Source organism: Micromonospora sp. R311 (genome assembly GCF_056780015.1).
In genome coordinates, this window is sequence record NZ_JBSWCE010000037.1 from 1 (window position 1) to 57,671 (window position 57,671).

Sequence of the window (57,671 nt, forward strand, 5' to 3'; positions counted from 1 at the left end):
GACACCGGATCCCGACGGGCCTCGACCGCCAATCGAGTCGCACGCTCACGCAGCTCATCGTTGTACTTCTTCGGTGCGGGCATCGCTGGTGTTCCTCCCAGGTTTCGATGTCTCCATCAAACCCGGTGCGGAACACACTCCCGAGCGTGTAAGCAGCCCATGTCACTCCGATCCGGCCAGCGTCACCCGGCGAATGGGTGGGATGGCATGAGTTGGAGGGGCAGGTCTCGGTCAGCAAGCATACATACCGTATGGACGAATAGCGATCCGTAGGTGATCATGCCGAACGCCGCCTTGATCAATGGCCTGGTCACGCCCTACTACGGCCTGGTCGCGGTCGGACGGCCGTTGCCCGTGGCCGACGAAGCGTCCGCGTCGGCCGTCTGGATCGCCCGACTGGCGCGGGGCCAGCCCCGCGCCCGGTCGGCACCGCGCGCCGAGCGTTCGCGCTGCGCGGCAAGCGAATCCCATGCCGGCGCGCCCTACGCCTCCGGCCACCAGGGTGCTGATGCGTTGTGGATCGGCGGACGTGTTGACGCCGTGTGGGTGAGACCAGTCGGGAAGCGCAGTCCGTTGCCGGACGGCGACCGCGAGATGCGGCACGCTGGCCGGTAAGGGGGCGGCCTCGGCCTCTCACTCGAGCAGTGGCACCCACGCGGCGGCGACGGTTCCGTCGCGTCGCGCCTCGGTGAGCCGTTGAGCCGGAAGCGGCTCGGGGTGCCCTGCCTGCTGTAGGGGACCAACTCCGTAGACGGCGGCGACGGCGCCCAGTGCCCTTGCAGCGGTCGTCCAAGTGGACGGTATCTCGCCGACGCCGTGGGCGAATACGTGACCGCTCGGGTCATGCAACCCGAGACCCGTAGCGTGCAGACCCACACCCCAGGTGGTCACCCGCGCCGGATGTGTCGCCGATGTCCAGCGCGGCAGGCCCAACAAGATCGCCGCCTCCACCTGCGCCTCGCACCGCGAGCCAGTGAGGGTTTCCGTCCACGCGGCGGTGGCTGGCTCGAACCAGGCGACGGCGACCACCACCGGTCCGTCGGCGTGAGAAGGCTCACCTGGCTGCGGGATGGGAAAAGGAGCAGCCCACGGCTTCTCCTGGCTCGTCACCCACACGTGCAGCCGTACACCGCCGCGCCTCTTCGCATCATCGGCGACGGCAAGCACCCATGCGTCGCCGACCTTGTCTCGCGCCCCTGACCGATCCGGGTGGTTTACCGGTGGAGTCGGCTCCGTAGCGCCTGCGCTTTCCGCAGCCGGTAATCCATCCGATACCTCTCGCGATGTTGCTGATGTCCACGGGCGGCGTGCGTTCACCGGTTGAGTGGACCTGGGCACTGTCGCAGATACGGGCCTGAACGCGTCGACTCCATTCGGCAGGAGCGTGATCGGTACGAGCTGGCCTGTCCTGTACAGCTGGTACCGAGCACACGTCAGCCAACCCTCCGCACTGTCGCAGTAGTTGTTACGCCAGGCGCTCAAGCTTGCGTTGAGCAGCGGGAAGAGGGGGCAGTCCTGAGCGTGTGAGCAGCCCATGTCACTCCGATCCGGCCAGCGTCACGCGGCGAATGGGTGGGATGGCATGAGTTGGAGGGGCAGGTCTCGGTCAGCAAGCATACATACCGTATGGACGAATAGCGATCGGGAGGCGATCATGTCTCGAAGCGATCGGCTCAGGGCCCGTCCACGACTGCACTGCACTGCACTGCACGGGAGCCTGCCACCGCCGTACGACGCGGTGAGAGTCTGGAACGGACGCGCGATGTGAGCCTTGCTCGGCGTTGCTAACGTCGCGGCGACGTCCGGAAGGGCGAACGGGGAGGACGACGCGGTGGCCAGCAGCGGAAGTGCAGCTACCTTGGCGAATCGGCGTGCTCGCGCGCCGATGGTCGTGATCGGCAGCGTCGTCGCGTTGGCCGCCCTCATCGCGCCGGGGTACAAGCTGGGTACTGACCCGCGGGTCGAGCACGGAGAGGTTGTCATCCTCGTGGCGCTGACTCCGGGAGCCCTTCTGGTGCTGTCCTGGCTCGTCCGCCTGGTGCAGTGGTGGGGTGCCGCTCATGCTCCCGCGAGGCGCGTCATGGTGACCGCGCATCTGGCGCAGTCGCCGCAGCCGGGAAGTGCGGGGCGGGTCACCGCTGCGGCGCACGCCGTAAGCGCCGCCGGCGGGATCAACACCAGCCCCAAGGGATACGCCGTGTGGCTGACGGTGAGCGGCCGGGACGGCGGTGTCCTGCACCAACGCGTCGTCTGGGAACCGTGGTTGCGCGAGCTGACGAGGCCGCGTCAGGCCACGGTCCGGCACGGGTACGGCATCAGCGTGGTCGACGTGGCCGGGTACGGGCGGCTCTGGCCAGCGAGTTTCACGCTGCGCCGTCGTCCCTACGGAGTCAGACTCATTCCGTTCCGCAAGGCCCGGAGGCTGCCGAAGGAGAACAGCCTCTCGCACGGCCGTCTGGCCTACCTTTTTCTCCTGCTCCTCATGCCCTGCCTGGGCGGCGCCGTCGCCCAGGGTGTGTGGGCGCTGCTCGGGTGGTGGGTGGCGTACCTCGTCGCCTCGATGGCCGCCACCGGAGCCTGGTTCGGCATCATCCCGCCCGGCGTGCTTCCGAAAGCAGCCCGTCGGGGCTGCACCTCGGCGACCTCGTGACCACGGACACGATCGAGCGGACAGGCGGCGACCTCGGCCAGACCCTCGTCTCCCCACCGGCTCCGATCCCGGGCCCGACGCTGCCGGGTTCGGCGGCGGTGAAGTTCGACCGCACCGTCCAACTGCTCGGCGACCTGCGTGCATTGTCCTTCGTCGTCCGTGAGAACTGCGGCTTCCCTCAGCAGATCTCGGAGCGTGCGGGGGGCGCCTGCAGTGAGGGGGTGACGTCGGAGAGTGCGTGCCTCGGATGCTTCCGGACGCCGCTTCTCACACACCCACGGAGGCCCCACTCCTACGAACAACAAGGCACCCCGGCCGCAGCCGCGGCCTGACCATCATGCGCAAGCCGTCCGGGAAACCGGGGGAAGCTCATCTGCGCGTCGGTGGTGTCCGAGGGATAGCGCCGCATCCGGTGACTGGGCAGATGCGCGGACACCACCGGCAGCACGTCGGGTGCGTCCAGAGATGCGCCAGCGCCGGCAACCAGGTACAACGTCATATTGGGCCTGGAGGTCGAGCATGACAGGTGTGTCACCTGCGCTCGCACCTCAAGGCCCACCCCATGATCAATCCGCCACGCCGCACGCCTCACAGCCAGTTCCCGGACTGACTCTTACACGTCCAACGGGTTGTCGGGGACGATGTGAATCGCTGCCTCCTCCGCGGAAGCGGCCCCGCCGTCGATGCCAACGTCCTCGGCTCGAAAATCGGACGACGGGTCGGCAGGATCTTGGGTAGCCCAGACGAGCCGACCTGCCCTCAAGTCACCAACCTGGTCGTCGATCAGCTCGCCAGCGGTATCCGATGCGTCACCAATCCCATCACCAAACTCTTCAGCTCCGATGTCGGGAACCTCATGGGCGAGTCTCCGGCTGAGGGGCTCGTGCATACTGGCTTCGTAGGCAGTCACCCCCCAAGCCACGCTCCCGGTGGGGCGATCAGGCGGCGAGTAGCCCGGGCCATCAACGTCGTCGCCAAGCTCCTCGTCATCGAGGCTCTCCTCGGGCGGCAGCAGTCCCGGGACGTAATCGTCCATAACGTCTCCTTCGATCCTGTTGTCTGGCCAGCTAGCCAGGCAACGCACCCCAACGGCTGACCTCGAAGAATCGTGCCGTTGTCGTCCGCGGGTGCTGCTGGGGGCGCGAGCTTTGCTCAAGCAGACTACACCTCTTAGGCTACCAAGCGGACTATTGAGACCAGTTTCATGGACGAGTGGTCGGGCCGAGGTGACACCGGTCCGGCAGCTCGTCGCCAACCGCATCCGGGACGAGGCCGCCACGATCCGGCCGGCGCTGGTGCTGGCAACGTTCGCAACAGCCGCCGCGTGCAGCCGGTGTTGACCGAGGCCTCGGGCCACGTGGAGATCGACGTGCCGCGCGGCGGCGCGGAGCACGCGTCACAACTTGGCAGAGCATCGCGATCGTCTCGTCTCGCCAAGCGACTGGAGGTGCCGCCTTGTTGGACTGTACCGTCCATGTCAGCATGGAAGAAGCAGCTAGGGAGAGCGCAGATGGACTCTGTAGACCACTACGGGGAAGGTTCATCGATGGACTGCGGCACACGCTCGGGTCTAGGGGCTGTCTCTGCCCCGCCCGGCGATGTCTTGGCCTTGGGATGGTCACTACTCTGCGGCCTCGATTCACTCGAAGACCTGGCGCGCTGGCGCGATGAGATCATTGACCTGCACCGGCAACTGATTCTCGACACGTCCGCCGTGCCCGATGTTGCCAGCCGCGCGCGCGACGGCGACGGCTCGCGAGTGGCGCATCCCGTCGCGATCGCCACACGGGAGGCGTTGGCGGCCGGCATCGAGCGAATGCGGGAGAACGGTGAACTGGCGGTCGACGCAGATCCGGCCAGGCTGGCGACGTGTTTGACGGCCGCGTTGCAGGGCGGATCGCTGCTGGCGAGAACAAACCGGGATATCACCCCACTGGGAGCCGCGCTCGACTTGGCGCTGAGCTATGTCCGCTCGCATTCGGCCAGGTGAGCGCTGCACTTATCAGGCCGAGAGAAACGTCCTGACATGATCGAGCGCCATGTCGAGTGCAATCTCCATTGGTGTGACGTCACGAGCGGCCTGGGCCAGCAGGTAGCCCCCTTGCAGCGCTGCCATCAGCCCGATCGCAAGCCTTCGAGGGTCGGCGTCGGCAGCGAGTGTCCGGGCATCCTGCATGCGACGCAGGCCGGCTTCGATAAGGTTTTCCCACTCGTCGAAGGTCTCTGCCAGGGCCATGCGAGCGACCTCGTCCTGGTCGGAGACCTCTGCGGCGATCGAGCCGAGGACGCAGCCGTACGCGCCCTTTTGCAGCGCGTTACGCTGAACGAGTGCGTCCCTCCATCGAACCAGACCATTGAACGATCTGAGGCGTTGTAGCGCAGCATGCTCGCGCTCCATGATCTCTTCCGCGCGGCGCCGAACCACGGCGCGGACCAGATGTTCCTTGTCGGCGAAGTGGCGATAAAGCTGAGATTTGCTCGTGCCGCTCGCGGCGCGGACCTCGTCCAGAGTGGTCGAACTGACCCCCTTCACGTACATGAGCTTGGCCGCGGCCTCGATGATGCGCCGCCTCGTCGCCGCGCCGCGAGGTGTCAGCCTCGACTCCTCTTCTGGACTTTCTGACCCGGTCACGAACGCAAGGCTACCGGCCTGGATGAGTTCGCCGTCTACCGATCCTCCGCCTGCTCAACGGAAGGCTGCACGACCGACGCTGACGCCACGAAAAACTGGACCTTGGAGACCACCTGGTCTTCACGCCACGACGTGACATCACACGCTCACGCGGACGCAGACTGACGACAGGTAGACGCCGCGTCCCCGTGTCCATTGTTGATCTCGTCGGCTCGGGTCCGTTGGAGGTCGGCCCAGTGACCCCGGTCCTCGCTCATGATCTTCTCGTAGGCGCGATCGAAATGTTCGTTATCGAGTAGGAAGTCGTTGTGCTGCAACGGGAACTCGAAGGACGGGGCTGCGGACCGCATGGAGAGGAATAGAACATGACCGAGGCTCATGTCCATCACTTTGATTACTCACCGTGTTAGCTGTGCCCAATCGCCTCGGTACGCGGGTTGTGCGCGCCGATGGCGGTGAACAGGGTGGCGACGAGGGCGAGTGCGCCGTATCCGATGGCGATCTGCGGGAGCGAGAAGGTGTTGGAGAGTTGGCCGGCGATGAGGGCGGGGATCGTCGCGCCGCTGTAGCTGAGGAGGTAGATGACGCTGAGGGTCGGTGCCCGGTCGGCCAGGGTGTTGCGGTGCAGTAGCCCGCGGGTGGCAGCGCTGATGGCGATGCCTTGGGAGGCGCCTGCGACGATGGTCGCGGCGATGAACAACTCCAGCGTCCCGGTGGGGATCGCTGTGACGATGCCGATCATTCCGGTCAGGAAGCCGATCATGCCGACGCGTTGGGCGGTTGCGGGTGCGAACAGGCCGCCGAGGGGAGCGCCCAGGACGCTGGGACCCATGTAGGCGGCGAACACCAGTCCGACGATGAGCGGGCTGCTGGTGTGCAGTTGATCTTCGACCAGTGCGGGCACGAACGCTTGGTAGAAGGCCCCGGCGGCCCAGGTGGCCAGGAATACCGCTGCCGCGACCGGGAGCAGACTCCTGACCCGTGCCGGCACGTAGACCCGAGGTCGCAGCGATCGCCGAGCACCCGGCATCCCAGTCACGGTCTCCGGGCTGACGGCGATGAGCGCGACAGACAGGAGCAGAAGGCCGATGACAACCAGGAAGATGAGTTCGCGCGGCCAGGGACCGAACTGGACCAGGGCGCCGGAGACGATAGCGCCGACGGCGAGGCCGAGCATGACCGTCTGACTGGAAGCCACCGAGGTCAACCAGGCCGGTCTGGCCGGTGCCGCGTCGACGATGTAGGCGGTGAGGCTGCTACTGGCCAGCCCAGCACCAAGGCCCATTAGGAACCGACCGGCGATCAGGATGCCGACGTCGTGCACACTCAACAGCAGCACACAGCCCAGCAGAAGCAGGACCAGGCTGGCAATCGAAGTGGGGCGCCGGCCCAGATGACTGGACAGGCGCCCCAGCACCAACAGTGTGGCGAGAGTGGCGACGGAGTAGGCGACGACGGTCATCGAGATACCGGCGTTGGTGAACCCATCCTCCGCCCGGTAGATGTTGAACAGCGGGACCGTTGAGCCCACCGCCACAAACACGGCCGCCAGGGAGACCACCGCAGATATGAAGGCCAGCTGGAGCGTTCTGCCGCCACCGGCCACGTTGGTCACTGGTGCCGTTTTGAGCATCGAGCTGCGCCTTTCTGGTGTCCTGAACCACCCCTTGGCTACCGCATGGTGCTTACCCGAGCGAACAGATGTCTCGCGACCAGGAACTGTGCCCGATCGGTGTCAGGCGCCCGGAGCGATCGCACAGGCTGATACACAGACCCAGGTGCCCTCACGCTTCTGGTACACGTCCGTGTACAGGGCTTCCTGCTCTGCGCCGTCCGCAATCATGGTGTACGTGGCGCGGCCGTGGATCAGAGCAACGTCACCGAGGATGCGGATCTTGGACTCGCGCAGTGCGAGATCCTTGAAGGGTCGGGGCTTGGCGATGTATTCGAGGTACTCCTCGCGGTTACGGGTGACACCCGGAGTCTGCACGACGAAGTCTTCAGCGAGCAGTTCGCTGAAACGCTCGGCGTCGCTGGCCTGGTCCGCGTGGTTGTAGTCGAGGTTGAGCTGTTCGAGGATCGCCAGGTCTTCGGCCGACTGTTTGATGTCACTCATTTTCTTGCTCCTTCTGTCTGATGGTGAACATGCGTGTTCAACGGCCACGCCCATGCCCGGCCGGCCGTGTGCGACCCAGGGAATGCCGGGTTCAGAACGTCGGCATATTCGAGCTGGCATTGTGGCGCCGGCTACGACGCCGCGCTCTGGTACCGGCCGTCGTAGCGGACTCCGCTGCGGGTGTCGGTGAACCTGACGCCCACAGGCACTCCGTTCTCGATGATCCAGCGGACCGTGTACGTCGCTCGGTAGGTCGGCGGCCAGCACGACACGAAGGTCCCGTCACCCGCAACGGACCACTCGCCAGCTGACGGCACGCCTCGCTCGACGTAGGTGGTTCGACCATCCGCAGTGAACGATTGGGTCGCACCGTCCTGGAACACGAACTGCGCGGCGGTCAGGGCGGTGATCATGTCCGCCGCATCGACCGGCTGACCATCGACAACGTCCGTACCGGAGGGCATACCGTCCATCGAACTCTCCTGACATCGGGCACGACACCAGCCGTCACCCTCTCGCAGTGGCACCAACTCGGAACAACCTGGGACCTCCACTACAAGGACTATATCGTCCCATGCTGGCCAGACATGAGAGGGCCCTTGGGCCCGTCGAACGCGCTTGATGCTCGAAACGACCGATGACCAGCAGAACATGGATGGACTAGATCGTCCACCTAGAGTATCGTCTCGGGCGTCGTCCCACCGGACGCTGCCCGCGCGAGCGGCATCCGTGAGATGACGCCAGCGGCGCGCGCTTGCGCTCGTGGTTCGGTGTCCACGACGACGAGTTCCACGACCCCGCGCGACCGATCACGGAAGATGGGAGCGAGCGTTGTCTTTTGCTACTCGTGGTTTCTCCGGACACCGGCGTAGGCCGGACGACCGGCTCCCGCCCGGGCAGACTCTGGTCCAGAGGTGGCCGGTCCTGTCCGCAGGTCCCACACCCCGGGTCGACACAGACACGTGGGACTTCGTCATCCGCGATGAGACCAGCACCGAGCACCACTGGAGCTGGGAACAGCTCCTCGCACTCGGGGTCGAGGACGTCACGGTCGACATTCATTGCGTCACCCACTGGTCGAGGCTCGACATGCCTTGGCGTGGTGTCAGCCTCGACAAGCTCTTCGAGAACGTCGGTACCGAGTGCGACTACGTGATGGCGCGGTCCTACGGTGGCTACACCACGAACCTTCCCCTCGAGGACCTCCTCGACGGCAAGGCGTGGATCGCGATCGAGGCGGAAGGAGAGCCGCTCGACCCTGAGCATGGTGGCCCGGCCCGCCTGCTCGTCCCGCACCTCTACTTCTGGAAGAGCGCGAAATGGATCCGCGGTCTGACGCTGATGCCGACGAACGACCCGGGGTTCTGGGAGCAGCACGGCTATCACATCTACGGTGATCCGTGGAAGGAAGAGCGCTACTGGTGAGTGCTCAGACAGCCACACTCCTGCGGACGCGCCATCGACGCCCGACATGGCACGTCGCCACGGTCGTCGAGACCCGGCCAGAGACACCGAACGCCGTGCGTCTGATCCTCGACGTGCCCACCTGGCCCGGCAGCGAGGCGGGCACGCATCTCGACGTGCGTCTCACCACTCCCGACGGCTATCAGGCGACCCGCTCCTACTCACTCGCCACTTCTGAACCGGGAAGGGTCGTCCTCGGCATCGACGAGTTGCCGGACGGCGAGGTCTCCCCGTTCCTTGTTCGCGAGGTACGCGCTGGGGACAAGCTTGAGATCCATGGACCGCTGGGCTCGTACTTTCTCTGGCGTCCGGGCCAGAGCAACCGTCCGGTCCAGCTCATCGCCGGCGGATCAGGCGTGGTCCCGCTCTATGCGATGGCCGCAGCCCACGCAGCCGCGTCGGACCCATCGCTGTTCCGTCTCGTCTACTCCGTCCGCGCACCGGCATACGTCTACTTCCGCGACGAGCTCGCCGCACTCGTGGGGCCGTCGTTTGCCGTCGACTACGTCTACACACGACAGGCGCCGCAGGGCTGGGCAGGGACGGTCGGGCGCCTCACCAGAGATTCGTTGGCCTCGACGACAATTGCGCCGCACGAGCGTGCACGCATCTTCGTGTGCGGATCCACAGGCTTCGTGGAAACAGTGGCGGCCTGGTTGCTGGAGCTCGGGCATTCGGCACGCGACATCCTCACCGAACGATTCGGAAGCCTGTGATGACTACCCGACTAGACGGCAATGTACTCGCGGGCGCACTCGCCAACCTGTTCGTGCCAGACCCCACGGACCTGCAAGCCCGATGCACGAACTGCGGTCAGATCGCTCCGATCGCCGAGGCCGTTGTCTATCCGGACGCACCCGGACTCGTCGCACGCTGCCGGTCGTGCGATCACGTATTGGCAGCGATCGTCGACGCCGGGGACAAGACGTACCTGAGCCTGTCTGGGCTGAGCGCCATCGCACTACCGACGTGACCGCGCTCACCGCGACCGGGAATGAACCCGAACCGTTCCGCAACCACGATCGTGCAGCGATCAGCGCCCAGCGAGCCTGCCGCCTAAGGGACGTCTCGTAACTCGGTGGACGCGTTGCCCGGCACCGGGCTGGCGGTCAACCCGCGAGGGCGATGTTGTGCAGGTTGGCAACACCGGAAGCGGTGGCGGTCAAGACCGCGAAGCTGCTCACCGGACCGCAGGGCCCGAAGTGGAAGGGCAGATCTCCCGAAGACTCAGAGCCGAGTTTCGGAGGATGAGTCGATGCGCATCAGCCACGAGGCGATCTACCAGGCGCTCTACGTCCAGAGGCGCAGCGCCCTCAAGCGCGAACTCGTCACCTGCTTGCGGACCGGGCGGGCGCTCCGCGTCCCCCGGGCACGTGCGAAACAAAGCGCACGGGCGCACGTCACCAGCGACAATCTGATCAGTGAACGTCCCGCCGAAGCTGCGGATCGCGCCGTCCCCCGGCACTGGGAAGGAGATCTGATCATCGGTTTGCAGCGCTCCGCGATCGGGACATTGGTCGAGCGGACGAGGAGGTTCACGATGCTGATCCACCTGCCACGTGAGGCCGGCTGGGGTGTGATCCCGCGGACGAAGAACGGTCCTGCTCTCGCCGGGTATGGGGCGATCACGATGAGCAATGCCCTCGCCGAGACGATCACGACTCTGCCCGAGCAGCTCCGCAGATCGCTGACATGGGACCGCGGCAAGGAGTCGTCTGCACATGCACGATTCACGGTCGATACCGGAGTCCCTGTGTTCTTCACCGACCCTCACAGCCCCTGGCAACGCGGCATTAACGAGAACACCGACGGGCTGCGGCGGCAGTACTTCCCGAAGGGCACCGACCTAAAAGGATGGAGCGCCGAAAAGATCAACGCTGTCGCTCACGCGCTCAACAGCCGGCCCCGGAAGACCCTCGGCTGGAAGACTCCAGTCGAAGTCCTCGATGAACACCTACGATCGCTCCAACAACCCAGTGTTGCGACGACCGGTTGAATCCGCCGAGTACACCTCAGCCGGGCTCGCCCGCGCGTGCGCCCAGTGGAAGGTGCGCCAGTCGATGGGCCGGGTCGGGTCGTGCTTCGACAACGCCGCCGCCGAGGCCACCTTCTCCACCATCAAGGTCGAATACGTCCACCACCGGCAGTTCCGCACCCGCACCCGCGCCGAGGCGCGCCTCAAGATCGCCACTTGGATCACCGACTTCTACAACCGGCGCCGACGCCACTCCGTCTGCAAGGGACGCTCACCCATCGACTACGAACGATCAACGGCGTGGGCGCTGGAGGCCCACGCCGCATAACGGAGCCCTCCACGCTTCCAGGGGACTGAGTGTGAGCAGGTCAGAGCCGTAACGAGCGGGCGCCGCGGATGGTCCTTGCGTTGGGAGCAGATCGGGTGTAGGCCGGCGAAGTGGTCACCGCAGCGAAGAGGTCACCCAGCCGTACCGCAGAGCAGCAACGATTCCCCGCTCCGGAGCGCTTGACCTCCCAGTGGAGGTCGAAGTGGTCAGGTCTCGCTGCTCCCAAGGTGGCTGGTGCCGGCCGCGCCGTAGCGGTCGCCGAGTGCGTCGTCGAGCAGGATCAGCCCGGCCAGGCCGCGACCTGGATCGGCTCGCTGTCGCAGCTCGGCGCGTCAACGTCGAGCTCGGCATGTGCATCGCCTTCCTCGACGTGACACTGCAACGCCCGCTCGAACCTCACGCACCGTCCGCCAGCGCCGAGCAGATCGACGAGTTGATCGGCGCCCTGGCCGACGCAGGGGCGGGCAACATTCGCCCGACACCGCTGTATCTGATGCGCGTCGTCAAAGACCTGTTCTTCGTCTGGCTGCGCCACCAGCATCCCGAACTGCTCTCCACGTACGCCGGCCTCTACGCGCACGGCTCGCGCACGCCCGTCATTACGGCGGCCTCATCCGGGCACGGGTGAACCAGGCATTGCAGCGCCACGGGCTGCCGATCCCCGACGGCACGACCTCCGACAAGTTCGCCCTGCTCGGCAGACGCTCCCCCGTTACCGCGCCGACGTACCGACTCTGTTCTGCGCTGCCGGCACGAGTCACCGGCCAACGGCCAGGACCAGGACCTGCGCCGCATACAAGGCGCCGCATCGCGTTCAAGCTGTCGCGGTCGACGGAACACTGTCGCCGCCTGGGGCGGAACGACAACCGCTCGCTGCTCGGCCGTGATCGCCGAGCAGCGAGCGGCCTCATTTCAGCGGGGCCCGACGAACTCGGTCCTCACGCTCCATGCGAACTGAATCAGCAGGGTCACCGGGGACTTCTCGGCAATTTCATGCATCACCTTCAAGTCGTCGGGGTCAGGTTCTTCGCTCAGCGTGATCGTCCGCTGCAGGTAACGCTCTGCGCCTTCCTGCTGGGGTTCGTGGTAGTCGATCTCGACGGTGATGTCACCGGCGGTGTCGAACTTATAGTCGACATACTTCCGCAGCGTCTGAGCGGTGCACGACGCGAGCGCCATCAACAGGTACTCCGTCGGCGTCGGGCCTTCGCCGAGTGCGCCGTTGTGCGGTTCATCGGCGACGAACGGGAAGCCGCGGGTGGTCATGTCCGTGCGCCGGCGCTCAGTGGCCGGAAGGACAGCTCGGGCGGATGCGACGACACGATCCTGATCGGTTTTCATCAGCTGCGCCTTCCTGTGGAACCTGGTAGTGACGGTCCAGGTACGCGGATCCAGCAGCAGCCGAGCCGCCGTCTGAGCGGGGGCTGTGGCCGGGCGCATCACCCCTGACCGAGTGCCTCCGCAGGCTAGCCATCGCAGACCAGATAGTCCAGTTGATCTGTCGTTACCGGAGCGGCTCGGCCCTCACCCGACCATCACCTCAGGGCGCTCCAAGCTGCACTGGGAGGCGGCTAGGGCCAGGGCACCCTCGGCTGAACTTGCTCAATGCCATACCCAGAGATGGACTTATCAGTCCGTTAAGGCTAGGCTCTCCGTCGTTCACGCATCAGGCCGGCGATGGTCGTCGCCTCCCGCGACTCGGGTGGACTCAATCCGGACAACATGAGGAACGTCGATGCTCAGTGATCCGCAGTCGCAGTACAAGGCGATCCAACGACGCGCCGAACGACTCGATGGCGGCTTCTCACCGCACGGCTGCGGCGAGTGGCGCGACAACTTGGCGGACGTAGCGCCGGGCGGTGGCGACGCCGATGCCGGACCCGGCTGCGAGGCGGGCGTAGGTGTCGCCGTTGCGAAGGTGGGCAAGGGTGAGTAGGGCTTGCCGGCCGGGGTCCAGGCGCCGCCGCCGGGATCGACGCTGCTGGCGGTGGTCACGGCCTTGCCTGGAGCCTCGCCCTCATCGATCTCCGGGCCGCTCGCATCGGCCGTGACCAGCCTGATCCCGGTGAAAGGAGCTCAATTAACGGGTCGGCTCGGTGGACGGCTCGGAGAGGAACGATTTGATGTGTTCCAGCGCCATGTCCAGAGCAACTTCCATGGGTTCGACGTTGTGCGCGGCGTTCGCCAGCAAGTAGCCGCCCTGCAAAGCTGCCATCAGCCCCGTGGCCAACTTCTCCGGGTCGGCGTCCTGGCGCAGTGCACCGCTGTCCCGCATCCGGTGCAGACCATCACTGATCAGCTTTTCCCATGCCGCAAACGTCTCCGACAGCATCGATCGAGCCCGCTCATCTTGATCGGACAGCTCGACGGCCATCGACCCGAGTCCGCACCCGTATTTGCCGTTGTTCAGTGAGTTGGCCTGGACCAGCGCGTTACGCCACCGCACCAGCCCTGAGAACGATCTCAGTCGTTCGAGCCCTCCGCGCTCGCGCTGAAGCACAAGCGCGCCTCGATATTTGACCAACGCGCGAACGAGGTCCTGCTTGTCGGCGAAGTGGTGGTAAAGCTGAGACTTGCTCGTCTGGCTTGCCTCGCGGACGTCGTCAAGAGTCGTCGCGTTCACTCCGCGCACGAGCATCAGCCGGTTCGCCGCCTCGAGGATCCGCTCGCGCGTCGCGATGCCCCGTTGGCTGATCCTCCGCCGCTTCGTCGGCGCAGCCACCTGCTCGTCGCCCATCGGCCAAGTGTATCGGCGCCAGATAATCTATGGAGAATTGGCCCTTATTGTCCATCCGGCGTCATGTCGCGGTCGGGTGATGCTGAAGGGCGAACGCGTGCGCCGCCAGCTTGACCGAACGGGTGCCGTGTCCGTGAGATCGCCAATAGGGCGAATCTATTCCTGGACCATTTGGTCCTCGCTGTCGCAAGATGCTGAGGAGTTGCCCGGCGATGCGTCGTGAGCAGCGCGCCGGAGGTCACGGCAAGCTGAGCGACGCCGACCTCGATCTCGTCAGATATGTCGGCTACAAGGACTCGCAGACTCTCGAGATCGTCGCCCTGACCGTGCAGTCCTCGATGACCAACTTCCTGAACAACGGGATGGACGCCGACGTCGATATCCCCGCGCCGTTGGCCGCCTAAAACGCCGGCTAGCCGGGTGGTGACGGCGGCTCGGGCGGGCGTCTGCGGGCGCGGGCTGTGTCGGATATGGCGATCCCGGTCAGGACGAGGGCGGCAGCGGCGGTGGCCAGGACTGGCGGTAGGGGGAGCATCGCCGGTGTCAGGGCGGCCAGCGCAAGGATGCCGAGGGGTCGGGATCGGGAGACGCGGCCGAATACCGCGTGCTCGAAGCGGGCGCGCCCGGCCAGGTACAGCGCGGGTCCGCCGAGGATGACGGCGGTCCAGGCCGGTGGGGTGTGTCCGAGTGGGTGGGCGATGACGAGTTCGTCGCCGACGGCTACAGCGACCACGCCGGCGACCATGGCCAGGTGGGCGTATGACGCCGATCCGGCGAGGCGGACGGGGTCGGCGGACATGGCAATCGCTTCCGCGAGGACCTGCCCAGCGCGGTAGATGTAGATCCGCCACAGCAGCACGGTGGTCGCGATCGCCACGGCGAACGCGGCGGCCCTGTCCGGTGCGAAGCCGCTGCTGCTCAGCGCCAGTCCGGTAACGAGGATCAGCTCGCCGAGGGCGATGATGAAGAACTGCCGGTAGCGCTCGGACAGGTGCTCGCCCGAGATCACCAGGTCTTGGCGGGGCGTACGGCCGGCACCGGGGGTGGGGAAGCCGATTCTGCCTGCCGTGTGGTCAAGGGCCACCGCGAGTGCCCACAACGCGCCGCGTGCCGTACCGTGCACGAGCGCCCCCGCGATCCACGGCAGCGCCGACAGGCCGTACCAGAACAGCCCGCGCATGCCGATGCGCTGCAGCTCGTGGCCACGCAGAAAGGTCACGAGGGCGAGCCCGCGGCTGAGCTGGACGGCGACGTAGGCGCCGGCGAAGATCAGGCCCGTGTCGCCGAATGCCTCGGGCACCGCGGCTGCCATCACCAGGCTGCCGACCATGGTCGCGATGACCAGCGCCTGGATTACCGGTTGTTGCGGGTCGGTCCGGTCGGTTAGCCACGCGGTGCTGGACCAGATCCACCACAGGGCCGCCAACAGCACCAGCGTCCGGAAGGCGCCGCTCCACCCGAGATCCTCGGCCAGGCCGCGCGAGAGCTGAGCGAGCGCGAGGACGAACACCAGGTCGAAGAAGAGTTCCAGGAACGTGGCCCGCTGCGGATCCCCGGCTTTCCGCATCAGCTCGGCCGCCCTGCTCGTCCTCATCGGCTCGCCCGTTCTGCCAGCTCTGCTCCACGTTTGGGGGCATTCTGACACACGGTGGCGGCAGTGACCGCGGACCTGCCGCCGTGGACTGGACCGAGCGACCCGCGCTACACCGACGGGCGACGGTCAAGGCCGATGAGTTCCTTCCATCCGTCGCCGCGGGCGCTTAGCTCGCGGTATGGGTCCAGGCCGACCACCTCGGCTCGGACCGGCGCGCGGACCGGGTCCGCGCGCCAGTCGGTGTCAGCTCGTTGTCCGCTTCGGGAGCTTCCACCCGGGGCGGGGGAAGTGGCAGGTGTAACCGTTGGGGTAGGTCTGCAGGTAGTTCTGGTGCTCGGGCTCGGCCTCCCAGAAGTCGCCTGCCGGTGTGACCTCGGTGACGACCTTGCCGGGCCACAGGCCCGAGGCGTCGACGTCGGCGATCGTGTCCTCGGCGATCCGCTTCTGCTCGTCGCTGGTGTAGAAGATCGCCGAGCGGTAGCTGGTGCCGACGTCGTTGCCCTGGCGGTTCTTCGTCGAGGGGTCGTGGACCTGGAAGAAGAACTCGAGCAGCCCGCGGAAGTCGGTCTTCTCAGTGTCGTAGACGACCTCGATGGACTCCGCGTGGGTGCCGTGGTTGCGGTAGGTGGCGTTCGGGACGTCGCCGCCGCTGTAGCCGACGCGCGTGGACACGACGCCGGGCTGATGGCGGAACAACTCCTCCATGCCCCAGAAGCAGCCGCCGGCGAGGATCGCCTTTTCGGTGGTCACGTCGTCTCCTTACTTGTCGTCGGTGTCAGTGTTGGAGTCACTCGTGAACAGGGTGCGGTATTCGCCGTACCCTGCGTTCTCCAGGTCGTCGAGGTGGATGAACCGCAACGACGCGGAGTTGATGCAGTAGCGCAGTCCCCCCTTGTCGGGGGGACCGTCGTTGAAGACGTGGCCGAGGTGGCTGTCCCCGTGCAGCGAGCGGGCCTCAATCCGGATCATCCCGTGGCTGGAGTCCTCACGCTCGATGACGTTCGTCTCGGCGATCGGCTTCGTGAAGCTCGGCCAGCCCGAGTTGCTGTCGTACTTGTCGACCGATGCGAACAGCGGCTCGCCGGACACGACGTCGACGTAGATGCCGGGCTCGTGGTTGTCCCAGTAGGCGTTGGCGAACGGTCGCTCGGTGCCGTCCTGCTGGGTCACGCGGTACTGCTCCGGGTCGAGCCGCGAAACGGCCTCCGGGTTCTTGTGGTAGTGGGTCTGCTCGAGCACAGCTCTCCCTTCCCGGCCTTTCGGCGTGAAGCTGGGGAACCAGGCGAAACGCACCTGAACGCACATACGTACAGACACCCTACGGGCCGGTTGTATTCCCGCATCCCCCACCTTCCATGGACTATTAGGTCCGGCAAGCGATGTCAGCAAGCGGCCGGACGGTTGCCGTCGCTGCGGTGGGTGGCCTGGTGTAAGTTGCCGACACAGTACCATCCGTTTGACCTCAAGAGTGGACTTGACCGACCAGTTCCACTGCGACTAGGTTCGGGGCTCTCGACTGGGTGCGTCTGCCAGCGACGAACTGTCCAACTTGCCCACCGGCGCCGAGTTCTACGGACGTCGCACCACTCCCGGGGAGCCGTCTTCTGCCAACACAAATCGCGATTCGGCGGAAACGCCGCTAATGCTAGTGAAACGAGACTTGCACCTCGTAACCGTGCAAACGAGGACTGGATACAGGGAGGCGCCGGATGAAGGCGATTCTGGTTAGGGACGAGGCCGCGGGAACGGCCGGGATGACGCTGGTGGAGCGGCCCGAGCCGGAACCGGCGCTGAACGACGTCGTCGTTCAGGTTCATGCGTCGGGATTCACCCCAGGTGAGCTGACGTGGCCCTCGACCTGGACTGATCGACTCGGCCGTGACCGGACGCCGTCGATCCCCGGGCACGAGCTGGCCGGAGTGGTCAGCGCTCTCGGCTATGGCACGACGGGACTGTCGGTGGGACAGCGGGTGTTCGGGCTCACGGACTGGACTCGCGACGGCACCCTGGCGGAGTACGTGGCTGTCGAGGCGCGCAACCTCGCGCCGCTGCCGGGCGACGTCGACTTCACGGTGGGCGCGAGCCTGCCGATCTCGGGCCTGACCGCGTGGCAGGGACTGTTCGAGCACGGTCGCCTTCAGGCGGGGCAGAGCGTCCTCGTGCACGGCGCGGCCGGTGGAGTCGGGTCGATGGTGACGCAGCTCGCACGCGAGGCCGGCGCCTACGTTATCGGCAGCGGACGAACTGCCGACCGTCAGACGGTGCTCGACTTCGGCGCGCAGGAGTTCGTCGACCTCGAGAACGATGCTCTGGAAGACCTCGGCGGGGTCGATCTGGTGTTCGACGTCATTGGCGGCGACATCGGGAAGCGGTCCGCAAGCCTGATTCGAGCCGGAGGAACGCTGGTGACCATCGCCGGGCCGCCGGAGGCGCGGCCCGCAGATGGCCTGGCGGTCGATTTCGTCGTCGTGCCCGATCGCGCCCAACTGGGCGAGGTCGTCCGGCGGGTGCGGGACGGACGACTGCGGACAATCATCGGCAACGTCGCGACCCTCGACGACGCCGTCGCCGCTCTCAACCCGACCGAGCGGATCAAGGGGAAGACGATCATCCGCGTTCGCTCGTAAGCACTCGGCACACCCAAGCACGAGAACGACCCCCGCAGAAGCGAGAAGTACGTCGACGGCTGGTCCTTCACCTCCCGCCGAGGACATGCGGCTGGGCGAGTACGGCTACCGCCACGAACCGAAATTGATCTGATGACCATCAACGAGGGCGCATCCCCATGACCGACCCAACCGAGCCGACCCGCTACGCATTCAAGTACCCCGACGAGAAGGGCACCCTCAGCCAGGACCAGGCCGTCCTCATCGACGAGGTAATCGACGATCCCCACGCCGCCGCGCTCGACTTCCAGGTCGTCAACGACGAGAAACTCGCCATCTACAACGCCATCGTCGGGGACCGAGAGGTGGCCGGGCTGACCTACAACGTCGCCCGAAACGACCGGCTCGTGCTGCTGGCCACCTCGGTGATCCCCGAATTCCGCAAACGGGGCATCGCCACCGAGCTGATCCGACGCGTCCTGGACGACGTACGCCTGCAAGGCAAGACAATCACCACCATGTGCCCGATCGTGCGCACCTTCATCGAGCACAACCCCGAGTATGCCGACCTCATCGACCCCGAGCACCCGGGAGTCACCCAGAGTCGCACCCATCTGTCCTAAACCGACCTATCAGCTTCCCCAGAAGGTGTGACAATGGCGATCAATCTCGAGGCCGAGGCGGCCACCCGGGAAGAGAACAACGCGGCGCTGATCGCTGCTCTGAACGAGACAAGTCTCAGCGAGGTGGAATCCAGCTGGGAGCTCGATGTCATCAACGACGCGGAGCGCGGTCGCTGGATCGCCGCCCTCGGCGCCGAAGCGATCGCCGAGCTCCCGTACCGGTTCGTGGGCGGCCGTGTCGTGCTGCTAACGACCTGGGTCGACCCCGCCTACCGACACAATCGGGTGGCCACGGAACTCATCGCGCGCGTGCTGAACGAGATCCGCGAGAGCGGGAAGAAGATCACCGTCATCTGCCCGGTCGTGGGTAAGTTCATTGCCCGCAACCCGGAATACCTCGATCTCATCGACAAGGTCCATCCCGGCGTCGGCGCCTACCCCCGGCACGCACCCGCGGAAGGCGACCACGACGAGGAGCTCGCCGCGTTCGAGAAGGACATGACGTAGTCGTCCGTCGTTCGAGTCGTCCGGCAGGCCCGGGATGGGCGACTGCGGATGAACATCGGCACCGTCGCGACCCTCGACGACGCCGTTACCGCCGCAAACCCGACCGGGCCAGTCAAGGGCAAGGCCATTCGCGGCGGTCGCTCATGACGGCGCAGAGACAGCGGAGACGCTCCGTTACGTCGTAACGGGGGGAGGCGAGAGCTGATACAGAGAGGTGTTCGAATGAAAGCGATCGTGGTGACGGACCGGGCCGCGGGAACGGCGGGGATGACGCTGGTGGAGCGGCCCGAACCGGACGCGGCGAGGCTCGCCAGTCTTGAGGGCGCGAACTACGGCGATGTCGTCGTTGAAGTTCATGCGTCGGGATTCACCGGGAATGAGCTGGAGTGGCCCTCGACCTGGATCGATCGCCTCGGCCGTGACCGGACGCCGTCGATCCCCGGCCACGAGGTGGCCGGTGTGGTCACCGCGCTCAGCTATGGCACAACGGGCCTGTCGGTGGGACAGCGAGTGTTCGGCCTCACGGACTGGACACGCGACGGCAGCCTCGCGGAGTACACAGTCGTCGAGGCACGCAACCTCGCACCGCTGCCGGGCGACGTCGACTTCACGGTGGGGGCAGGCGTCGCGATGGCGGGCCTGACCGCCTGGCAAGGTCTGTTCGATCACGGCCACCTCCTGGAGGGGCAGAGCGTCCTGGTGCACGGCGCGGCCGGCGCAGTCGGCTCGATGGCAGCCCAGCTCGCCCGTCAGGCCGGCGCCTACGTCATCGGCACCGGACGTGCCAGCGGCCGGCAGACCGCAGTCGACTTCGGCGCGCACGAGTTCGTCGACCTCGACAACGACACGCTGGAAGACGTCGGCGGAGTCGATCTGGTCTTCGATGTCATCGGCGGCGACATCCAGAAGCGGTCCGCGGGTCTGGTTCGAGCCGGAGGAACGCTGGTGACCGTCACCGGGCCGCCGGAGGCGCGGCCCGCTGACGGCATCGCGGTCGACTTCGTTGTCGTGTCCGACCGCGCCCAGCTGGGTGAGATCGCCCGGCGGGTCCGGGATGGACGCGTGCGGACGAACATCGGCACCGTCGCGGCCCTCGACGACGCCGTGGCCGCCCTCAACCCGACCGAGCGGGTCAAGGGGAAGACGGTCATCCGCGTTCGTCCATAAGGACTCGAAGGCAGCAACCGGGCCTCGTGGATCAGCGTCAGCTACGTGGTCAGGGTCGGACGACTCGTAGGGAACACCTCAGCGGACTGGTCAGGTGTCTGGTGCGCACCCGCCCGACGCCTCCACGACTCCGAGGCGGTTCAGAACAATAGGAAGATACATATCGATACAAAGCATGGCATCGGCGATCAACCAGGCTCGCCGGGGCAGAATGCTCCGGCTGCCATTCTTATCTGCGATGGTCGTCACGAACTGGTCATCCACCACCCGGGCGGGCACCTGGATCCCGCCTGGCTGGCTCTCATCCTCGGCGGGCCGGCGTTGTTCGTTGCCGGACGCGCCCGGCTCGAGTACGACATCTTCGGCCGCGTGTCCCGGCCGCGCATGATCGGGCTGATCATGCTGCCCGCTCTGGCGCCGGTGCTGGTCTTCGCGCCACCCCAGGCCGCCGTGCTCGCCGCCACCCTCGTCCTGGCCGGCGTCGCCCTCGCTGACGCGATCCAAAGACACGCAAGGCAATCGTAATGTTACGCATTGCGCTCTTCGTCGTTCAGTCGTTGACGGGCTCACGCCTACTGTGCCCGGTCGTCTCAATTGAACGGGGGTAGCGGTGGGTTCTGTCCTACGGAAATTCACAGCGGCGTCGGTGACGACGTTGCTCGGTGCAGTGGCCAGCGTGGGACTCGGTGCGCCCGCACAGGCGCAGCCGGGAAGCGCCAGTGCGCGGGGTGCCGTCATCGACCTGCAGCGGAAGTCCTTGATGTAGCGGTGGTGAGCGCCGACGCCGTCATGGGCACGGCGACCGCCCCGCCGGGCGGTGGAACTGATACGTCGACGTCGCTGGCGATCTCTGTGCCGGGTGCGGTTGGCGTGTCGCACCGGTAACCCCGGTGGTGGCGTAGGCGACGCCCGCGAGGCTGACCGCGAACCGCCCCGCCGCGAGTTTCGGTCAGCGCGGCGACGCCGCGAGACGCAGGCGCCCTCCGGTGTCAGGTGGCCCCGCGACGTCCATCTCCGGTCATGACCGAAACCGGACGAGCCGAGGGCGCCGCCGGGCGCGACGGCCGGTTGTGCTTGACTGCGCACGTGGATGCGTCATCGCGACGAGCGGACGACGGCCCGATCATCCTCACCGGATCTGCCGTGGAGCGCTACGCCCGCCTTGTGGCCTCCGGCCCCACGCCGTGGCAGGCCGGTGACCCGGCGGACGACGCCGACCTTGCGGTCCTCGAAGAGGCGGCTCTGGTCCGACGTACGCCGGAGGGCGTCGAGGCAGTGTCTCCGTTCGTACCGATGAACGCGCTGATCAGGTCAGGGCTGAAAAACGTAGCTCGCACCCACGAGACGGCCGCGGACCTCGAGCGGGCATGGCGGCAGCGTCCGGCGGACGCGGACGCTGCCGCGTTCGAGATCGTCAGGGGCGCGGCATCGGAAGCCGCCTGGGAACGGATCGTCCGTGCCGCGGACTCGATCGACGCGTTCAACCATCAGAGCCGTCGTCGCCCGCTCACCGTCCCACGCGGCGTACTCGACCTGCTCCGCTGCGGTGTGACCATCAACGTCATCTACGACGCCGCTGTGCTGTCCGATCCCGAGGCTCTCGATGTTGCCCGCGTGTGCATCGAGGCGGGCGAGCACGCACGCGTGCTCCCGGGCGTGCCATTCTCGATGCTCCTCACGGGGACGACCGCGACCATTTCGTTGCCCGGGTCGGCCGGTCCGGTGCCGGACCGGCTGCTGGTCCACGCCCCCCGGCTGCTCCAGGTACTGAAGGCCATCTTCGCCGCGTTCTGGAACAAGGCGATCCCCATCTCTGCCAACGGCGACGCAGCCCCTGGCCGCGAGGAGGACGTGAAGATGCTGGCGCTCCTCGCGGCCGGTCTCACCGACTACGCGAATCGGCCGCGAGCTCGGCGTCAGCGAGCGCACCGTGCGGCGCCGGATCAGCAGCATGCAGGCGCTGCTCGGCGTCCAGACCCGGTTCCAGCTCGGGGTCCAGGCTGTGCGACAGGGGTGGATATCGGACTCGTGAACAGGGCGGCCGCCGCCAAGAGGCGCCTTGCGCTACTGGTTCAGCCGCCCGCCGTCGGGGAGTTCATTTGAAATGAGGAATGTCATGACTTGGTCCACCCCGACCCCACGCTCCTAGGCTAGAGCGGGCACGGGACGCTGGGCTCGCGGCCCGGCGAGGACGGATCGAAGCCGTGCTCGGCCAGCCAGCGGCCATGGGCGCAGGACGCCGTCACCATTATCGGTACTCCGGCTGAGGATCCCGCACGCGAGTCGCCGAGATGGTACTTGTGCCCGAGCATCGAAAAGCGAGATCATCACGCATGCTCGACCCCTCGCCCGAGGACGACGGGACTTCACCGACGGTTTCCACGCCGCATTTCGTGGGTCGTGATCGGGAGATGACTGCGCTTCGGGGCGCCTTGGCCCGGCCACCGGCGATCGTGCTGGTAGAGGGCGAGGCGGGGATCGGGAAGAGCCGACTGCTGCGAGAGTGGTTGGCCGCGCCGGACCAGCGCAATGCCTTGGTCTCGGTGTGCCCACCGCTTCGCGAGTCGCTGACGTTGGGGCCGATCGTCGACGCGTTCCGTGGGATCGACCGCCCGGGGTCGCGATTGCGGCTCACCGAGCTTGCGGGTGCGTTACGGCCCCTGTTCCCTGAATGGTCCTCGGACCTGCCGCCCGCACTGCCGCCCTTGGACGATGCGAAGGCGGCACGGCATCGCCTGTTCCGCTCCCTGGACGAGCTGCTCCGGGCTCTGCGTGTCGACGTTCTCGTGCTCGAGGACGCTCACTGGGCCGACGAGGTGACCTTCGAGTTCCTGCTGTTCGTCACCTCCCGACAGCAGTCGGGCGGGCCAAGCCTCGTGATCTCCTACCGGCCGGAGGAGGTGGACGCCGGATCGCTGTTGCTGCGGCTGACGTCCCGGCTGCCTGCTGGCGTGACCCAGCTGAGGATCGCCCTGGCACCGATGCGACCCAACGACACGGCAGCGCTGGTGTCCTCGATGCTGGACGGCAACCCGATATCGCAGGAGTTCACGACGTTCATGCACGAGCGGACCGGTGGCGTTCCGCTGGCGCTGGAGGAGTCGGTTCGCCTCATGTGCGACCGTGCCGACCTCGTCTTCCGCGACGGGCAGTGGGTCCGGCTGAAGCTACGCGAGCTACAGGTACCGCCAACGGTGCGCGACTCCACCCGCGAGCGGGTGGGCCGTCTGTCGCCGATGGCGCAGCAGGCGTTGCGAGCCGCGGCGACGTTGGCTGAGCGGTCATCGGTGGCCACGATCGCGGCGACCGCCGGTCTGTCACCCGATGTGTGTCGAGACGCTATCGCGGAGGCGGCCGACGCCGGCGTCCTGGACGGAGACGACCACGGCCAGTGGCGATTCCGGCATGTGCTGGCCGCCACGGCTGTCTACGAAGCGATCCCGATGACCGACCGCAGACACTTCCACCTGCTGGCCGGCCGGGCCTTGGAGAACATCCATCCGCCGCCTGTCGCACGCCTCGCCCACCACTTCCGCGAGGCGGGCGAGACCCAGTCCTGGGGCGCGGTACGCCGAGCAGGGCGCCGAGCTGGCCATGGCCTCGGGTGACCACACCAAGGCGGTCGACCTGCTGGTCGATCTGTTGTCGTCGTCCGAGCTGCCGCCGCCGGATCGGGCACGAGTCGCGCGCATCGCCGGAGTAGCCGCACTGGGCCGTCGCGAACCGGTCGACGAGGTCCACCACCGCGTGATCCGTACCTTGCGCTCGGTGCTGGAGACCCCCGGTCTCTCCGCCCGCCAGCAGGCCGAGATCCGCAACCCCCTGGGTCGACTCCTGATCACCGGGGGTGAGGCGCAGGCCGCACTCAGCGAGCTCGAGCAGGCGGTGGCCAACCTCGACCATGACCCGGTCGAGGCGGCTCGGGCAATGACCTACCTGGGATGGGCCTATGCGGGACCGTGGCCGGCGTCGACCCACCGGCGTTGGCTGGATCGCGCCGCCGAGCTCACCGCCGAATTCGATTCTCCCGCAGAGCGGCTGAACCTGGCCGGCAACCGAGCCGCTGCGTTGCTCATGCTCGGCGAAGAGGAGGCCTGGGACGTCGTCGCCGGCCTGCCCATCGACGGCGCGACCTCGGCGGAGCGTCTCGACGTGGCCCGCATCCACGCGAACGTCGGCACCGGCGCACTGATCTGGGGTCGGTACGCCGACGCGGAGGAACATCTCGCCGTGGCCATGCGCCTTGCCGAGGCCGAGCAGGCGTCCCGGTTGCAATACAACGTCCAACTCGAACAGGCCAACCTGGCGTGGCTCACCGGTCGGTGGGAGGGTCTCGCGGAGCGGAGCGCCGCACTCGCCGATGCCGACCGCGACCGGCCGGCGCACTACCTCGGCAGCGTTCGCCTCGCGGCCCGGCTGGCAGCCGCTGCCGGGCGGCGGCGCGCCGCGGAGGAGCAGTTCCGGCTGGTCCTCGAGGAGTCCGCCCGTCTCGGCGCAGCCGACGACACGATGGAGGCCGCCGCCGCGCTGGCCAGACTGTGGCTGGCGGACGGAAACAGCGGCCGGGCGCTGCAGGTCACGAACGAGCCGATGGAAACCGTCCGGAGGAAAGGCATCTGGGTCTGGGCGACGGACCTCGTCCCCGCCCGGGTCGAGGCGCACCTTGCCGCGGGCGACCTGAAGGCTGCGACACGCCTGGGCGACCAGTTCGCCAGAGGACTGCGTGGCCGGACGGCGCCTGCGCCTCGCGCCGCGCTCACCGTATGCCGCGCCCTGCTGCTCGCCGCAGCCGGGGACCACGCCCGCGCGGCGACGGCATACGATCGGGCAGCGCGCGCCTGGAGCGCGTTGCCGCGCCCGTACGACGCCATGCTCGCCCGCGAGCGTCAAGCCGAGGCGATCCTCGCGCACGGCCAGTTCGAACCGGGCCGGGAGCTGCTGGCCGCACAGTACGAGCAACTGTTCCGGCTCGGAGCCCGCGGCGACGCGGACCGTGTCGCACAGCGGCTTCGCGAACACGGCGCCGAGGTTCCGCGGCTGTGGCGCGGCGGCCGACGAGGGTACGGCGACCAGCTCTCACCTCGCGAGCTCGACGTGGTCCAACTGGTTGTCGCCGGCAAGACGAACCGGGAGATCAGCCGGATCCTGGCCAAGTCGCCGGCCACGGTGGATCAACAGCTACGTGCGGCGATGCGCAAGCTGAAGGTGACCTCCCGGACCGCGCTCGCGGTCAAGGCGGTGGAGGCCGGAGTGTTCGCAGAAGAGGACTCCCTCGACGGCGCGTCGTGAATATTGACGTATCCGCTGGATAGCGAAGAACGCTCGTCGCGCCCGAGCATGACTCCATGATCCATAGCCTTGGGCCGATGCATGGCTGAGCGACCTGTCGCGCGTGACGACTCTGCCATCGAGCAACAGCCACCTCTCGAGCTGTCGCGCGAGCCGCGCGTCAGCGCAGGCGACGTCTCCGACGCCCGCGACGCCGATGGCGTCGACGACCACGAGAGCCACGACCCCTACCAGCCCCTGTAGGCAGAAGGACTTTTCATGAGACTCAAAGCCCTCGCGGCTTCGCTGGCCGCAGCGGTCGGCCTGAGCATCATTCAGCCATTACCGGCGTCCGCCGCTGAGCCGGATCCCGGCGCGGCCGCCAAGAAGATCGAGTCGAGCCTGAAGGACCGCTTCCGCGCGCAGCCGGCTTCCGACTTCTGGATCACGTTCGACACCAAAGCCGACCTCGGGCCGGCCAAGAAGATCGCCGACTGGACCGCTCGCGGTCAGTTCGTCTACGACGCGCTGACCGCGGCGGCTAAGACCTCCCTGGCATCGGTCTCCACCGAACTCGACCGGGCAGGCGTCAAATACACCTCGTACCCGATCGCCAACACCGTGCTCGTCAAGGGGGGCACCGAGAAGCTCGCCCTCGACGTGGCCTCGAAGGTGCAGGTCGCCGAGATCCACGCGACGCCACAGGTCGCGCTGGTCGATCCCGTGGACGAGAAGATCCCCGCCGACCAGGCTGCCCGCCCCGCCGCCCCGAAGGCCGCGGCCGAGGAAGGCACCGTCACGTGGGGTCTGGACGCCATCCACGCCCCCGAGGCGTGGGCCATGGGCGCCACCGGTGCGGGCATCACCGTGTCCAACCTCGACTCGGGCGTCCAGTTGGACCACCCCGCCCTGATGCACCAGTACCGCGGTGCGAAGCCCGACGGCACCGTCGACCACAACTACAACTGGATGGCCACCCGGGGCACGTGCACGGGCGCGCCGTGCGACGACAACGGACACGGCACGCACACCATGGGCACCATGGTCGGCGACGACGGCACCAACCACGTCGGCGTCGCCCCGGACGCGCAGTGGATCGCGACGAACGGCTGCTGCGACAACACCGGCGTCGAGTCGCTGCTCCGGTCGGGCTGGTGGCTGCTCGCCCCGACCGACGTCCAGGGAAACAACCCTGACCCGGCCAAGCGCCCCCATGTCATCAACAACTCGTGGGGCCAGACCGTCGAGCACAACTTCGACGACTTCTTCCGGGCCATCGACGAGGCCTGGAGCGCCGCGGGCATCTTCAGCGTCTGGTCATCGGGCAACACCGCGCCGTACGCGGCATGCGACACCGTTTCCTCGCCGGGCTCCGCCGAGAGTGCCTACTCCGTCGGCGCCCACGCGTCGGACGGCACGCTCGCGTCGTTCTCCCGCAAGGGCGAGGGTGAAGGTGGCCGGATCAAGCCCGAGATCTCCGCTCCGGGCGTCGCCGTCCGGTCGTCCTACCCGAACAACAGCTACACCGAGATGTCCGGCACCTCGATGGCGGCGCCCCACGTCGCCGGCGCCGTCGCGGCGCTGTGGAGCTACGACCCGACCCTCATCGGGCGGATCGAGCAGACCCGCCGCCTGCTCGCCGAGTCGGCCGTCGACGTCGACGACACCGAGTGCGGCGGCACCGCCGAGGTCAACAACAAGTACGGCGAAGGCAGGCTCGACCTCGTCCGCCTGCTCGAACTCGCGCCCAAGCAGGGTGGCACCCTCACCGGTGTCGTCACCGCTGACGGCGCCCCGGTCCCCGCCGCCGAGGTGACGATCAGCGGTCCGTTCAGCCGGTCGATCGGAACCGACAAGGACGGCCGGTTCACCACGAACCTCCCGGTCGGCGACTACCAGCTCAGCACCAAGGTCTTCGGCTACCTGACCGCGACCGCCAACGTCACGATCTCCCTCGGCCAGGACACCTCCGTCAGGCTGCCGCTCACGGCCGCCGCGAGGCACGACATCAGCGGCAGGGTCGTCGACGACAAGAAGCGACCCGTCCCGAACGCGGACGTCTCCGTCAGGGACACGCCGCTGAAGCCGGTACGCACCGATGCCAACGGCGCGTTCACGATCAGCGCTGTCCCCGAGGGCGGGTACACGCTGACCGTCAAGCCCAACGCCTGCTTCTCGCCCACGACGGTCCGGCTGACCGTCGGCGCGCAGAACGAGTCGCCCGAGATCCCGGTCGGGCTCGTCGTCGACAAGGGCGGCTACACCTGTGCCGTCTCCGAGGGCGAGTACCTGCGCGGCACCGACCCGGTCGCGTTCACCAGCGGCGTGTGGGCCACGGTGAAGCTGCCGTTCCCGGTGGCGCTCTACAACGGGAGCCACGACACCCTCGGCATCGGCCTGCGGGGCGTGATCGCCCCGGACGGCTCCACCGGTCCCGGCACCGGCGGTGCCGGCGCCTTCCCGTTCTACGTCGAGACTCCCGTCGAGTTCGCCCCCGGCGGGGGCGTCTTCACGGCGGCCACCAAGGTCGACGGCGAGGACGCGTTCGTCGTCGAGTACCGCAACGCCAAGATCTGGGCCTACCCGATCCGGTCGGAGTACACGGAGCCGGTCAGCTTCTCGGCCACGCTCACCCGCTCCGGCACCGTGATCTTCGGGTACGGCGACGGCATCGGCACCGACGACCCGGTGACCGGCGGCGCCCGCACCATCACCGGCATCCAGGGCTGGGCCGGCGTCGACGGCATCCGGTTCTCCGACAACGCCCCGGTGCTGCGCGACGGGATGATCGTCACCTACGACCTTCCCGAGTGGGGCTACCTCGACGCGACCGTCGTCGACCAGAACGACGGGCTGCCGGTGTCCGGGGCCAAGGTGTCGTTCACCGACAAGGACGGCCTCGTCGAGAGCGTCACGACCAACGGGACGGGCATCGTGCATCGCCAGCTTCCGGTCGGCGACTACACGATGACCGTCGAGGCGCCGAACTACACGACCGCGGCGTACCCCTTCTCCCTCGACAAGCTCTACGCCAAGGCCAAGATCGACGCACGGCTGGCCACGGGTGTCGCCGGCCTGAAGGCCGACGGCCTCGACGCGGTGCTGGGCACCGACCAGAAGGGCGTCGGCACGCTCACGCTGACCAACACCGGCTCGGCACCGCTGACGTACAACCTGGGCGAGGCCGCGCGCCATCCCGAGCTCGACGCCGCCAGCGCCACGACGCGTACCGGGAAGGGTGCGGACAGCACGATCGACCTCACCGCGTGGAAGGCCGGTGCCAGCGGCATGAAGCCGTCGAACGCCGACGGCAAGGCTGCGACGGCGACCAAGGCGGAAGCACAGGCGGCCGCCAAGGTCGGCCCGACCTCCGGCGGGGATGTCATCACCCGGATCCCCATCCCGGGCACGATCGCGGAGAAGGAGCCCACCGGCATCGGGTACGACGGCGACGTCTGGGTCCACGACTACAACGCGCGGACCAACACCGCCTACACGGTGACGGGCAAGCGGACCGGGAAGGTCTTCGACGCCTCGTGGAACCCCGCGTACCGGGCGTTCGACATGGCGCTCGACACCAGGACCGGTGACATGTGCCAGATGGAGGACAGCCCCGCCAGCTACATCCACTGCTTCGACCGAGAGACCGGGAAGGAGACCCGGCAGATCAAGGGTGACTGGTCCACGCTGCAGCTGACCGGACTCGCCTACAACCCGGCGGAGGACGTGTTCTACGTCGGCGGCCGGAGGAACGGCATGATCGGAACCGTCGCCGGGACGTCGCACGAGAACGCCGGTGCGCTGCTGTCGTTCTGCGCGCCGCCGCTGCCCGAGGTGATGGGCCTGGCCTACAACCAGGCGTCCGACACCATCTGGTACACCGACCTCACCTCGAACCGGCCCACCCGCCTGCTGCAGGTCGACCCCGTCGACTGCTCGCTGGTCAACGCGTGGTGGTTCCCGGGCCAGAAGGCGACCCAGGGCGGCGGCCTCGAAACCGACTCGACCGGGGCGCTGTGGGCGGCGGACCAGGTCGCCGATGACGTCGTGCTGGTCGACGTCGAGGACGATCTGCTCACCGACCTGCCGTGGCTGTCGCTCTCCTCGACCCGCGGCACCCTCGCCCCGGGTCAGTCGGCGACCGTCAAGGTCTCGCTCTCCTCGAAGGACGCCAAGCCAGGAGTCCTCGGCGCGAACATCGTGGTGCGGTCCGACTCCGGACGCCAGTCCAAGACCTACGTCCCGGTGACGCTCACGACCACGAAGTACCAGGTCGGCGTCAACGCCGGCGGAACCTCGTTCACCGACGGCTCCGGCTTCACCTGGTCCGCCGACCAGGCGGCCGGTGACGGGGTGTGGGGCTACGCCGGGAAGGACAAGACGACCAACACGGGCTCCGCGATCGAGGGCACCGAGGACGACGCCCTGTTCCAGTCCCAGCGCACCACGCCGGGCAAGGACCTGGTCTACACGTTCCCCGACGCGCCGAAGGGCACCTACGCGATCGATCTCGGGTTCGCCGAGATCGAAGAGGTGGCCAAGGGGAAGCGGGTGTTCGACGTCCTCGTGGACGGAACGCTGACGGAGTACGCGTACGACGCGGCCGCGGCCGTGGGGCCGAACGCCGCCGACTGGCGCACCGCCGTCGTGAAGCACGAGGGCGGTCCGCTGACCGTGGAGCTGCGGGGCTCGAAGGGCCTGAAGGCCCCGACCATTGCCGCGCTGCGGGTGACGCTCGACCCGCGCGCGGACACGGCGGAGCCGGAGCCCCAGCCCGAGCAGCCGGAGCCGGGCCCCGTGCCGGTGGCCCCCGCCGGTCGCTCGTACTCGATGAAGGTGACCGACGGGCTCTACCGCCAGGGTACGGCGGAGTCCGGGTGGCACGGCGATGACGTCTGCGGCGTGCTGTGGTTCGACTCCAGCTTCCTGTTCCCGTTCTATGACACGGCCTGGGACGGCGTGTGCGTGACGACGAACGGCCAGCTGATCTTCGACCAGGCCAGCGCCGTGGGGAACAACACGGAGCTGCCGTCGCCCTACGCGTTCGACGCGATCTACCCGCTCTGGGACGACCTGGTCGTCGACGACGAGGCGGGCATCTACTTCGGCACCACCGAGGTGGACGGCCTGGCCGCTGAGGTCATCGAGTGGCGCAACGCCGCCTTCTACAACGACCGGACGGCTCGCGTGAGCTTCTCGGTCACCCTGATCGCCGACGGACGTATCCAGATCGGGTACGGCGACGGCGTCGGCGGCGACAACCCCCTCACCCGGGGGTCGTCGGCGACGGTCGGCGTGGAGAGCCTGACGCGCAACCCCGCGAGCCAGCACTCCTTCAACCAGCCCGTCCTGAAGGCCGGCCTGGGGCTGGAGTACACCCTCCCGGCCGCGGGCACGATCGAGGGCACGGTCACCGACAAGAACGACGGCAAGCCGGTCGAGGGCGCGATCGTCACGCTCAAGGGGCCGAACGGTGAGCGGGTCATCACGGCCGACGCCAAGGGCCGGTGGAAGGCTCAGGCGCTGGTCGGCGAGAACACCGTGCAGGTCGAGGCGCCGAACTACGTCACCGCCAGCCGCCCCGTGACCATCGCCAAGAAGGATCAGGCCGAGGTCGTCGACACGGCGTTGACCACGGGCGTCGCCACCCTCACCGGAGGTGACTTCGACTGGCTCCTCGACAAGGACCAGAAGGCGACGGCCGACATGACCGTGACCAACACCGGCTCCGCCCCGCTCGAGGTGCGGCTCAGCGAGCAGAAACGCACCAGCGACGGCGGGCACGAGGCCGCCGACCTTCCGTGGCTGACCCTCACGGGCGCGGCCGCAACCGGCACGGTCACGCTCGCGGCCGGGGAGTCCACCACGGTCACGGCGACGGCCGACAACGCCGACGTCGAGGCCGGCGTGGCCGTCGGGGACGTGCTCGTGGCGTCGAACGCCGGCAAGAGCGAGGCCCAGCTCAAGCCGGTCCGCCTGGCGACCTCGGCCTACTGGCAGGGCGTCGACGTCGGCGGGTCCGGGCACGTCGGTGCCGACGGCTTCGTCTGGTCGCCCGACCAGGGGCTGGGCTCGGGAGCGTGGGGGTACGTCGGAGGCGTCGTGCGCGCCACCAAGGCGGACATCGCCGGCACCGAGGATGACGCGTTGTTCCGCGCCCAGCGGACCGGGAAGACGTTCGCCTACGTGTTCGAGAACGCGCCCGCCGGCACGTACCAGATCGGCCTCGGCTTCGCGGAGATCGAGAAGGTCAAGGCCGGCATGCGTACCTTCGATGTCCTGGTCGACGGCAAGGCCGTGCTCCACGACCACGACGTACAGGCGAAGGCGGGCGCGTTGACCGCGGACGTGAACACGGTCACCGTCAAGCACACCGGGGGCGACCTGAAGGTCGAGCTCCGCAGCGAGATCGGTGAGCGCGAGCCGATCCTCAACGCCCTGAAGGTCCAGGAGGACCCGCGCCTGTGAGATAGCCGAACCGGTCCGCCAGCAGTGGTCAGAGCCTCCTCGGAAAAGGGTTGCCGGGGAGGCTCTGACCACGACTACCGAGTTCGCGGCTTCGGACCGTACTCGCGCACTTGGTGGCAAAGAATGCGAGTTCCTCAGGGAACACCAGCACTCGGCCTGGCGGGTCACAGTAGTGACGCACCCACCTCGGCACGAGCGGTCGCCTGACGGTGTCGGTCTTGCAGGTGCGGCCCCTGACGCCCGCTCTGCGGGCGCGTCGGCTCTCTTGACCGCCAACTTACTGCTTTACTATGGTACTAGCAAAGCAGTAAGGGGCTACCGTGTTCGTCTTCCGGCTCGACACCCACTCCGGCGTGCCGCCGTACCTGCAACTCGTCCAGCAGGTCCGCCAGGCGGTGCTGCTGGGCTTTCTCCAGCCCGGTGACCGCCTCCCGCTCATCCGCGAGGTGGTCGAGGACCTGGCGATCAATCCGAACACCGTCGCCAAGGCGTATCGGCAGATGGAGCAGGAGAACCTGGTCACCGGCCGGCCCGGCCAGGGCACGTTCGTCAATGAACAGCAGTCGGCCGCGATGTCGGCATCGACGTACACGTCGCTGCGCCGCGGCCTGGCGACCTGGCTGCGCCGCGCCTACGCGGCCGGCCTCGACGAGCAGGCGGTCAACGCGCTTTTTACTTCCGTCCACCAGCAGACGAGGAATGAGGAAGTGGCGTGACAGCGACCGAGTTCGCGCTGCGCACCGACGGAGTGGGCAAGCGGTACCGGAGGGGCTGGGCGCTGCGCGACTGCACCCTGGCCCTGCCGGCGGGCGGCGTGATCGCCCTGGTCGGGCCGAACGGCGCGGGCAAGACCACGCTGCTGCGCCTGGCCGTCGGGTTGCTGGCACCGAGCACCGGCACGGTGGAGGTCCTCGGCCACGACGTCACCGCCAGCACCCCGCAAACTCTGTCCCGGGTCGGGTTCCTGGCCCAGGACCACCCGCTGTACAAGCGCTTCACCGTCGCCGAGATGCTCCGCTTCGGCCGGGCCTGCAACCTGCGGTTCGACCAGGGGCTGGCCGAGCGCCGGCTGGCGAAGCTGGGCATCCCGCTCGACCGCAGGGCCGGTACGCTCTCCGGCGGGCAGCAGGCCCAGGTCGCGTTGGCTCTGGCCCTGGCGAAGCGGCCGGACCTGCTTGTCCTCGACGAGCCGGTGGCCAGCCTCGACCCGCTGGCCCGGCACGAGTTCCTGCAGGTCCTCATGGGCGCGGTGGCCGAAGGCGGGGTGACCGTCCTGTTCTCCTCCCACGTCGTGCACGAGTTGGAGCGCGTCTGCGACCACCTGGTCGTGCTTAACCACGGCCGGGTCACGCTCACCGGTGACATCGACACCCTCCTCGCCGAGCACCGGCTGCTCGTCGGCCCGCGCACGGCCACCGACCTCGACCGGGCCGGCGCCGTCGTTGAGGCCGTCCACAGCGACCGGCACACGACCCTGCTGGTACGCGACGGCGCGATCCCGGCCGCGCCTGGGTGGCAGGCCCAGCCGGTCGCGCTGGAGGACCTGGTGCTGGCGTACCTGCGCCGGCCGTCCGAGCCGAGCGCCGCGGTCACGTCGGGGGTGGCGGCATGACGTGGTTGATCTGGCGCCAGCACCGGACCGAGGTCTGCGTCCTGGGTCTGCTTGTCGGCATGTTCGGCATTGCCCTACTCGTGCTCGGGACGCAGGCCCACGACCTGTTCCCCGGCGGTCCCGCCCGGTGTGCGGGAGAGGCCGGTATCAACGAGGCCTGCGCGGCCTCCTTCCGCCGGCTCGACGAGGAGTACGGGTACGTCGAGAACCTCCTGGCGGGCTTCTATCTGGTCCCCGTCGTCATCGGTGCGTTCCTCGGTGCGCCGCTGCTCGCGCGCGAACTGGAGGACGGCACCTGGCAGCTCGCCTGGACGCAGGCCGTGCCGCGGATGCGCTGGCTGGCGGCCAAGCTCGCGGCACTGGCCGGCGTCACCGTCACGCTCACCGGGATGTTCACCGCGGTGCTCACCTGGTTCCGTCAGCCATTCGACGCGTGGGAAGGGCGGTTCCAGTACGACGCCTTCGACCTGGAGGGACTTGTTCCGGTGGCGTACGCGCTGTTCGCGTTCGGCGTCGCCACCGCCGCGGGGGCGATCCTGCGGCGCAGCCTGCCCGCGTTCGGCGTCGCGTTCGGGGCGTTCCTCGCCGCCCGGATGTCGGTGGCGCTGTTGGCCCGTCCCGCGTACGCCACACCGCTCACCACCATGGAGCCGGTCCCCGTCGGCGGCTCGAAGGACCAGGCGGGGCACCGGCCCGTGCCCAGCTTCGCTGACTGGATGATCGAACACGGCTACGCAGACGCCACCGGGCGCAGGCTGAGCTGGACCGAGTACTACGAGCTGGAGGAAGCTGCCAACCGGGCCGGCACCAACCTCAACCAGTTCCTGCACGCGCGGGGCATCCAGCAGTTCGGGGTCTACCACCCGGCCGACCGGTTCTGGACGTTCCAGCTCATCGAGGCGGCCCTGTTCATCGCCGTCGCGACGATCCTGATCGGTGTGGTGGTGTGGCGGGTACGGCGTCGTGTGATCTAGTGCCCTGACCACAACCGTTCACGGTGTTGGTTGACACGCTGTTCGGCTTGTCGGCCGGGCGGCGTGTCGACGTTCACGTTGTGTGGATGGCAGAGCTGTGCTGAGGTTCCCCCAGGATGTGGACACCGGGTTATGCCGCGATCTGCTGCAGCATGTTCGGTTCGAGGGTCTGTTCGTAGTCGGCGGGGCTGAGGTAGCCCAGCGCGGATTGGCGGCGTCGGTGGTTGTAAAGGCGATCCAGCGGAACACGTCGCGGCGGGCGTCGGCCTCGGTGGCCCAGCGGCGGTGGTCGACGTCGAGTTCACGCTTGAGGGTGGCGAAGAACGCCTCGGCCAGGGCGTTGTCGTACGACGATCCGATCCGCTCCATCGAGCGGCGGATGCCGTGGCGGCGGCAGGCGTCGGCGAAGCCGCCGCTGCTGTATCGGGCGCCGCTGATCCGGTGCGGTGGCGGTGAAGTCCCTGCCGATCAGGTCCGGCGACGGCGGAACGGCCGGATTCGGGATGGTGGTGCGTTTGCGGCGGCGCAGGTGCCGGCCCACGACGTCGCGTTGGCGCATGATCCGCTCGACCCGCTTGCGGTTGACCCGCACACCCTGGCAGCGCGGCTCGGCGGTCACCCGTGGCGAACCGTAGGCGCCACCGGAGTCGGCGTAGATGACCTTGATCTGCTCGGCGAGGGCATCCTCGTCGGCGGCGCGAGCCTGACGGGCCGGCTCGCCGGCGGCCCAGCGGTAGAACCCGGAGCGGGACACGGCCAGGACCCGGCACAGCCGCTTGACGCCGAAGGTGGCGCGGTGGGTGGAGATGAACCGGAAGCGGCTGGTCACCGATCCATCTCCTTCACGAAATAGGCGGCTGCCTTGCGCAGGATCTCCTTTTCCTGCCGCGACTCCGCGACCTCACGCCGCAGCCGGGCGATCTCGGCGTCCTTGTCCGCCACCGACAACCCGCCCCCACCCGAGGAGGTCGTAGCGGCCCTGGCCTGGCCTTCGGCGGCGCGGACCCAGTTCCGCAGCGTCTCGTGACTCATCCCCAACTCACGCGCCACCTGATTAATCGGCCGCCGCGACGAGCAGACCAGATCGACCACGTCCCGCCGGAACTCCTCCGTGTACTGAACCGCCCCGGATCTTGTAGAGACTTCCCCGCTTGGGAAGGATCGAGAGATGGCAGGAACGAAGCCGTATCCGCAGGAGCTGCGTGAGCGCGCGGTGCGGATGGTCGCGGAGGTGCGGCCGAACTACGAGTCGGACTGGGCTGCCATCACGGCGGTGGCGGCCCGGCTGGGGATCGGCACGGCGGAGACGTTGCGCAAGTGGGTGCGTCAGGCGCAGGTCGATGACGGGCAGCGGCCCGGGGTCACGTCGGAGGAGTCTGCGGAGCTGAAGCGGCTGCGGCGGGAGAACGCCGAGCTGCGTCGGGCGAATGAGATCTTGAAGGCCGCGTCGGCTTTCTTCGCGGCCGAGCTCGACCGGCTGCACCGGCGGCGACGGGCTTTTGATCGACACCAACGGTCTGATGTGACCGAGTTGCGGGCAAGGGCGTGGGCCGGTTCGCAGGGCGATCCGGCCCTCGCTCCTGACATCCCTATCGGTGATATTGAGCAGTACCCCGGGCTAGGCGATGCGGCGGATCAACTGCCGGCGAGTGAGGCCAGGTATGCGTCGGCGGCGTCAGGTGTCATGAACCAGTCTTGGAAGTCGTTGGGGTCGGAGAATCCGTTGGCAAACCGACGGGCGATAGTCGGGTTCATGGATGCGGCGCCCAGGATCTGCTGTACGTGCGGGGGCAGCGGCTGGAGCATGGCGTTGGTCCAGTCGGTAACCGCTCGTCCTGCCCCCTCCCAGAACCGTTCGAACGTCTGGCTCATCCACTCCCGGTCGAACGGCTGGTCGCCCCGCTCGAGGATGGATCCAAGGTAGGAGTAGGCGCACTTGGCGGCGGTGTTGCTGCCCTGGCCGGTGATGGGGTCGTTGGCGACCACCACGTCGGCCATGCCCAGAACGTGGCCGCCCGAGGGCAGTTCCGCGACGGGGTGGCGCACCGTTGGGGTGTACCGGCCGGACAGGGTGGCCCGGCCGTCGGTCAGCTCCACGTCGGCGCATCGGTCGTAGATCCATGGCGTGTACTGCCGGGTCAGCTCGAGGGTCAGTTTGAGGTGCTCGGCCGGGTCTCGCCGCTCTTTCCACAGGTCGAGCGGGCCGTCGGGCACCGCTTCCCAGAAGAGGATCTCGCATGGTCCGGACAGGGTCAGCGCGGGGATGACGAACAGTTCCCCGAGCCCTGGCACCGCGTTGAAGCTGACGTGCGGGACGGGCCACAGCGGGTCTGGTGCCATGCCGTGCACGTACGCGACGGCGAGTCCTCGCTGCGGCGCCGTGTACACCGATCGCTGGGGGTCCCGGTCGAAGACGCCGACCAGGTCTCCCTTACCGGCGGCGACGATGGTCAGGTCGTAGCGGCCGAGCCTGGTCAGCCCGTCCAGGTCCGCGGTCGTCACCCCCTGGTAGTGCACGGTGCCGCCGCGCTGCTCGAACAACTCCAGCCAGGTGGCCATCTTCAGGCGCTGGTCGGTGCTTTGGGCGTAGCCGTCCAAGGGGCAGGGGATGCGCAGGGCGCGCTCGCCGGGCGGGGCGGACAGGGACACGTGCAGCCCCTCGATGGCCGGTGCCTGCTCCTGCCAGAGATCCAGCCCGTACTGGCGCTCGGTGTTCAGGGCCGCGGCGAACATGGCCTGGGTGCTCATCACCCAGCCGCGGCGGATCTCGTCAGGTGTGCGGGCCGACATGATGGTCACGTCGTACCCTTCGGCGAGAAGGCTCAGCCCGAGTTGCAGCCCGGACTGTCCGGCCCCCACGATCAGAATTCTGCGCATTGGTGCCTCCATGGTTGTGCTACCGGGCCGCGAGCGCGCCCGGGACCGAGCCGGCGGTGCGTGTCATGGTGTGTTCGACGACGGCCAGCAGTGCGCGGGCGACCGACGAGGGGTCGCGGGCGTCGCAGGTGATCAGCGGGACCTCGGCGGAGAGCGTGAGGGCGGAGCGGACGTCCTCCAGGGGGTGGGTCAGCACGCCGTCGAAGAGGTTGACGCAGGCCACGAAGGGCACGTCGCTGTCCTGCTCGAAGTAGTTGATCGCGGGGAACGACGCCTCCAGGTTCCGGGTGTCGGCCAGGACCAGCGCCCCGACCGCGCCCCGGCACAGGTCGTCCCACATCGGCCAGAATCGGGGCTGACCGGGTGTGCCGAACAGGTACAGCACAAGGTCCGAGCCGATCGTCCGCCGTCCGAAGTCCATCGCAACGGTGGTGGTCGTCTTGTCGATTCCGGGGTCCAGCCGGTCCACGGTTTCGCTCGCGGCCGTCATCCACGCCTCGGTGTTGATCGGGGGAATCTCCGAGATGGACTGGACGCAGGTGGTCTTGCCGACGCCGAACCCGCCGGCGATGACGATCTTCGCCGAGGTCAGCAGAGGGCTGTCAGGCAAGCTGGCGGAGGCCATCGCGCAGTCTCTCCAGGAGGTGAAGGTCGAACGGGGAGGTGTAGTGGCCGAGGTGGATCTGCAGTCGGTCGGTGGCGGCGAGGTCGTCCACCACCACTCGGGTCACGCCGAGCGACATGCCGCATACCGCCGACAGTTCGGCAACGGACCTGGTCTGCCTGGCCTGCTCGTACAGTGAGCGCGCCTCGGGCAGCAGACCCGAGGCGAAGACGGCGTCGTAGTACGGCACGGACACCAGGGTGTGCACCAGCAGATGCTGCCGGGTACGTGTGCGGCCGCCGGTCAGGACGTAGGGCCGCACCTTCCAGTACGTGGTGGGCACGTTGGCTCCCTTGGCTTTGGTCACTCAGCGGGGCGGCTGGCTGGTGGTGAGGCGGTGCAGCTCGTGGCGGACCTCGGGAGTGAGCACGTGCCCGACGGCGCCGACGAACTGCGCCATCTGGTACGAGACGACCCGCAGGTCACAGCCGGCGGCGGCGACCACGGTCAGCCCCGCTGATTCGCCGACTCGCATGAACATCAGATGTCCGCGGGGCAGCCGAACCGTCAGATACTCCGACGCGCCAAGGTCAAGCAGGTCCGCGCTGCGGTCGGCCATGCTGAGCAGTCCCGCGGTCAGCGCGGCGAGCTGGTCGCCCAGGTCGCGGGAAACCCCGCGGGAGGCGGCGAGCTGCAGGCCGTCGAGCGACACGAGCAGCGCGTGGGTGATGCCGGGCACGTCGTCGGCGAACTGGCGCACCAGCCAGGCGAAGTCCTGATGCCCCGCGGCTGCCGCTGCGAGTCCGCCGTTACCGCTGTTCGGGTGAGTCATGGCAGTTGTCCTTCGGGTTGCCCGGTCGATGGTGCGTGTGCCGCGGCGATGCCGGCCTCGAAGGCCGCTGTCTCATCCGGCCATGCGTCGCGGTCGGAGGAGGACGGATGCTGCGGTGCTGATGGCGGCTGTTGCGGCCGGTTCCCGCCACCCGGGCGGCCGTCCGCGCGTACGCTCTCCGGAACGCGGCGAGGGAGGCTGCCGGTGCCGGCAGCCGGAGGCCGCGCCTCGGCCCGGTAGCCCTCACCGGTCTGCTGGCCGTGGACGAGCGTCAGGCGCGACGTTGCGGCCGGCGCGCTTCCGCGGGGCACGGGCGCGTTCGCACTTCCGCCACCGGGTCCGGACGGGATGGGAGGCCGGTTGGCGACCCGCGCCGGACGCTGCGTTCCGGGGGGCGCGGCGGGTCCCGGCTGGACTACGGGCGCCATCTCGCACAGCAGTGGCGCGGGGACGAGCACGGTCGCGGTGGTGCCCCCCGAGGGCCGGTTGGTGAGGGTGACCCGCAACTGGTGGGCGCGCGCTAGGTGCGAGACGACGACGAGACCCAGGTGCGCTGCGGGGTTGCCCGCGGCCTGTGGGGATGCGGTGCCGGCCAGCATGGCGTTCAGCGCCAGGAGCTGGTCCGGCTTGATGCCGACGCCGGCATCCTCGACACGAAGCAGGACGCTGCCGTCCTCGGTGATGAACGCGGAGACGATCACCGTCGAGGTGGGTGGTGAGAAGCGGGTGGCGTTGTCCAGCAGCTCGGTCAGCACCCGGATCACATCGTCGGCCGCGAACTCCACGATTCCCAGGTCCACCACATGTCCGAGGCGAACGCGCGGGAAGTACTCCGTGGCCGAGGTAGCGGCCCGGATCACGTCCACCAACGCGACCGTCTGCCGGTCGGCGTCCTCGACCCGCCGGCCCAACAGGACCTGCAGGTTCTCGGCATGGCGGCGGATGCGGGTGTTCGCGTGATCGATGCGATAGAGCCGCTCGAGCCGCTCCGGATCCTGCTCGTCGGCCTCGACGGCCTCAAGGTGGCTGCCCATCTGGTACGCGGAGGCCAGGATGCGCAGCGCGAACTGCTCGCAGATGGCCGGCCACGGGCTCTCGCGCCCCGGAGGCGGCGGGGGCGGTGGCGCCGGTACCTCCTCCCTGGCGACCGCCCATTGCGCGACCGTCGGGTCCAACCAGCGGGCCACCCGCTGCCGCCACGTCGCTCGACGGTGATTAACCGAACGCGGTGTGGGCACTGGGTGCTGTTTCACGAAGTTCCCGACCTATCAACTATGGTGCGTTCTGACACGGTGGAGCAGTCAACCACCGTCTTCCACCGATCGCAACGCTTCGGACCCTGAGTGAGAGATATTTTCCCATTTGTTCCCGGGTGGAATCGCCAGGTGCTTGAGCCGTGCGGGCCAGGCCGGCCTTGTGCCGCAGGGTCTCGCAGCACCGCGGGAGCACCAGCGATCACGAGTGGCGCAGGAATCAACTTCGCGACCTCAGCGCGATGGTGAACTCGAGGCAATCTGCGACGGCGCGATGGTGGCTGCGGCGATGGGAGTCCCTTCTGGCTACGCCATGGCTACTCCTTGTGCGGCATCGTCTGCTATTCGATCCAAAGCGGGCGGGACCCGGGGGTCGGGGTCCCGCCCGCCGCGGAGGCCGCGCACCCCGGCCCCCAAAGGCACAGGCGTCGAGGGTCACGGTGCCGTTACGGAGGGGCCAGGATGGCTGACGGCGGCGGGGATGCGCATCGTCCCGGCGGGCTCTGCGCCTTCTGCCGGCGAGGCCTGCGTGCCGCCCCCGTCCCGGGAGTTTCAGCGCGATCGCCAGCGGCGCCGTCAAACCACTTGCTCCACCGCGGTGGCGACGAGTAACCGGGCGATCGACATGAGACCTCTCCTCACGATGCGACGATGCTTCATCTCTAGATCGGTCGTGGTGCCTCAGATGTAACAGCGGATCTGTTGCCCCATCCATGAGCTGCGAGGGCGCGGGAAGAAACCGCGCCGGGCAGGCCTACCGACGGAGGCTGTCGGCGAGATCGGCGGCACGGTCAGCGATGGCATCCGGAGAGGTGGCCGGGCACGGCGGCCAGTATCGGCGTACCGTGCGTTCCGAGCGGCCTATCTTCGCGGCGATCTCCGCGGGGTGCAGTCCAGGATCGCGTCGGTACCAGTAGGCGACTGCGGCGGCCGTCTCCGACGGGACCGCACCATCAGCGCGTGTCCTGCCATCTGCCGGATTCGGTTCGTCAGCATGGACGTCAGGCGTTTCCAAAATGTCGCCCCGCCGCATCGCTGGGTCGCTGAGCGGCTCGTCCGATAGCTGGTCGCGACCGCGATTGTCCTCGGCATCAGGCCGGCGGTCCGTAGTGCCACGTCCGTGGCGGGGCGCAGGCCGAGCCGTAGCCTTCTGGCGGGTGTGATCGGCCGTGCCATCGTCCCGGTCGGCCTGCCTGCGTCGTGCAGCGGCTGCCCCGATGGGTGCAGCGGGTGGCTGTGCCGCTTGTGCGGCCGGCGCATCGGCGCGGGACGTCGTCGCGGCCTGCGGGGCGAGTTGCTGTTGGGTGTCGGCGGCGCGGATCCTCGCGGTGAGCTCGACGAGGCTGACGCTGGCAACGATGACGAGGCCGTCAACGGAGATGGGCAGCAGGTAGGCGGCGCCGGCTTCGGTCTCGCCGTAGCGGGCGGCGACCCCGACGAGATGCCAGTAGGACACCCAGGCGGCAATGGCAGCGATGACCGCGGTCGCGGGCGATCCGGATAACTCCCAGGGAGCGGCGGTGGTGGGGGACGCGGGAGATCAGCTCGACGGTGAGGAGCAGCGCCAGTGGCGGCCACGCGGCGATGATCTGTCTGATCGGGTTCGGTCGAGCGTGGAGGACGTTCGCGGCCACCGACGCGGCGACGCCGAGGGTGAGCGTGGCGCGCACGGCCCACCGCAGCCGCCGCAGCTGTGCACCCGTGTCGGCCAATGCCACAGCGCCGACGGCAGGGGCGGCGGCCAGGCGGAGCCATCCCGCAGCGCCGAGCCGCCGATCGTGTTCACGTGGCCGCTCCGTCCTCGTCAAGGAGGCGATGGGCGCGCCGGTGGCCGTCGGAGCGGCGTAGGTCGGCTATGAGGCGGTCTGCCAGGGTGAGGGTGTCGTCGCTGGGTTCAGCATCGATGTCGGCGAGCCGGCGGGTCACCGCTCGGCGCAGAGCGCGTACGCCGTCGGGGTCGCCGAGCTCAGCGCGGGCGCGCATGGCGGCCTGATACAGGCCTTCGGCGTAGGGGTGCTGGGCGATCGCCGCCTCCAGGACGGCCAGCTGCTCGGAGGGTTGATCGGTGAGCTCCTCGGCGAGGGCGACGGCGGCGTCGAGGGCCTCCTGCCGACCCCGGGCAGGGCCGCCGGCGGTGGACCATGCGCTGGAAGCCAGCCCTGAACGCCTTCGACATCGCCTTCCCAAGGACGCCTGTCCGCAGACCGAAAGTAGTCGTCAACAACCCGAGTTACACCGTTCGTTGACAGACCCTCGCCGGGCCACAGGCACGGGGTCAGGGCCTCGACTCGACCACGTACATGGAGTACAACTCCGGGGCGACATCGGCCACGAATCCATGATCTTCGTTTGTGGCGAACGACAACTCACGCCCCGGTAGCCGCGTCAGCCGATTTGCTGCGCCGCTGTCCTGGCTCGTGTTCGAGGGGCGATACGATCCGTCGCCCCACCGCCGATGACGCTCAACACGACTCTGAATCTCGCGCAGGTTTAGCTGCCCTGGTGACCTCTTCGTGCCGCCAAAGAGGTCACCATGCAGAAGGCGGTCGGAGCGTTGCCGGTGGCGGCCCGCCATCGGGCCAAGTCCCCAGACCGTCACTCCGAGTCGTCCCCTTGACCGCATGGCGCATCGGACAACCCTGGCCCGGACTGATCGCTGGAAGGAACGACGACAGCATGACACGCGGCGCCCTTACCACACGGCAGCAGATAGGGGCGGCCGCAGCCTGGCGGAGCCGCAGCCGATCGGGCGGATCAGCGGCGCTGTGGTGCCCCGACGCTGTGCCGGGCTACCAGGGTCGGTGCGATGGTCTGCCGCAGCGGGCCGACGATGTCCGTCTCGATCTGGGTCAGCAGCATGTCGAGACTCACCCGGGCGACGGCAGCGAAGTCGGGCCGTACGGTGGTCAGCGGCGGAATGAAATACGCCGCCTCCGGCACGTCGTCGAAGCCCACCACGCTGACGTCGTCCGGCACTCGGCGACCGTGCTCGTGCAGCGCCCGCAGGACGCCGAGCGCCAAGTGGTCGTTGGCGGTGAAGACTGCGGTTACTTCCGGCATCCGAGCCAGCATCTGCCCGCAGCGGTACCCAGCTGCTGACGACCAGTCCGCCTGAATCAGAGGCGGCAGCTCCGCGCCCGCCGACGCCAGCGCCTCCTGCCACCCTTCGATGCGGCCGGCGCTGTCGAACCAGCCCGGGGGGCCGGACACATGCCAGACTGTCGAGTGCCCGGCGTCGAGGAGGTGCTGGGTGGCCGCTCGGGCGCCAGCGACCTGGTCGACCGTCACCAGGGGAATCGGTCGCCGCGGATCGCCGTCGACGGTCACCAGCGGAACGTCCCGGGGCAGCCGTTCGAGGGCCTCCCCCGCCGACTCGACCGGCGCGATCACCACGACCCCGGCGACCGGGTGCGCCAGGTGCCGCTCCACCGCCGCGGAGATAGACCGGTGGTCCAGGTTGCTCACGCTGCCGATGCTGACCGCGAAACCCGCCTCGGTGGCCGCCTCGTCGAGGGCGGCCAGCAGTGACGCCGGACCGTAGAGGGTGGTGTTCTGCGCGACCACGCCGATCACCTGCGACCTGCCGGTGACCAGCGCGCGAGCGGCACGATTGGGCCGGTAACCCAGCTCCGCGATCGCCGCCTGGACCCGCAGTCGAGTATGCTCGCGCACGTTGGGATGTCCGTTGAGCACCCGCGACACTGTCTGGTGGGAGACGCCAGCAAGGCGAGCAACGTCCATCATCGCGGGACTGCGCACGGCCACCTCACTCTCTCCTGACAATGGCGACTACGGCCCGTCGACGTCGACCTGAGCGGCCTGGAGGCGGAACTCGCTCTCGTGGCCGCACGTCGGCGTCTGCCGGGTGGCAATGCTGGATCATCGACAGTCTACGTCGGTTGCGCCGTTGGCCGTGACGCAGCCGAGCCGCCGCTCCCCGTTGCGTGCCGAGATGCCGACGCGTTGGCCGTTCGCGTCCCTGGCCCGTCAACGCGGACGGACGACCACCGTTGCCCGCCGCAGGCGACCAGGTCGCAGAGCAATGTCGCTGCTCCCGCGACCCGCATCTACGGTCGAGGACTCGACGATCCGTTGTGCGGTGAGGGCCGATCCCTGCCCCGACGGGGACGCCCCATGCTTGCTGACGCAGCCTGTCCCTCCTGGATCCCGACCTCGCTTACGCGGCACGGGGCGGGCCCGGCCTTGCACCAAGCCCGCCCCGACAACGTCTACCGGTTCGGCAACACCGTTGCTCGCGACTCCCAGGGGTCTCTCATCACCGCTGAAGTGTCAGCAGACCCGGCCGGTACGGCAGGAGTCCGTAGTCGCCGCCGGAGTTGGGGGCGCGTCCCTGGTACAGCAACTGCAGGTTGCAGGGATCCACCGTCATGGTCTGGTCGGCGTTGCCGCGGATCAGTTCGCCGTGGCTGATGTCGTTGGTCCAGGTGGCGCCACTGTTGGCCTTGCCCGCGAAGGGATTGCTCTCGGTCGCGGCCTGTGGTGTCCACGAACCCCCCAGGCTGGTGGCCGTGAACGAGCGGAAGTAGCGGCCCTGCGAGCCGATGGCCTCGACGAGCATGAGGTAGCGGTTCTGGCCCTGGAGCTTGTAGACCTGAACGGCTTCGAACAGATTGTTCGTGGTGTCGCTCATGATCACGGTCGAGGTCGAGCCGAAACTGCCCGGGAAGTTCCCGATGGGCATGCTGGCCCGGTAGATCTTGCCGTTGTCCCCGGCGAAGAACAGGTACATGTTCGTGCTGTCACCGATGAGCGCCTGATCGATGGGTCCCGTGGGGGAGCCGGAGATGCTTCCGGAGAAGAGCACCTGCTCCGACGACCAGCCATTCGGGTTGGTGGGGTCGCTCGACGTCCGGTAGGAGAAGGCGGTCCCACCCCACTGGTAGGCGAGCACCCAGATGTTCCTCGGCGCGAAGTAGAACAACGAGGGCGCGACAGTGGAGAACGACATGGCGTTCTGGCTGGCCGAAGCCATGTCGGACCAGTTCGTGAAGAGGCCGAAGTTCATCGAACCCCACCTCGTCCCGGTGTCGTGGGTCGTGGCGTAGACGAGATGCCGGCCGTTGTAGGGGGCGTAGGTGAAGTCCTTGAGCGAAACCCACCCCGGCTTCGGGTTCGCCAGGGAGCCCGTGGAGGTCCAGCGGTACGTCGACGGCAGAGCGCACGTGCCCGGAGGCGGCGTGGTGGGATTGCCCCCGCCGTCGACGCGGACGAGTTGCCACTGCTGGTTGCTGCCGTTCCAGTCGTCGTACTGCACGATGTTCCCACCGTCGGCGGTCGATGCTCCCTGCACCTCCACCACCTTGTTGCTGTTCCGGTTGATCAACCGTACGTAGCCGCCGTCGGAGTCGGCCAACCGGAACTGCTGGTTGGTTCCGTTGCCGTCGCTCCACTGCACGATGCTGGCACCGTTGGCGGTCGAGAAGTTGTAGACATCCAACACCTTGCCGGAGTGCCGGGACTTCAACCGGTAGTAGCCACCGCCGGAATCCACGAACTGCCACTGCTGCTGGTTGCCGTTGTTGCGCGTCCACTGCGTGATCCGCGCACCGTCGTTGGTGGCCAGGTTGTACACGTCCAGGGCCTTGCCACTGTTGCGGTTGATCAACACATACCACGCGCTCGTGTCGACCGTCGCCGCTGCGGCGGGTGTCGACACCACCGCCGCGGCGGCGACACCGGCCACCACCGTCGCCACGCCAGCGGCGACGACCTGTAGCAACCACCCACGCCGCCGCGGCGGCGGCGCGAGCGATGGAGACCTACCCAGGGCAGACATGATCCTCCTCCAATGACCAAGAGCCGAACGACCTACCCGAAGATGAGCGAACCGCGACGCGTGGCCGGGTACACGCATCAGCAACTGTCAGCGTTAACAAGATGTCTGCGTGCCCCGGCGCACACGGTAATTCGAGGTCGACGAAGCGGGCTTGACCCGGTAAGCCACAGGCGTCGTCATCCTTAGCCATCGACTGTGAGCGATAACATGTCTCTCGTCAAGTCGTAACCTTCGATGTCCGCCAGCCGATCTCGGCCCCGCGGACGGCAGGTCGATCAGGTGTCCGTTCCTGCGAGACGACCGGGCGGTGACCACGACGGTGCCGCCCCGGCGCAGCTAGGGCCCGTCCTGTCGATCATGGAAGCCAGATGATGGCGGTGCAGCGACGTGCAGCTCGCCGGCGCCCACGATCACTTGTTACAGCAGGTATGCCGTGTGCGCATCGATGCGGAGTTGAGCCCGCTCATGATCGGCGGAACTCCACCAGAACTGGTGTCCGAGGGGGGACTTGAACCCCCACGCCCTATACGGGCACTAGCACCTCAAGCTAGCGCGTCTGCCATTCCGCCACCCGGACTTGCATGTCCAGCCTACCGCGCCGGCCGGGGTGAACCCGTCACCCGTTCGGCCGCCCGGCGGGCCGCACGGGGAGTTACTGTACACGGCCGGGGTGGATCATGCACATCGGCTCACGCCCCTCCGGTCGGCGTCCTCCGCGCCCAGCTCAGCCGGCATCCGCGGACACCGGCAAGGGCTGGCCCACGCGCCCGGGTAGCGTCCGGCCGCCGTCTACCGGCAGCATGGCCACGTGTCCCATCCCGCTTCCCTGGCCGTCGTCCAGCAGAGGGCCCTCGCGTTGCGCGCCGCGGGCGATCTCACCGCCGCCCGCCGGATGCTCACCGACGCCATCGGGTCCGCCCGGCCGGCGCACGGCGAAGACCACCCGGACGTGATCAACACGGCGCACCTGCTGGCCCGGCTGCACCGGGAGGCGGACGACCCGGGCGCCGCCCGCCGGGTGCTCGAGGAGGCGTTCGCCGCGGGCGAGCGCCGCTGGTCGCACGCCGAGCCGCTGATGCTGGCGCTGTCGTTCGAGCTGGCCGGGGTAGCGGACGAACTGGGAAATCGGCACGAAGCCCGTCGTAACTACCTCCGCATCGCCACCGCCGGGCCCGCCGTGCTCGGTGCCGACCACCCGGCCGTACGCACCGCCCGGCAGTACCTCGGCGACGCCGCTCCCGCTCCTCAGCCGACCGCTCCCGCCGCCGGCCAGACCGGCCCGGGTGGCCGGCCCGGCCCGGCGCTCACCGAGCCGACCGTGTCGCTGACCACCATTCCCGCCACCGACCAGCCGTACGGCGGCTCGACGGCCGCCGCCCGCCCGCCGCAGGCGCCCGCCGCGCACCCGGCGTCCGCCCCGCTGCCGCCGGTGCCCCCTCCGCCTCCGGTCCCGCCCCGCGCCACGGTCGCGCCGCCCCCGCCGGCGGCGCCCTCCGCCCCGGTCGTCCCGCTTCCGCCCCTCGCCGCCATTCCCCCGGCACCGCCCGCCGCCGGCCCGGCTATCCCGACTCCGCCGCGCCCGGCCCCGCCCGCGCCGCCGATGCACCACCACGCCGGCGCGCAGTCGGCACCGGCCCACCTCACACCCCCGCCGGCGCCCCACTTGTCCCGCCCGGCGCCGCCGGCTCCGCCGGGCCCACCGCCGGCCCCGCCGACGCCTTTGACCGGCCGGACCGGCGGCACGGCGGCACCGGTTCCGCCGAACCCACCCGTACCGCCTCCGCCGCCGTTGCCGGCTACCCCCGCTGCGGCGGCGATCCCGCCGGCACGCGCCACCGCCGCGCCGCCGGTCCCCCCTCCGCCGCCGACCCCGCCAGCACCGCGGACGCCTCCCCCGCCGGCGCGCACCGCCGCGGCTCCCGTACCGCGGACCGCACCGCCGGCCCCGCCCGTCCCGCCGCCGCCGCGCATCCCCGCACCCCCGGCTCCACCCGTCCCACCCCAGCCGGTCAGCGCGGGCACCACCGCGCCGATGACGGCCGGCGGGGCCGGGCGGCAGCAGCTTCCGCCGCCGCCCGCCCCTCCGCAGCGCTCCGACGGCCCGGCCGTGCCGGCCCCGCGACAGTCGCCGTGGGCTCCGGCGCAACCGCCCACCGACGCCGCCCGGCAGGTCCCGGCCCGACCGCTCACCGCCCCGCAGGTCCCGGCACAGCAGTCCACCGGTCCGGCCCGGCCGGCCGCCGCACCGCCACCCGCGGACCAGGCTCGACAGGTCTCGGCACCGCCCGCCGCACCGCGGTCCACCGCTCCGGCAGCACCGGTTCCGGCACCACCCGTGACGCCGCACTTCACCAGTGCGGCACCGCCGGTTCCGACGCCGCCTGCCATCCCGCAGTCCACCGAACCGGTCCGGCCGGTCTCGGTGCCGCCCGCGACGGCCGGCGCGCCGGCCCCGGCCGGTTCGCCGGTCGTCACCGCCCGGCCCGAGCCGGTCCGGCCGCCACGGCAGCGGACCGCCGAGGAGCCTGCTCCGCCCGCCCCGCCACGGCAACTGCCGGAACCGCCCCCGATCCCCGCACCGGGGTGGGACAAGCCGACCGTGCAGGTCCAGCAGATCGGACCGCTGCTGGCCGAGGAGGTGGCCCGGGTCGCCACGCCACCCGCGGCGCCCCGGCCGCCGACGCCGAGCGCCCCGCCCGCACGACCGGTCAACCCACCGCCGTCGGCCCCGCCGGTGACCGCGGCCTCGGCGGCCCCCGTCAGCGCACCGCCCGCCCACCCGATCAGTGCGCCACCCGCCCACCCGATCAGTACGCCGCCCGCCCGTCCGGTCAGTACGCCGCCCGCCCGTCCGGTCACCGCGCCGCCCGCCCGTCCGGTCAGCGCGCCGCCCACCGCGCCGGTCGGCTCGCCAACGGTGAGCCCACCCACGGCACCGCCGGTCAGCGCACCCCCGGCGCACCCGCACCCGGTCAGCGGACCGCCGATCAGCGCGCCGCCGGCCGCGCCGGCAATCCCGCCACCGGTGAGCACGCCTCCGGCTCCCCCAGTCAGCGCGCCACCGGTCCACCCGCACCCGGTCAGCGGACCGCCGATCAGCGCGCCCCCCGGGCTGGGACAGCCGGTCCTCCCGCCGCAGGCGCACCCGGTCGTCCCGCCGCCGGCACCCCCGGTCAGCCGGCCACCGCACCCGGCGTACCCGGCGCCCCCACCGCAGCCGGTCAGCGCGCCGCCGGCGCCCCGGTACCCGGTCAGTGGCGCGCCGCTGGCGCCGCCACCGGTCAGCGGGCCGCCGTCCCCGGCGCATCCGGTCCCGCCGCAGCCGGTCAGCGCACCGCCCGGGCCTGCGCATCCGGTGAGCGGGCCGCCCGTTGCGCCACCGCCGGTCAGCGCACCGCCGGTGCCACCGTGGGGGATGACCGCCCCGCCGTGGGGCAGCATGGCGCCGCCGCAGCCACTGGCCGCTCCGGTCGCGGATCCGGAGCCAGAGGCGGACGAGCCGACGGACGACGACGAGGACGACGAGGACGAACCGGCCTACGTGGACCTCGACCTGGACCAGCCGCGGCTCGAGCCGGCACCGGAACCGGCACCGTCGCACGACCCTGCCGGCACGGCCGCGTCGCCGGTGTCGGCGTACCCGCACCAGCAGGCGTACCCGTCGACCCAGCTGCCCGGGTACCCCCTTGAGGAGCCGGAGCCGGGCGGACGCAGCCGGACGGCGGTGATCGTCGCGGTGGTCGCCGCGGTGCTGGCAGTGGCGGCGGTCGCCGGGGTGGGCGCGCTGGTGCTCGGCCGGGACGCGGCGCCACCGGCCGGTCCGGCCTCGCCGACGCCGACCGCGGCAACCGCGACCGGCCCGCCGCCGACCGACCTGAAGCTGCGCGACAACTCGGCCACCATCACCCTGACCTGGACGGACCCGACCGGCGGTGCCGCGCCGTTCATGGTGGCCGGCGGCCGGGTCGGGCAGTCGCTGGGCGTGATGGCCAGGGTGGACCCCGGGCAGACCAGCTACACGGTCAACGGGTTGAACTCCCGGGTGGACTACTGCTTCACCGTGCTGGCGGTCTACTCCACCGACTCGTTCGCCACCTCCGGGCAGGTCTGCACGGACCGGGAGGGCGGCCCGTCGCCGGGCTGACCGTCCACAGGGCCCACGAGCACGCTGGGTGTCCACAGCGGGACGGTGCGGGTTCCCCCGCCCTCGACCGGGCCATATGATGGCACCCGGCTCAGGGGAGGGGTCGCCGACAGGCGCGCCACCTGCCAGGACGACAGGGGAGGCACCGGGCTGTGGCCACCATCGACGACGCCGTGCCCGCCGGGACCGACGCGACCCGTCCCCGCTCGCGTTTCCGGGGCGGGCTGGTCACGATCGCGATGGTGGCCGCGCTGCTCGCCGCCATGGGGCTGACCGTGCTCGGCCTGGGCGCCGCCGACAACGCGGTGGCCAGCTACGACGCGAGTTCCTGGCTGTGGAGCGCCGCGCGCGGCGAGATGGCCCGGGTCAACGGGGTCACCGCCCGGGTGGACACCCGGGTGGAGGTCCCCGGCACCCGCCGGCACCCGATGCAGGTCACCCAGACCGACCGGCTGCTGATCCTGCGCGACCTGAACACCGGCACGGTCAGCTCGCTGGACCTGGCCACCCTGCAGATCACCGCGACCACCCGCACCACCCCCGGGCTGGGCGTGAGCGTCGCGTTGCACGAGGACGCGGCGTTCGTCGTCGACGCGGTGCAGGGCGTGGTCCGCCAGCTCGACCCGCGCTCGCTGGCCCCGGTCGGCGAGCCGGTGCGCTACCCGCCGGGCATCACCGGCGGATCGTTCGACGGCGAGGGCCGGCTCTGGATCGCGGTGCCGAGCGAGGGCACCGTCTCGGCGATCACCGCCGCGACGCTGCCGTCCGCGCCCGCCTCGGCCGCACCGGCCGGCGCCGGGCTGAGCCCCAAGCAGGTGGAGACGTACGACGTCGCGGAGGCCAGCCACGAGCTGGTCGTGTCCACCCTGGACGACGGCGTGGCGGTGCTCGACCGGACGGCGGGCTCGCTGGTCCGGGTGCAGCGCGGCGAGGTCCGGACGTTCCCGCTGACGATGACCGCCCCCGGCGCGCTGCCGGCGCGTACCAGTGGCCCGGTCGTGCCGGTGACCGTGGCCGACGAGCGGAAGGTGCACGCGGTGGGCGCCGGTGGCGAGGTGAAGGCGTTCACCGTGCCCGGCACCGGTGACCGGCTCAGCCCGGCGGTGGCCTGGGCCGGCCGGTTCTACTGCGCCGACGAGGCGACCGGCACGGTCTACGCGTTCGACGCCGGCGGCCAGCTGGTCGACACCATCCGGGGGAGGGCGACCGGCCCGCTGGAGCTGGAGGTCCGCGAGAACCACCTGTTCATCAACGCCCCCGACTCGGCGACCGCCGGGGTGGTCAACGACAAGCACCAGGTCCGCGAGGTCGACAAGTACGCCAACGACGTGCTCGGCGGCGACCCGCCGCCGGCTCCCCCGCCGCCGCCCCCGCCGAAGAAGCCCAAGGTGGGCAAGCCGAGCGCGCCGCGCAGCGTCACCGCCGCCGCCGGCAACGCGCAGGCCCGGGTGAGCTGGCGGCCGGCCGCGGCCAACGGCGCGCAGATCATCCGGTACGTGGTGGAGGGCGCCGGCCAGCGGCACGAGGTGGGCGCCAACCAGCGGGCCGTGGAGATCAAGGGCCTGACCAACGGCGAGACGTACCGGTTCTCGGTGCACGCGGTGAACGCCAAGGGCGCCGGTCCGGCGCGGACCAGCAACCCGGTCACCCCGACCGCGGCGGTGCCGGATCCGCCGGCCGGTGTCACCGCCCAGGAGCGGCCGGACGGCACGGTGCTGGTGCGCTGGCCGGCGGCGAACGCGCAGGGCAACACCATCGCGAAGTACGTGGTGACGGCCACCTCGGCGGGCGCCAACGCCCCGGCCGGCGAGTCGCGCCGGACCGAGCTGGTGGTGCCGGCCGGTGAGCTGGAGTACGGCACGCAGTACGCGTTCACCGTGGTGGCGGTCAACGACAGGGGCGCCGGGTCGGCGGCGTCGCCGGTGAGCAACACCGTGGTGCCGTACGCGGCGCCGGGGCAGCCGGTCGGGTTGCGGGCCACCACGGTCGCCGACCGGCCGGGCACGATCGCGGTGCAGTGGTCGCCGGCCGAGGCGAACGGCCGGCCGGTGACGAAGTACCTGGTCGACGTCGGCGGGCGCCGCAGCGAGGTGACCGACACCGGGACGACGGTGAGCGGCCTCGGCAACGGGCAGAACGTCACGGTCAAGGTGAAGGCGGTCAACGAGGCCGGCCCCGGCCCGGAGGCGACCGCCACCGCGCGGACGGTGGCCGAGCCGCGGGTCACCGTGACCGGCTCGTCGGCGACCGCCACCGCGGCGACGGTGACGTTCACCGTGGACGCCGGCGGCGGCCAGGCGTCCTGCTCGCTGAGCGCGCCCGGCGAGCCGGCGAAGACCGGCGCCTGCTCCAGCATCACGATGAGCGGCCTGACCCCGGGCACGGCGTACACCTTCACGGTGACCGCGAGCAACGCGGCCGGCAAGGGCACCGCCACCCGCGCGCAGACCACCGACGCCCTGTACGGGATCGCCACCTGCCGCAACGGCTCGTCGGGAGCCGAGGCGAGCTACTGCAGCCGAGAGATCCCCGGCGAGCGCAACGGCAACGAGATCTTCGAGGTCACCCGGCAGGACAACGACCGGCAGGCCGGATGGGTAGCCAACGGCACGCGGCTCAAGGCGTTCTGCAAGAAGCAGGGCGAAGAGGTGTACGCCTACATCTACAACAACCACAAGCGCAGCACCTGGTGGGTGCAGGTCGAGTACAAGGGAAAGAACTACATCCCCTGGGCCTGGCTCAACCTGGAGGGCGGCGACGCCATCAACGTCCTGCCCACCTGCTGACCCACCCAGGCAAGGAGCACCACCGACCGTGAACACCCACGAGCCGCTCACCCAGCCGGAGGTGCAGGGCTTCGCCGCCCTCGCCGCCCGGCTGGCCGAGAACGTCAACTCGGTCGTGCTGGGCAAGCCGCAGGTGGTCCGGCTGGCGCTGACCGCGCTCTTCGCCCAGGGACACGTGCTGCTCGAGGACGTGCCCGGCGTCGGCAAGACCACCCTGGCCCGGGCCATCGCCGCGACGGTCAAGGGGCAGTGGCGGCGGATCCAGTTCACCCCGGACCTGCTCCCCTCGGACGTGTCCGGGGTGACCATCTTCAACCAGGCCACCCGGGGCTTCGAGTTCCACCCGGGCCCGGTGTTCGCCAACATCGTCATCGCCGACGAGATCAACCGGGCCTCGCCGAAGACCCAGTCCGCGCTGCTGGAGGTGATGGAGGAGCGCACCGTCACCGTCGACGGTGTCCGGCACCCGGTGCCGCAGCCGTTCCTGGTGGTGGCCACCCAGAACCCGGTCGAGATGGACGGCACCTACCGGCTGCCGGAGGCCCAGCTGGACCGCTTCCTGGTGAAGCTCTCCGTCGGCTACCCCGACGAGGCGGTGGAGGTCGAGGTGCTGCGCGGGGCCACGGTCCGCTCCCCCGAGGCGCTCACCGCGGTCACCGACACGGCCACCGTCGGGGAGATGGTCCGGATGGCCCGCCGGGTGCACATCGCCGAGCCGCTCTACGCGTACGCGGTCCGGCTGGCCGCCGCCACCCGTACCCACCCGCAGGTGCGGGTCGGGGTCAGTCCCCGGGGCGTGATCGCGCTGACCCGGGCCGCCTGCGCGTACGCGCTGATCGACGGGCGGGGTTGGATCATGCCGGAGGACCTCAAGGCGCTGGCCGAGCCGGTCTTCGCGCACCGGCTGCTGCTCAGCCCGGACGCGCAGGTGCGCGGGGTGACCGCGGCCGAGGTGCTGCGCCAGGCGGTCGCCTCGGTGCCGGTGCCGCTGCCGTCCGGCCAGCCGGCGCCGGTGCAGGGCTGACCGGCAGGTCGGCGTGGGGATCACCGCCCGCGGGGTCGGGCTGCTCGTCGCCGCCGTCGTGCTGCTCGGGGCGGGCTTCCGCTTCGCGTACCCGGAGTTGACCCTGCTGGGCGCGGCGGCCGGCGGCGCGGTCGGCTACGCCGTGCTGACCGCGGCCTGGCGGCCCCGCCTGGAGGTGGAGCGCAGCGCCGACCCGGACCGGGTGGCTCGGGGCGAGCCGGCGAGCATGACGGTGACCGTCCGCAACACCGGCCGGCTGCGGGCGGCGAGCCTGGTGGCCGAGGACCGGTGCGGGGACCACGCGGTGCCGGTGCCGCTGCTGCGGCTGCGACCCGGCCGGGACACCACTGTCCACTACGACGTGCCCACCAGCCGCCGGGGCGTGGTGCCGGTCGGGCCGCTGCGGGTGACCCGGCGCGACCCGCTCGGGCTGGTGTCGGTGGCCCGCCCGTACGGCGGGACCGTCCCGGTCTGGGTGCACCCGCGGATCCACCCGCTGAACGCGGTGCCCACCGGGGCCGGGCGCAGCCTGGACGGCCGGGTGGACGCGGTGCCGCACGGCTCGATCACCTTCGACTCGCTGCGGGAGTACGTGGTCGGCGACGAGCTGCGCCGGGTGCACTGGCGCACCAGCGCCCGGGTGGGCGAGCTGATGGTCCGGGAGAACGTGGACACCAGCCTGCCCCGGCTCGTGGTGCTGCTGGACAACCGGGCCACCGCCCATCCCGACCGGGCCGACGGGGTGGCCGAGAGCTTCGAGTCCGGCTGCGAGGCGGCGGCGTCGATCGTGACCGCCGCGTTCCGGGAGGACCTGCCGGTGGTGCTGCTCCTCGTCGCCCCGGAGTCGCACACCGGCGGATCCGCCGGCGGCGGGCCGCTGGACCGGCTCGCCGCGGCGCAGCTGGCCACCGCCGACGACGCGCTGCGCGCCGCCACGAACCGGCTGCGGCAGGACCGGCTCGGCGACACGCTGGTCTTCCTCACCGGCCCCGGCGGCCGGGACGACCTGGGGCACGTCGGCGCGCTGCACGGCGCGTACCCCTCGGTGGTGGTGGGGGTCTTCGGGGCGGCGGAGGCGACGCCGCCGGGCGCGGCCGGCCTGGTGGTCGTGGACGCGGCCGACGGGGCCGCGTTCGCCGCCGATTGGGACGGGGTGCGCCGGTGGTGACCGTGACCGGCCCACCCGCGGCCGATGCGACCACCGGCGGGCCGGCGCGGCCCCCGGGCCCGGACGGGCGTGCGGCGGCCCGCGCCGGCCGGCTGCTGCGGGCGGTGCCGGTGCCGCTGGCCCTGGTCACGATGATCGGGCTGGCCGGCGTGGTGCTCGGCCGGGTCTACGCCGGAGGGCTGCTGACCGCGCTGGTGCTCGGCGCCGCCGTCGGGTCGGTGCTGGTCAGCGTCGCGGCCCGCCGGCTGCCGTCGTGGCTGGTCGCGCCGCTCTCGGTGCTGGCGATGGCCGGCTGGACGGCCTGGTCGCTGCGGCTCACCGCAACGCGGGCCGAGCTGCCCGGCGGGTTCGTCGAGGTGGCGGCGGACGCCGCCCGCAACGGCATCCCCCGGCTGCTGACCGCGATGATCCCGGTCGAGCCGACCCCGGACACCGTGCTGGTGCCGCTGGTCGCCGCCTGGTTGGCCGGGCTCGCCGGCGCGGAGGTGGCGTTGCGGGCCGGTCGGGTGCTGCTCGGTTACCTGCCGCCCCTGCTGCTCTACGCGGGCGCGCTCTACGTGGTCGGGCCGAACGCCGACCCGGCGATCCGGCCGACGCTGGCGCTGGTGGCCGCCGCGGTGCTCGGCCTCGCCGTCTCGGCGCACGGCACCCCGGCCGGCGCGGACCCGGCGGCCGGGCTCGCGCCGGCGGTCCGCACCGCCGTCCGGGCCCGGCTGGCCGCCGCGTCCGCCGCCGGGGTGGCGGTCGTGGTCGGGCTCGCCGCGCTGGTCGGCCCGCTGGTCGCCGCCCGGGTCGAGGACCGGCCGGTGGACCCGCGCCGCTACGTGGAACCGCCGCAGGTGGAGACGCTGGACGAGAACCCGCTGATCCGCATCTCCGGCTGGGCGCTGAACCCGGAGCAGAAGCTGCTCGACGTGCGCACCGACCGGCCGGCCGCGCCGGAAGCCGCGCCGACCGGGGATCCGGCGGGCAGCGCACCCGGCACGCCCACCGGCGAGAGCCCGCTGCGGATCCGGCTGGCCGTGCTCAGCGACTACGACGGGGTCACCTGGCGGGTCGGCGCGACCTACCGCAACGCGGGCCGCATCCTGCCGGCGGCGGCGCCGGCCCCCGACAGCACCGTCGAGACGGTACGGCAGGAGATCACCGTCGCCGACCTGACCGGGCGACTGCTGCCCGCCGTCGCCACCCCGCGCGAGGTCACCGGGGCGCGGGTGGCGTACGACCCGGCGACCGGGACGCTGATCCGGCCGGAGGGGCTCAGCCCGGGGCTGCGCTACACGGTGACCTCGCAGCGGGAGGAGCCCGACCTGAACCTGCTCGCCACCGCGAACGTGCCGGCCGGCGACCAGGTGGCCCGGGTGCTGCGGGTCGCCGACGGGGTGCCCGAGCCGATGCGCCGCCTCGCCACCCAACTGGCCGAGGAGAACGGCGCGCCGTACGCCCGCGCCGCCGCCGTGGAACAGTTCCTCGCCGAGCACTACCGGCTGGTGGCGGACGCACCCAGCGGGCACGCGTACCCGAATGTGAACTTCTTCCTCTTCGGACCGCGCAACGGTGGCGGGCAGCGCGGCACGTCCGAGCAGTTCGCCGCGGCGTTCGCGGTACTGGGCCGGCTGACCGGGCTGCCCACCCGGGTGGTCGTCGGCTTCGAGTCCACCGGCGACGGTCCGGTGCACGCCGCCGACGCGTACGCCTGGCCGGAGGTGCTCTTCGAGGGGCTGGGCTGGGTGCCCTTCCACCCGCTGCCCCGCCCCGACCAGGAACCCCGGCCGGTCGAGGAGGACTTCCGCCCGACGCCGGACGACCCACCACCGTCGGAGGCGCCGGAGCCGACCCTGGAACCGACCGCCGAGCCGGCACCGGAGGCCGCGCCGGGCCCACCGGTGCAGGACGGTGGCGTACCGACGCCGGTGCTGGTCGGCGGCGGGGCCGGCGGTGCCGTGCTGCTGCTCCTCGCGCTGCTGCTCACCCTGCTGTCGATGCGGCGGGCGCTGACCCGGGCCCGGCTTCAGCGGGGCGACCCCGGCCAGCGCATCGCCGGCGCCTGGCGGGAGCTGACCGACGCGCTGCGGCTGGCCGGGCATCCGGTCGGCGGTGACCTGGCCGCCACCGAGGTGGCCGCCCGCGCCCGCCGCGCCCTCGCCGACGCGGCCGCCCGACGGGCGGGTGTCCCGGCGGGCGCTGTCGCGGACACCGCCGAGGGCGGGACCGGCGGCGGACCGGCCGGGACGGCGGGCACCCGGGTGGAGCCGCGGGTCGGGCAGGTGGACGAGTTGGCCGACCTGCTCAACCAGGTCGCCTTCGCCCCCGGTACCGCCACCGGAGAGCAGGCCGACCGGGCGGCCGCGGTGGCCGGCGACTACGTCGCCGCGCTCCGAGCCGCCCGCCCCTGGTGGCGCCGGCTCCTCTGGTCCGTCCACCCCGGTCCCCTGCGCCGCCGGTCGGAATGACGTGGTGACCGC

48 protein-coding genes, 1 tRNA gene and 4 pseudogenes are annotated in these 57,671 nt (G+C 69.8%); 28 read left to right on the top strand and 25 right to left on the bottom strand.

Going from position 1 to position 57,671, the window contains the following annotated elements:
- Positions 1–273 precede the first annotated feature (273 nt).
- Positions 274–615 (top strand): hypothetical protein, encoded by a 342-nt coding sequence (locus tag AC1WTP_RS26950; protein WP_481652055.1) that lies wholly within the window; start codon positions 274–276, stop codon positions 613–615.
- 1,270 nt (positions 616–1,885) lie between these two features.
- A complete protein-coding gene (locus tag AC1WTP_RS26955) occupies positions 1,886–2,650 on the top strand; it encodes a hypothetical protein (protein WP_481652056.1) in 765 nt (254 codons plus the stop codon).
- Positions 2,651–3,263: 613 nt separating this feature from the next.
- Here the strand turns inward: AC1WTP_RS26955 and AC1WTP_RS26960 are convergent.
- Positions 3,264–3,686, bottom strand: coding sequence for a DUF5709 domain-containing protein (locus AC1WTP_RS26960; protein ID WP_481652057.1), 423 nt, complete (start codon positions 3,684–3,686; stop codon positions 3,264–3,266).
- A gap of 474 nt (positions 3,687–4,160) precedes the next feature.
- Between AC1WTP_RS26960 and AC1WTP_RS26965 the strand changes: the two genes are divergently transcribed.
- On the top strand, positions 4,161–4,640 hold the full coding sequence (locus tag AC1WTP_RS26965) for a hypothetical protein (RefSeq protein ID WP_481652058.1): 480 nt from the start codon (positions 4,161–4,163) through the stop codon (positions 4,638–4,640).
- A gap of 12 nt (positions 4,641–4,652) precedes the next feature.
- Here the strand turns inward: AC1WTP_RS26965 and AC1WTP_RS26970 are convergent, their stop codons facing one another.
- From AC1WTP_RS26970 to AC1WTP_RS26985, 4 genes are all read right to left on the bottom strand, one after another.
- Positions 4,653–5,282 carry a TetR/AcrR family transcriptional regulator gene (locus AC1WTP_RS26970; protein ID WP_481652059.1) on the bottom strand — a complete coding sequence of 210 codons (630 nt, stop codon included), beginning with the start codon at positions 5,280–5,282 and terminating at the stop codon, positions 4,653–4,655.
- Between the two features lie 406 nt (positions 5,283–5,688).
- Entirely contained in the window at positions 5,689–6,897 is a 1,209-nt protein-coding gene (locus AC1WTP_RS26975; protein ID WP_481652060.1) for an MFS transporter, read from the bottom strand.
- Between the two features lie 120 nt (positions 6,898–7,017).
- Entirely contained in the window at positions 7,018–7,398 is a 381-nt protein-coding gene (locus AC1WTP_RS26980) for a nuclear transport factor 2 family protein (RefSeq protein ID WP_481652061.1), read from the bottom strand.
- Between the two features lie 131 nt (positions 7,399–7,529).
- Positions 7,530–7,871, bottom strand: coding sequence for a hypothetical protein (locus tag AC1WTP_RS26985; RefSeq protein ID WP_481652062.1), 342 nt, complete (start codon positions 7,869–7,871; stop codon positions 7,530–7,532).
- A 358-nt stretch (positions 7,872–8,229) separates the two neighbouring features.
- On the opposite strand from AC1WTP_RS26985, the gene AC1WTP_RS26990 reads away from it, so the two are divergent.
- The 6 genes and pseudogenes from AC1WTP_RS26990 (at position 8,230) to AC1WTP_RS27015 (ending at position 11,793) form a co-directional block, all read left to right on the top strand.
- Positions 8,230–8,823 (top strand): molybdopterin-dependent oxidoreductase, encoded by a 594-nt coding sequence (locus tag AC1WTP_RS26990; protein WP_481652063.1) that lies wholly within the window; start codon positions 8,230–8,232, stop codon positions 8,821–8,823.
- A 20-nt stretch (positions 8,824–8,843) separates the two neighbouring features.
- Positions 8,844–9,578, top strand: coding sequence for an FAD-binding oxidoreductase (locus tag AC1WTP_RS26995; RefSeq protein ID WP_481652103.1), 735 nt, complete (start codon positions 8,844–8,846; stop codon positions 9,576–9,578).
- Positions 9,578–9,835: a DUF6510 family protein gene (locus AC1WTP_RS27000; protein ID WP_481652064.1), complete on the top strand. Its 258-nt coding sequence runs from the start codon at positions 9,578–9,580 to the stop codon at positions 9,833–9,835. Before AC1WTP_RS26995 ends, AC1WTP_RS27000 begins: the two co-directional genes overlap by 1 nt.
- A 147-nt stretch (positions 9,836–9,982) precedes the next feature.
- Positions 9,983–10,858, top strand: a pseudogene (locus AC1WTP_RS27005) (IS30 family transposase); the annotation flags it as partial.
- On the top strand, positions 10,809–11,165 hold the full coding sequence (locus AC1WTP_RS27010; RefSeq protein WP_481652065.1) for an integrase core domain-containing protein: 357 nt from the start codon (positions 10,809–10,811) through the stop codon (positions 11,163–11,165). The pseudogene AC1WTP_RS27005 and the gene AC1WTP_RS27010, both read left to right, overlap by 50 nt.
- 349 nt (positions 11,166–11,514) lie before the next feature.
- Positions 11,515–11,793, top strand: coding sequence for a hypothetical protein (locus tag AC1WTP_RS27015; protein WP_481652066.1), 279 nt, complete (start codon positions 11,515–11,517; stop codon positions 11,791–11,793).
- A 284-nt stretch (positions 11,794–12,077) separates the two neighbouring features.
- Here AC1WTP_RS27015 and AC1WTP_RS27020 read toward each other — a convergent pair whose 3' ends face one another.
- The 3 genes and pseudogenes from AC1WTP_RS27020 to AC1WTP_RS27030 form a co-directional block, all read right to left on the bottom strand.
- Entirely contained in the window at positions 12,078–12,506 is a 429-nt protein-coding gene (locus AC1WTP_RS27020) for an OsmC family protein (RefSeq protein WP_481652067.1), read from the bottom strand.
- A gap of 472 nt (positions 12,507–12,978) precedes the next feature.
- A pseudogene (locus AC1WTP_RS27025) lies at positions 12,979–13,161 on the bottom strand (helix-turn-helix domain-containing protein); the annotation flags it as partial.
- 84 nt (positions 13,162–13,245) lie between these two features.
- Positions 13,246–13,902 (bottom strand): TetR/AcrR family transcriptional regulator, encoded by a 657-nt coding sequence (locus AC1WTP_RS27030; protein ID WP_481652068.1) that lies wholly within the window; start codon positions 13,900–13,902, stop codon positions 13,246–13,248.
- Positions 13,903–14,114: 212 nt separating this feature from the next.
- On the opposite strand from AC1WTP_RS27030, the gene AC1WTP_RS27035 reads away from it, so the two are divergent.
- Positions 14,115–14,306: a hypothetical protein gene (locus tag AC1WTP_RS27035; protein WP_481652069.1), complete on the top strand. Its 192-nt coding sequence runs from the start codon at positions 14,115–14,117 to the stop codon at positions 14,304–14,306.
- Between the two features lie 8 nt (positions 14,307–14,314).
- Here AC1WTP_RS27035 and AC1WTP_RS27040 read toward each other — a convergent pair whose 3' ends face one another.
- The 3 genes from AC1WTP_RS27040 to msrB form a co-directional block, all read right to left on the bottom strand.
- Positions 14,315–15,496, bottom strand: a complete 1,182-nt coding sequence (locus AC1WTP_RS27040; RefSeq protein WP_481652070.1) for a low temperature requirement protein A — start codon at positions 15,494–15,496, stop codon at positions 14,315–14,317.
- 243 nt (positions 15,497–15,739) lie between these two features.
- Complete coding sequence (gene msrA / locus AC1WTP_RS27045) at positions 15,740–16,246, bottom strand: peptide-methionine (S)-S-oxide reductase MsrA (protein ID WP_481652071.1); 507 nt, start codon at positions 16,244–16,246, stop codon at positions 15,740–15,742.
- Positions 16,247–16,255: 9 nt separating this feature from the next.
- Positions 16,256–16,735 carry a peptide-methionine (R)-S-oxide reductase MsrB gene (msrB, locus tag AC1WTP_RS27050; protein ID WP_481652072.1) on the bottom strand — a complete coding sequence of 160 codons (480 nt, stop codon included), beginning with the start codon at positions 16,733–16,735 and terminating at the stop codon, positions 16,256–16,258.
- Positions 16,736–17,205: 470 nt separating this feature from the next.
- Here msrB and AC1WTP_RS27055 point away from each other — a divergent pair, with 470 nt between their 5' ends.
- The 4 genes from AC1WTP_RS27055 (at position 17,206) to AC1WTP_RS27070 (ending at position 20,399) form a co-directional block, all read left to right on the top strand.
- Complete coding sequence (locus AC1WTP_RS27055; RefSeq protein ID WP_481652073.1) at positions 17,206–18,123, top strand: NADP-dependent oxidoreductase; 918 nt, start codon at positions 17,206–17,208, stop codon at positions 18,121–18,123.
- 158 nt (positions 18,124–18,281) lie between these two features.
- Positions 18,282–18,725 carry a GNAT family N-acetyltransferase gene (locus AC1WTP_RS27060; RefSeq protein ID WP_481652074.1) on the top strand — a complete coding sequence of 148 codons (444 nt, stop codon included), beginning with the start codon at positions 18,282–18,284 and terminating at the stop codon, positions 18,723–18,725.
- A 33-nt stretch (positions 18,726–18,758) separates the two neighbouring features.
- Complete coding sequence (locus AC1WTP_RS27065) at positions 18,759–19,232, top strand: GNAT family N-acetyltransferase (protein ID WP_481652075.1); 474 nt, start codon at positions 18,759–18,761, stop codon at positions 19,230–19,232.
- A 222-nt stretch (positions 19,233–19,454) separates the two neighbouring features.
- The gene (locus AC1WTP_RS27070; RefSeq protein ID WP_481652076.1) at positions 19,455–20,399 is read left to right on the top strand and encodes an NADP-dependent oxidoreductase; all 945 of its coding nucleotides are present in this window, start codon (positions 19,455–19,457) and stop codon (positions 20,397–20,399) included.
- Positions 20,400–20,489: 90 nt separating this feature from the next.
- Here the strand turns inward: AC1WTP_RS27070 and AC1WTP_RS27075 are convergent, their stop codons facing one another.
- Positions 20,490–20,909: a hypothetical protein gene (locus AC1WTP_RS27075; protein WP_481652077.1), complete on the bottom strand. Its 420-nt coding sequence runs from the start codon at positions 20,907–20,909 to the stop codon at positions 20,490–20,492.
- 633 nt (positions 20,910–21,542) lie between these two features.
- Here AC1WTP_RS27075 and AC1WTP_RS27080 point away from each other — a divergent pair.
- The 7 genes from AC1WTP_RS27080 to AC1WTP_RS27110 all read left to right on the top strand — a co-directional run bounded on the left by AC1WTP_RS27080 (position 21,543) and on the right by AC1WTP_RS27110 (position 34,721).
- Positions 21,543–22,502, top strand: a complete 960-nt coding sequence (locus AC1WTP_RS27080; protein ID WP_481652078.1) for a hypothetical protein — start codon at positions 21,543–21,545, stop codon at positions 22,500–22,502.
- A gap of 230 nt (positions 22,503–22,732) precedes the next feature.
- Positions 22,733–24,007, top strand: coding sequence for an ATP-binding protein (locus AC1WTP_RS27085; RefSeq protein ID WP_481652079.1), 1,275 nt, complete (start codon positions 22,733–22,735; stop codon positions 24,005–24,007).
- Positions 23,994–25,688, top strand: a complete 1,695-nt coding sequence (locus AC1WTP_RS27090; protein ID WP_481652080.1) for a LuxR C-terminal-related transcriptional regulator — start codon at positions 23,994–23,996, stop codon at positions 25,686–25,688. Before AC1WTP_RS27085 ends, AC1WTP_RS27090 begins: the two co-directional genes overlap by 14 nt.
- 258 nt (positions 25,689–25,946) lie before the next feature.
- Positions 25,947–32,135 (top strand): S8 family serine peptidase, encoded by a 6,189-nt coding sequence (locus AC1WTP_RS27095; RefSeq protein WP_481652081.1) that lies wholly within the window; start codon positions 25,947–25,949, stop codon positions 32,133–32,135.
- A gap of 320 nt (positions 32,136–32,455) precedes the next feature.
- Entirely contained in the window at positions 32,456–32,851 is a 396-nt protein-coding gene (locus tag AC1WTP_RS27100) for a GntR family transcriptional regulator (RefSeq protein ID WP_334613590.1), read from the top strand.
- Positions 32,848–33,747, top strand: a complete 900-nt coding sequence (locus AC1WTP_RS27105; protein WP_441165186.1) for an ABC transporter ATP-binding protein — start codon at positions 32,848–32,850, stop codon at positions 33,745–33,747. The genes AC1WTP_RS27100 and AC1WTP_RS27105 overlap by 4 nt, the downstream gene beginning before the upstream one ends.
- Positions 33,744–34,721, top strand: a complete 978-nt coding sequence (locus AC1WTP_RS27110) for an ABC transporter permease subunit (protein ID WP_481652082.1) — start codon at positions 33,744–33,746, stop codon at positions 34,719–34,721. The genes AC1WTP_RS27105 and AC1WTP_RS27110 overlap by 4 nt, the downstream gene beginning before the upstream one ends.
- A gap of 301 nt (positions 34,722–35,022) precedes the next feature.
- Here the strand turns inward: AC1WTP_RS27110 and AC1WTP_RS27115 are convergent, their stop codons facing one another.
- Both AC1WTP_RS27115 and AC1WTP_RS27120 read right to left on the bottom strand, forming a co-directional pair.
- A complete protein-coding gene (locus AC1WTP_RS27115) occupies positions 35,023–35,550 on the bottom strand; it encodes an IS3 family transposase (RefSeq protein ID WP_481652083.1) in 528 nt (175 codons plus the stop codon).
- The gene (locus AC1WTP_RS27120; RefSeq protein WP_481652084.1) at positions 35,547–35,813 is read right to left on the bottom strand and encodes a transposase; all 267 of its coding nucleotides are present in this window, start codon (positions 35,811–35,813) and stop codon (positions 35,547–35,549) included. The genes AC1WTP_RS27115 and AC1WTP_RS27120 overlap by 4 nt, the downstream gene beginning before the upstream one ends.
- Before the next feature lie 76 nt (positions 35,814–35,889).
- Between AC1WTP_RS27120 and AC1WTP_RS27125 the strand changes: the two are divergent.
- Positions 35,890–36,221: pseudogene (locus AC1WTP_RS27125) on the top strand (transposase); the annotation flags it as partial.
- 135 nt (positions 36,222–36,356) lie between these two features.
- Here AC1WTP_RS27125 and AC1WTP_RS27130 read toward each other — a convergent pair.
- The 10 genes from AC1WTP_RS27130 to AC1WTP_RS27175 form a co-directional block, all read right to left on the bottom strand.
- A complete protein-coding gene (locus AC1WTP_RS27130; protein ID WP_481652104.1) occupies positions 36,357–37,598 on the bottom strand; it encodes a styrene monooxygenase/indole monooxygenase family protein in 1,242 nt (413 codons plus the stop codon).
- A 19-nt stretch (positions 37,599–37,617) separates the two neighbouring features.
- Complete coding sequence (locus AC1WTP_RS27135) at positions 37,618–38,223, bottom strand: GTP-binding protein (RefSeq protein ID WP_481652085.1); 606 nt, start codon at positions 38,221–38,223, stop codon at positions 37,618–37,620.
- Positions 38,201–38,545, bottom strand: coding sequence for a DUF742 domain-containing protein (locus tag AC1WTP_RS27140; RefSeq protein ID WP_481652086.1), 345 nt, complete (start codon positions 38,543–38,545; stop codon positions 38,201–38,203). The genes AC1WTP_RS27135 and AC1WTP_RS27140 overlap by 23 nt, the downstream gene beginning before the upstream one ends.
- A 24-nt stretch (positions 38,546–38,569) precedes the next feature.
- Complete coding sequence (locus tag AC1WTP_RS27145) at positions 38,570–39,034, bottom strand: roadblock/LC7 domain-containing protein (RefSeq protein ID WP_481652087.1); 465 nt, start codon at positions 39,032–39,034, stop codon at positions 38,570–38,572.
- Positions 39,031–40,221: a sensor histidine kinase gene (locus AC1WTP_RS27150; protein ID WP_481652088.1), complete on the bottom strand. Its 1,191-nt coding sequence runs from the start codon at positions 40,219–40,221 to the stop codon at positions 39,031–39,033. The genes AC1WTP_RS27145 and AC1WTP_RS27150 overlap by 4 nt, the downstream gene beginning before the upstream one ends.
- An 820-nt stretch (positions 40,222–41,041) precedes the next feature.
- The gene (locus tag AC1WTP_RS27155; protein WP_481652089.1) at positions 41,042–41,743 is read right to left on the bottom strand and encodes a DUF2637 domain-containing protein; all 702 of its coding nucleotides are present in this window, start codon (positions 41,741–41,743) and stop codon (positions 41,042–41,044) included.
- A gap of 326 nt (positions 41,744–42,069) precedes the next feature.
- Positions 42,070–42,270 (bottom strand): hypothetical protein, encoded by a 201-nt coding sequence (locus AC1WTP_RS27160; protein ID WP_481652107.1) that lies wholly within the window; start codon positions 42,268–42,270, stop codon positions 42,070–42,072.
- Between the two features lie 771 nt (positions 42,271–43,041).
- Positions 43,042–44,031: a LacI family DNA-binding transcriptional regulator gene (locus AC1WTP_RS27165; protein WP_481652105.1), complete on the bottom strand. Its 990-nt coding sequence runs from the start codon at positions 44,029–44,031 to the stop codon at positions 43,042–43,044.
- 532 nt (positions 44,032–44,563) lie between these two features.
- Positions 44,564–46,084 carry a non-reducing end alpha-L-arabinofuranosidase family hydrolase gene (locus AC1WTP_RS27170; protein ID WP_481652090.1) on the bottom strand — a complete coding sequence of 507 codons (1,521 nt, stop codon included), beginning with the start codon at positions 46,082–46,084 and terminating at the stop codon, positions 44,564–44,566.
- A gap of 490 nt (positions 46,085–46,574) precedes the next feature.
- Positions 46,575–46,661, bottom strand: a tRNA-Leu gene (locus AC1WTP_RS27175).
- A gap of 231 nt (positions 46,662–46,892) precedes the next feature.
- Here AC1WTP_RS27175 and AC1WTP_RS27180 point away from each other — a divergent pair.
- Positions 46,893–47,066, top strand: a pseudogene (locus AC1WTP_RS27180) (tetratricopeptide repeat protein); the annotation flags it as partial.
- Positions 47,067–47,329: 263 nt separating this feature from the next.
- Here AC1WTP_RS27180 and AC1WTP_RS27185 read toward each other — a convergent pair.
- Positions 47,330–47,614, bottom strand: coding sequence for a hypothetical protein (locus AC1WTP_RS27185; protein ID WP_481652108.1), 285 nt, complete (start codon positions 47,612–47,614; stop codon positions 47,330–47,332).
- A 1,885-nt stretch (positions 47,615–49,499) separates the two neighbouring features.
- Here AC1WTP_RS27185 and AC1WTP_RS27190 point away from each other — a divergent pair.
- The 5 genes from AC1WTP_RS27190 to AC1WTP_RS27210 all read left to right on the top strand — a co-directional run bounded on the left by AC1WTP_RS27190 (position 49,500) and on the right by AC1WTP_RS27210 (position 57,659).
- Entirely contained in the window at positions 49,500–50,228 is a 729-nt protein-coding gene (locus AC1WTP_RS27190) for a fibronectin type III domain-containing protein (RefSeq protein WP_481652106.1), read from the top strand.
- A gap of 152 nt (positions 50,229–50,380) precedes the next feature.
- The gene (locus tag AC1WTP_RS27195; protein WP_481652091.1) at positions 50,381–53,014 is read left to right on the top strand and encodes a fibronectin type III domain-containing protein; all 2,634 of its coding nucleotides are present in this window, start codon (positions 50,381–50,383) and stop codon (positions 53,012–53,014) included.
- Between the two features lie 28 nt (positions 53,015–53,042).
- A complete protein-coding gene (locus tag AC1WTP_RS27200; protein WP_481652092.1) occupies positions 53,043–54,038 on the top strand; it encodes an AAA family ATPase in 996 nt (331 codons plus the stop codon).
- A 13-nt stretch (positions 54,039–54,051) separates the two neighbouring features.
- Positions 54,052–55,206, top strand: a complete 1,155-nt coding sequence (locus AC1WTP_RS27205; protein WP_481652093.1) for a DUF58 domain-containing protein — start codon at positions 54,052–54,054, stop codon at positions 55,204–55,206.
- Positions 55,182–57,659 carry a transglutaminase TgpA family protein gene (locus AC1WTP_RS27210; protein ID WP_481652094.1) on the top strand — a complete coding sequence of 826 codons (2,478 nt, stop codon included), beginning with the start codon at positions 55,182–55,184 and terminating at the stop codon, positions 57,657–57,659. Before AC1WTP_RS27205 ends, AC1WTP_RS27210 begins: the two co-directional genes overlap by 25 nt.
- Positions 57,660–57,671 lie beyond the last annotated feature (12 nt).

What these genes read in the sequence shown, in the direction of transcription:
- AC1WTP_RS27030 (WP_481652068.1), bottom strand. Translation starts at nt 13,902, where the DNA reads ATGGGCGACGAGCAGGTGGCTGCGCCGACGAAGCGGCGGAGGATCAGC.
- AC1WTP_RS26965 (WP_481652058.1), top strand. Translation starts at nt 4,161, where the DNA reads ATGGACTCTGTAGACCACTACGGGGAAGGTTCATCGATGGACTGCGGC.
- AC1WTP_RS27035 (WP_481652069.1), top strand. Translation starts at nt 14,115, where the DNA reads ATGCGTCGTGAGCAGCGCGCCGGAGGTCACGGCAAGCTGAGCGACGCC.
- AC1WTP_RS27185 (WP_481652108.1), bottom strand. Translation starts at nt 47,614, where the DNA reads ATGGCGGCGAGGGGCGGAAGCGGGACGACCGGGGCGGAGGGCGCCGCC.
- AC1WTP_RS27015 (WP_481652066.1), top strand. Translation starts at nt 11,515, where the DNA reads ATGTGCATCGCCTTCCTCGACGTGACACTGCAACGCCCGCTCGAACCT.
- AC1WTP_RS27055 (WP_481652073.1), top strand. Translation starts at nt 17,206, where the DNA reads ATGAAGGCGATTCTGGTTAGGGACGAGGCCGCGGGAACGGCCGGGATG.
- AC1WTP_RS27065 (WP_481652075.1), top strand. Translation starts at nt 18,759, where the DNA reads ATGGCGATCAATCTCGAGGCCGAGGCGGCCACCCGGGAAGAGAACAAC.
- AC1WTP_RS27010 (WP_481652065.1), top strand. Translation starts at nt 10,809, where the DNA reads ATGAACACCTACGATCGCTCCAACAACCCAGTGTTGCGACGACCGGTT.
- AC1WTP_RS27170 (WP_481652090.1), bottom strand. Translation starts at nt 46,084, where the DNA reads ATGTCTGCCCTGGGTAGGTCTCCATCGCTCGCGCCGCCGCCGCGGCGG.
- AC1WTP_RS27130 (WP_481652104.1), bottom strand. Translation starts at nt 37,598, where the DNA reads ATGCGCAGAATTCTGATCGTGGGGGCCGGACAGTCCGGGCTGCAACTC.
- AC1WTP_RS27040 (WP_481652070.1), bottom strand. Translation starts at nt 15,496, where the DNA reads ATGAGGACGAGCAGGGCGGCCGAGCTGATGCGGAAAGCCGGGGATCCG.
- AC1WTP_RS26980 (WP_481652061.1), bottom strand. Translation starts at nt 7,398, where the DNA reads ATGAGTGACATCAAACAGTCGGCCGAAGACCTGGCGATCCTCGAACAG.
- AC1WTP_RS26960 (WP_481652057.1), bottom strand. Translation starts at nt 3,686, where the DNA reads ATGGACGATTACGTCCCGGGACTGCTGCCGCCCGAGGAGAGCCTCGAT.
- AC1WTP_RS27060 (WP_481652074.1), top strand. Translation starts at nt 18,282, where the DNA reads ATGACCGACCCAACCGAGCCGACCCGCTACGCATTCAAGTACCCCGAC.
- AC1WTP_RS27160 (WP_481652107.1), bottom strand. Translation starts at nt 42,270, where the DNA reads ATGCGCGCCCGCGCTGAGCTCGGCGACCCCGACGGCGTACGCGCTCTG.
- AC1WTP_RS27145 (WP_481652087.1), bottom strand. Translation starts at nt 39,034, where the DNA reads ATGACTCACCCGAACAGCGGTAACGGCGGACTCGCAGCGGCAGCCGCG.
- AC1WTP_RS27020 (WP_481652067.1), bottom strand. Translation starts at nt 12,506, where the DNA reads ATGAAAACCGATCAGGATCGTGTCGTCGCATCCGCCCGAGCTGTCCTT.
- AC1WTP_RS27165 (WP_481652105.1), bottom strand. Translation starts at nt 44,031, where the DNA reads ATGATGGACGTTGCTCGCCTTGCTGGCGTCTCCCACCAGACAGTGTCG.
- AC1WTP_RS27190 (WP_481652106.1), top strand. Translation starts at nt 49,500, where the DNA reads ATGACCGCCCCGCCGTGGGGCAGCATGGCGCCGCCGCAGCCACTGGCC.
- AC1WTP_RS27095 (WP_481652081.1), top strand. Translation starts at nt 25,947, where the DNA reads ATGAGACTCAAAGCCCTCGCGGCTTCGCTGGCCGCAGCGGTCGGCCTG.
- AC1WTP_RS27090 (WP_481652080.1), top strand. Translation starts at nt 23,994, where the DNA reads ATGGCCTCGGGTGACCACACCAAGGCGGTCGACCTGCTGGTCGATCTG.
- AC1WTP_RS26955 (WP_481652056.1), top strand. Translation starts at nt 1,886, where the DNA reads ATGGTCGTGATCGGCAGCGTCGTCGCGTTGGCCGCCCTCATCGCGCCG.
- AC1WTP_RS27135 (WP_481652085.1), bottom strand. Translation starts at nt 38,223, where the DNA reads ATGGCCTCCGCCAGCTTGCCTGACAGCCCTCTGCTGACCTCGGCGAAG.
- AC1WTP_RS27110 (WP_481652082.1), top strand. Translation starts at nt 33,744, where the DNA reads ATGACGTGGTTGATCTGGCGCCAGCACCGGACCGAGGTCTGCGTCCTG.
- AC1WTP_RS27070 (WP_481652076.1), top strand. Translation starts at nt 19,455, where the DNA reads ATGAAAGCGATCGTGGTGACGGACCGGGCCGCGGGAACGGCGGGGATG.
- AC1WTP_RS27085 (WP_481652079.1), top strand. Translation starts at nt 22,733, where the DNA reads ATGCTCGACCCCTCGCCCGAGGACGACGGGACTTCACCGACGGTTTCC.
- AC1WTP_RS26985 (WP_481652062.1), bottom strand. Translation starts at nt 7,871, where the DNA reads ATGGACGGTATGCCCTCCGGTACGGACGTTGTCGATGGTCAGCCGGTC.
- AC1WTP_RS27000 (WP_481652064.1), top strand. Translation starts at nt 9,578, where the DNA reads ATGACTACCCGACTAGACGGCAATGTACTCGCGGGCGCACTCGCCAAC.